Here is a 57513-nt window from a genome sequence, read left to right on the forward strand (position 1 = left end):
CACGCGCTTGCCCGTGCCCGATGCAGCCGGCCACTACGAGCTGGTGGTCACGGCCTACGACCCGGTGACGGGTAACGTCGGGGTGACGAGTGCGCCAGTAGACGTGCACTAGCAGATCCGCAAGCGCTCCCGGTCGACGCCGTCGCTGTCCACCGGGTTGGCGCCGACATGCGCCCACGTGTCGCTCTTAGGTGCATCACCCAGCGGATCCAGCGACTTCCAGCAAAAAGGGCCGCGCTCTGCACGAGCGCGGCCCTTTGCGTATTGGCCTCGGGTCCGCGGCCTCCGGGCCGATCGTCAGCGTGCTGGCGATCGGCTGGCGGAGGCGCCCGGTAGATCCCCTACTGGAGGACCTTGAGGGTCACTCGGCGGTTGGCCGCGCGGCCTTCAGCCGTCTCGTTGGAGGCGATCGGCTGGCTCTCGCCGTAGCCACGTGCGCTCAAACGATCGCCGTCGATGCCGCGGTTTTCGAGGTAATCACAGACCGCCACAGCGCGACGCTGGGACAGGTTCTGGTTGTACTCAGCTGCGCCGCGCGAATCCGTGTGACCGTCACACTCCACCACCAGGTCGCTGTAGCGACGCAGGGTGTCCACCGCGCCGTTCAGGGTGCGGACGGAGCTCGGCAGGAGCACGTCCGAGTTGTTCTCGAAGTTCACGCCCGGGAGGCTGATCTCGTCACGGATCTCGCAACCGCGGAAGTCGACGCGAGCACCGGCGCGGGTGTTCGGGCACTCATCGCTGTCGTTGAGCACGCCGTCGCCATCATCATCGAGGGTGCAGCCGTCTTCACCCACGGGGGTGCCGGCCGGCGTGTTCGGGCAGCGGTCGCGGTAGTCGGGCACGCCGTCGCCATCGCTATCGAGGGCGCAGCCGTTGCTGTCGACTTCCACGCCACGTTGGGTGCCCGGGCAGCGGTCGATGCGATCGGGCACGCCGTCGCCGTCACTGTCCAGTTCACATCCAGTGGAGTCGACGATGGCGCCGATCGGTGAGTTCGGGCAGCGGTCGAGGTCGTCAGTAACGCCGTCGCCATCGCTGTCCGCAGGCGCCGCGGCGGCGACCTTGCCGAACGGGAACATCATACCGGCGGACACGAGCACGTCCGTCAGGTTGGCGCCGTCGATCTGGTCGTTGCGCACGCGCACTTCCGTGCGCAGCTTGCCGGGGAAGCTGCCGAGGTTGTAAAGCGCACCGCCGCCCAGGGAGAGGCTGAGGTTGTCCGTGTCTTCGACCCCGGGCGAGTTGGGCGCCTCGTTGATGTTCGAGTTCAACAGGCCCGCGCCGAACACGGCGTAGGGGGCCACGGTACGGGAGGTATCGCCGATGGCGAGCAGGTCGACGTTGATACCGAACTGACCCGTTTCGTTGAAGCCGGTGATGCGCCCACCGTTGGCATTCACCTCCATGCCGACGTGGTCGCCGAACATGTAGCCGATGCCGAACTGGCCGCCCCAGCCACTGTCACCGAGGCGATCCTTGTCAGGCTCAATGAACGTCACCATCGGAGACACCCACCACTGGCCCTTCTCGATGATCGCGTCGTCCGAAGACTGCGCGAGCAGGGCGGGTGAGGCGCTTACCAGCAGTGCCGCCAGACCGGCCGCACGTGCGAATTTGTTGACGGAGGAAACGAACATAGTACGTGGCTCCTGTTTTCTATTGCCGTTCCATGCCTGGAAGCTTTTTTGCAGCGCGCAAGGATAAGCCCTGACCCGTCTGTTTTCCAGGATTTTACGAATCTTTGCGCCTACGGGCAGCCAGGGCCGTCAGGGCGGAGCCCAAGACCAGCACCAGGGCACCGAGCAGGCTCAGGGCGTCGAGTGGCTCGCTCGCGAGGCGTCCTGGGGTGATCCAGGCCAGTACCTGCATCAGGCCGATGGTGAGCAGGGGCGTCACGGCCAGCACGGCGCTGACGCGCGAGGCCTCCCAGTGGGCCAGGGCTTCGGCGAAGCAGCCGTAGGCGATCATCGTGTTGAGGCTCGCGAAGGCGAGCAGGGCGATCGTCTGGCCATCCAGCGCGAGGAGCTGGGACGGCTGCGCCAGCGGTAGGAAGAGGAAGATCGCGGCGGCGTACACGCACCACATAATCGCGTCGGAGCGCCAGTGATTGAGCAACTGTTTCTGGGCCAACGCGTAGGCCGCCCAACTGACGGCGGCACCGACCACGATGAGCACGCCGTGGCCGAACTCATCGAAGCGGAAGATCTCGCTGAGGCGGGCGTGGAAATACAACCCCAGCCCGCCGACGACCAGCGAGAAGCCGAGCCACTGAAGGGCGCTGAAGCGCTCGCGAAACAGCACCAGGCCGCCGATGGCCAGGAACAGGGGCGCCAGCTGGATGACCACCTGGGCCGCGCTCGGGGTGACGCGATCGAGGCCGAGGAGGTAGAGGATGTAGTTGCCGCACAGGCCGAGCACCACCAGGAGCAGGAGCAACCGTTCGGTGCCGGCCAGGCGCCAGGGGATCGGGAGCCGTCCGCGCCACGCGAGCCAGGCGCCGACCAGCGCGGCGGAGGCGGCGAAGCGTAGCCAGGTGAGGGTGTAGGCGTCGATGCGCTCCAGCAGCAGCTTCAAAGCGATCGGCAGGGAGCTCCAGAGCGCCACCGTGACCAGGGTCAGGGCGAGCCCGAGCTGCCAGCGTCCGGTGGTCACGTGCTTGGCCATCAGTGATCCGATAGAGGGGGTGGAGGCGGCGGAGCGCGATTGTACCGCCCACCACAAGGGCGCGCCTCATAGGCGTACTGCAACCGATGTCGGTTCGGTGGTGGTTTGTCGGACGGTCGCTTACCATGAAGTCCCCATCGGGTGATTCAGGGACGAGGTAGCGAGCGGAATGAGCGAAGAGATCAGCGGCCGTTACGTCAGCCGGCTAACACGCGAGACCCTCGCCCTGGTGCTCGCCGGCGGTCGCGGCAGCCGCCTCAAGCACCTGACGATCAATCGAGCCAAGCCGGCCACGCCCTTTGGCGGCAAGTTCCGCATCGTCGATTTCCCGCTCTCCAATTGCGTTAACTCTGGGATTAGGCGCATCGGCGTTCTGACCCAGTACAAGGCTCACCCCCTGATCCAGCACCTGCAACGCGGGTGGAGTTTCCTACGCGGTGAGTTCGGCGAGTTCCTCGAGCTGCTGCCGGCGCAGCAGCGCGTCGACGGATCCTGGTACCAGGGCACGGCCGACGCCGTGTACCAGAACCTCGACATCATCCGCGCCCACAAGCCCACGCACGTGCTCGTGCTCGCTGGCGATCACATCTACAAGATGGACTACGGCCCCATGATCGCCCAGCACGTGGAGCGCGAGGCCAAGATCACCGTCGGGTGCATCGAGGTCTCCCTGGAGGAGGCCCGCGAGTTCGGCGTCATGTCCGTGGACGACGAGCTGCGGGTCAAGGCCTTCACGGAGAAGCCGGCGCAGCCGGATCCGATCCCGGGGCGTACGGACACGGCGCTCGCCTCCATGGGCATCTACGTTTTCGATGCGGACTTCCTCGCCGAGGAGCTATCCGCAGACGCCAAGAACTTCGAGTCCAGCCACGACTTCGGCAAGGACATCGTGCCGCGCAACGTGCCGGACGGCACCGTGTGGGCGTACCCCTTCCGCGACGTGAAGACGCGCGCCCAGCACTACTGGCGCGACGTGGGTAACGTGGACGCCTTCTTCGAGGCCAACCTCGAACTCGTCGGCGTCAACCCCGAGCTGAACCTCTACGATGAGGCCTGGCCCATCTGGACCGAGCAACGCCAGTCCCCGCCGGCCAAGTTCGTGCTCAACGACCAGGAGCGTCAGGGTGTGGCCCTCAATTCGATGGTCTCGGGTGGGTGCATCATCTCGGGCGCTCGCATCGAGCAGTCGCTACTGTTCTGGGACGTGAGGGTGGACTCCTACAGCCGTATCCACCGGGCTGTCATCCTGCCCGGCGTACGCATCGGCCGGCACTGTCGCCTGACCAACTGCGTCATCGATGAGAACGTGCAGCTGCCCGAAGGCACGGTGATCGGCGAGGACCCGGAGGCCGATCGCGAGCGCTTTTTCGTCACCAACAAGGGCGTCGTGCTGGTGACGCCGGATATGCTCGGCGACGAGCCCAGCGTCTGAGGAGTGCTGCCGGGCGGGTTCATCCGCGGTCAGCTACCAACTGACCTTCGTCGCTGGACGCTCAAGTTCTACGGCCGCTTGCGCAGCCTCACCTGGCTGCTGCTGCTTGCCCTGGTGGTGCTGCACTTCTCCGCCTGCTACGTGCTGCTCACCGGCCTCGGTGAGCACACCCTCGCCGATCTCGATGTCTTCTGGTACTTCTACATCACCACCGCCACCACGGTAGGCTATGGGGATTATTCGCCGCAGACCGTAGGCGGGCGCTACGTCACCACCCTGTTGCTCATGCCGGGTGGCATCCTGCTGTTTACTTCCGCCCTGGCCAAGCTCGCCCAGGCCTTCATCGATCAGTGGAGGAGCCGAATGAAGGGCTACGCAGACCTGCAGCACCTGCAGGACCATATCGTTGTGGTGGGGTGGCACGGGCGCCGCTCCCAGCGCATGTTCGAGCTGCTCAAAGCCGATCCCAGCGAGGAGCGTGCGATCGTGATCCTCGCCAACCTGCCGGAGAATCCGCAGCCCGAGGCTGCCTACTTCGTGGCGAGCAGCTTGCTGAGCGATCCCGAGTCCATGCGGCGCACGGGGATTGCGCGGGCAGAACTGGTGATCGTGGTCGGTCGCGACGACAACGAGACCTTAGGCGCGTCGCTGGCGGCCGGCGCGCTCAACAGCCGGGCCCACCTGGTGTCCTATTTCATCGACCCAGCGCCGGCCAACATCCTGCGTCTGCACTGCCCACAGGCCGAGTGCATCGTCTCCATGTCGATCGAGAACACGGTGCGCGCCGCCCAAGACCCTGGGGCATCCAGCCTGGTGCGTCAGTTGCTTTCCTCTCTGGAGGGCAATGCCAACGTCTACCGTATGGCCGTGCCGGGGGGAGGGCATCAGACCACCTATTGGAAGCTCTTGGTGCACCTGAAGGAGCAGCACGACGCCACCCTGATCGCGATGGGCCACGGCAGCGATGACGGCGTGTTGCTCAATCCGGCCGGCGACACGCCGGTGCGTGGCGGCGACGAGGTGTTTCTCATCGCCGCCAAGCGCCTCGGGGCCGATGAGGTGCAATGGGCTTCCGTGCTCGAGCCTTCGGCCCCCCGCGACGCCTGAGGCCTTCGGGAGCACCTCGGGCGGCGCGACCAACCCGAGGCGCGAGGGGGCTTAGAGAGAGCGGGCGGCGGCTTCGATGTCCTCGGCGGTGGAGAGGACGATCACCGCGGGCTGCTCCTGGCGGGCGTTGATGTAGTCATCGATGGTCCACGCCGGGGCGTCCGTTACCGGGGCGGCGCTCAGCACGGCGTTGGCGGGTTCCAGCGGCAGGGCGCCGGCGACGTCGTCGGCCCACGCATCGCCGAGGGCGGCGAAGAAGGCGGCGGAAGCGAGGGCGGCAGGTCCGATGTAGTTCTTCATGGCTAGCGTCTCCTAAGGGGGTGTGGGCGGTCGCACCGCCTCGATGGGGCTTAGGATCATCTAGAGCCAGTCCAAATGAAAATCGATTGTTTTCATCTAGAAGATACTCTGAAGCTATCGTACGTTACCGTCGTCGTGCTTATGCGTCGTCAGTCGTAGATCGTGTCGTCCTCTGCCGGCTCCGGCTCCAGGTGTTCGCTGATCGAAGGGGCGTCCGGTGCGGCGAACTCGTAGACATCAACGCCGTCGAGCGCGCCGTCGAGCATCGAACTGCCGGCGCCCTCACGCTCAGCACTCAGCCGCTCCACACCGCTCGCCACGTAGGCATCGCCTGGGTCCGCGTGCAGGATCTCCGTCTCCACCTCCATGTCCGTGAGGACGGCGGCCTCGGCGACGGGCCGGGCGCTCTCCACCATCGCCAGGACGCCAGGCTCCGCCACGGTGACCTCCAAGGCCACCTCGTCGCCGCCGGCCAAGGCCTCGCTACGCTCCTCCACCCACTGCAGGTCCTGCTCGAAGCGCTCCGTAAAGGAGGGGCCGGCGCCCTCGAGGTCGCCGAGGTTCTGCCACACGCCCGCGTGGGACTCCATGTACTCCCGCGCCCATTGCTGGGCCTGCGCGGGCGATTGCCCCGCGTCGATGCGCTCGCGCATCCCCACGTCGAGGAAGTCCTTGGTGGACTGGTAGGCGCCCATGGCGCCCTCGGTGGCGCTGGCCTCTCGCAGCTGCCCGTCGGGGCCGAACTGTTGATACTCGGTTAGCTTCTCCGATAGCGCCTCACCGGTCTCGTGCACGGCGTAGTTCAGCATCACCCCGCCGGGGCCTAAGCTGTCGAGGTAGCCACTCGCCACCCCGTCCACCACCTCTGCCCCGAGCTTCGCGCCCGCGTACTCCAGGTCGCCGCGCTCCACGGCCTGGGCGATCTCCACCGCCTTGCCCAACTTGTCGATGGTGTCGAAGTGCTTGCCGAGCGCTTCGGTCTTCTGCGCGAGGTCGGCGTAGTCCTCGAGGCGATGCACCGCGTCGAGGGCCGTGTCCCAGTCCTTGGCCTTGGCCGCAGACACCAGCGTCTGCAATGACTCGCTTTGACCGTGCTTGGCCGCCCAGGCGGTCAGTTCGTTGAAGGTCTTGGCTTCGCTCGGCACTTCGGGGAGATCACCGGCCATCTCTGGTTCCTCGTCTCAATGGGCTGTACCCCCTTAGGCGCTGGAACGGGGCGAAGCGGCTCAACGGCCGCTCAGGGCGCGAGGGTGAGCCAAGCCGTCGCTCGATGACGCCTTACGGAGCAACGCTTCCAGGAGGTTGTTGCCGATGTCCGCTCCGTCCCCCTCGCGCCGCGGCGGTGCGCCCCGTGTCGTCTACCGCTACGGCGCCCTCGCGTGGGTGTGGCGCGCCATGATCGCCGTGGCCATCGCGCTCACCGCCGGTGCCCTGCTCTTGGACTTGAGCCTCGGGGAATGGGGCGTGACCTACGTGGCGCTACCGATGTTCGTGCCGGCGGTCATCGGCGGCTGGGTCACGGTGACCCGCATCGAGGTGCCGGCCGGTGAGGGCAAGGTGCTCGAGGTGCGCAACCTCTTCGGCATCCGCCGGCGGATCAAGCGTCGGCGCCTGCGCGGCACGTGGAAGCGCGACACGGTCTATGGCACCTACGGGCAACCGTTACCGGCACCGCGCCTGTGGGTGTGGGTGCGGGGCGGCATGCCCCTGTATCTGGACCTGTTGGCGCCGCTGGTCGATCGTGCGGCCCTGCAGCGCCTCATCGCCACCCGTTTCTGAGCCGATTTCGCGCTCCGCTACGCCTGAAGGGATAACCCCCACAGGAAAGATGGAGCTGAGCAATGGCCGAAGGCAACCCCTCTGACAAGAACCAGGACACCCCCGCGGAACTCGCTCCGAACATGTGGTTCACCGAGTACGGCATGCCCTTCACCACCATGATCCTCGAGGCGGAGGCTGCCGAGCGTAACAACCCGGAGGCGCCTCCCCAGGAGGAGCGCAGCGATCTCGCCCAATTCATCATCGATCAGGAGACGGCCGTCGCGCGCGACTACCACGCCGGCCTCATCACCAAAGAGGAGTTCGAGGGCTACAAGGCCGACGCCCAGGATCGCTTCGACAACATGGTCGACAAGCTGAGCACGGAGATCGAGGAGTTCGGCGATGACTTCGAGGACTGGGGTAAGGACTTCGAAGTGTCGGTAAAGGACTTTGCCGACGAGCACGGGGGAGAGATCGAGTCCATCGTGGATCTCGCCAAGACCCGCGAACTCGAGGCCAAGGACGTCTCCCTGCACCTGATGGCCGATGCCATGGGGCTCGGCGTCGATGGCGTGGACGATCTCCTCGAGCGCATGCCGCCGCACCTGCACGACATCGTGGACGCCTTGGGCGAGGAGACCGTGGGCGTCGCCCATCACCTGCTCGATGCCCGCGAGGAACTCAGCTCTGCCGACCAACACGACCTCAGCCGCGACGAGGCCCGCCTGGAGGAGATCGAACCGGTGTTCGAAGCACAGATCGATGAGGCCCACGAAGGCATCGACCAAGACTTCGAACGCATCGACAACGACTTAGGCATAGTCCAGGACTACGTCGAAGCGGCTCAGGATCACGGTGAGAACTATCCCGAGCTCACGGTGGAACACATGCCCTATCGCACCACCGAAGACTACGATCTGCCCGAGCAGATCGAAGATGAAACCGGCATCACGGACGCGTAGGCAACGATGAACGCGTCCTACCCCGAGGGTCGCTTAGGCGTCGGCGCGCGGGTGCTGCGCACGACCGGCTTGTACACGGTGGCAGCCTGGGGCGCCGCGCTCGGCGCGCCCGAGCTGCTGCCGAGCTTCGGTCTCGACGACGACGTCTACGTGCGCTGGGTCGCTATCGTGGCGGCCGCCAGCGTGCCTATCGTCGCCGTTAGTGCTTGGTGCTGGGAACGTGCTCAGGGTGCACCGTCTCCTGCGACGACCGCGCCGAGTCCCTCGCCAACGCTCGCCATGGACCCCACGGTCGCCGCCACCGGGCGAGCGGCCGTCTCCGTACAGTGGCGTGGTGAGCTGCATCACTTCTCGCAAGACCTGGTGATGGGGCGGGCGCCCAGCTGCGCCCTGCACCTGGACGATCCGCAGATCTCCCGTCGCCACGCGGCGATCGAGTTTCGCCGCGGGCGCTGGGTGCTGCGGGATCTCGGTTCGCGCAACGGCACGCGCCTCGACGGCAAGCTGATCGACGGCGAAGCCCCCCTCGGTGCCACGGCCCGCATCGACCTCTACGAAGGCGGCGTCCCCCTGGTCGTGCACACCGGCATCGGCGGTGACACGACCGTCAGCGACAGCGCTGGCTGAGTCGCTCCTGCACGGGGTCCAGGCCGCCGGCGATGTCGGCGGCGGAGAGCGTGCCGCCTTCGCGTTGCAGGCTCCGAAAGAGCGTCTCGGCGTGGCGGTAGTAGGGGCAACCGTCTTCCGCCTGATCTGTCGTGGCCGCGGCGATATCCCCAGCGTCGGTCAGGGCGATCGCCTGGTCGCGGACCAGGGCGTCGTTGTCCTCCTCATCCTCGGCGAGCTGGCGAAAGGTGTTCACCGCGAGGTCGATGCTGCTGCGCGCGTCGTCGTGGCGCTCGAGGCCCGACAGCGCCTTGGCGATCTGCTGGTGGGTGAGGGCCAGGTTGCGCCGGCTCTGGGCGTCGCGTGGCTCGGCGTCGACCAGTGTCTGGGCCGCCTCGCGACTGGCGATGCCGTAGCGCAGGGCGTCCTCGAACTGGTCGAGGGAGGCGTGGAGGTTGCCGAGGTTGTGGTTGAAACGGATCAGTTGCACCAGCAACTGCACGTTCTCCGGCTCCTCGGCGGCACGCCCCTCGTAGAACTGCAGTGCCTCGAGGTAATCCGGGATGGCCGCTTGGGCGTCGCCTGAGTCGGCGTAGGTTTCCCCGCGCAGGCCGTAGGCGTAGGCCCGCTTGCCCGCCCAGTTGCCCAGGTTCTCCCGCCACGCGGGCTGCTCCAGCTGCGGTAGGTACTCCCCGAGCAGGTTCAGGGCGTCCTCGAACTCGCGTGCCCAGACGAGCACCTTCACCAGATCGATGCGCAGATTCCAGCGTCGGCTCTGCAGCGTCCAATCGGGGGTGGCTTGCTGGTCGATGGCGCGATCGGCGAGGGTCAGGCCCTCGCGGGCATGGGCCTGCGCGGCGTCGGTGTTCATGTCGTAGTGGAGCGTGTGGTTGGTGGCGAGGCGCTTCACCCACACCATCTCCGTGACGGCCTGTGTGTTGTCCGGTTCGAGCTCGAGGAGCTTCTCGAGGGCGAGTTCCGCCTTATCGAGCTGCTCGAGCCCGCGCTCGTTCTGCCCGAGGCTGGAGACGCCCAGCCCAGCGAACACATCGTATAGGCGCGAGTAGTTCGAGCCGATGTCGAGGAGCAGATCTGGAGGGGCGGACGGATCTGCCGCGAGCTCGTCGAGGAAGCGTTCGCCGGTGGCGGCCAGTTGCTCCCGGGCGGGCAGCGTGCCTTGCACGTGGGACATGCGATCGTAGACGTCGTAGAGCACTTCCCGGGCCAGCCGGCGGGCCTGGTCGAAGCGCGCATCGGCCCGCTGGCGGGCCTCGGTCGCCGCCTGGTACTGCACCAAGGTGATGGCGTAGGCCACGGCCAGCGCCGCGATCGCGACGGTGGCGCCGGCCACGGCGAAGCGACGCCGCCGCACGAACTTACCCACTCGATAGGCCAGGGAGTCGCCCTTGGCCTGCACGGGGAAGCCCTCGAGGTAGCGGCGCAGGTCATCGGCGAAGGCGGCGACGGAGGGGTAGCGTCGCTCCGGCTCCTTGGCCATGGCCTTGAGGACGATCGCATCGAGCTCGCCACGCAGGTGTCCCCACTCGGCGAGGTCGCGCTGGCGGGCGCGCTGGCTCGGCGCATCGGGCCGTCGCTGGGTGATCACCTGCTCGTACTGCGAGGGCGAGAGGCTCTCGGTGTCGAAGGGACGTTCGCCGGTCAACATCTGATAGAGGGCGACGCCGAGCGAGTACACGTCCGTGGCGGTGGTCAGCGGTTCACCGGTGACCTGTTCGGGGCTGGCGTAGGCCGGGGTGAGGAGCATGGCGACGGTCTCCTCGCCGCTCTCCTTCGGCAGCAACGAACGGGCGATCCCGAAGTCCAGGAGCTTGGGTTCACCGTCCTCGGTGACCAGCACGTTGCTGGGCTTGATGTCGCGGTGGATCACCAACGCGCGGTGGGCGTGCTCGACGGCGCCACAGATCTTCAGGAACAGGCGAATGCGATCGGCGATGGGCAAGGGATGGGTGCGCAGGTACACATCGAGGGGATCGCCATCGATGTACTCCATGACCACGAAGGGCAGGCCGTCGTCGGTGGTGCCGCCGTCGAGCAGGTTCGCGATTCCCGAGTGGCGCATGTCCGAGAGGATCTGCCGTTCCCGCTCGAATTGCGCCACGGCCCGGCTACCGATCGCCGACGCACGGATCACCTTCACCGCCACCTTGGCGTCGAAGGCGCCATCGTCGCGCTCGGCCAGATAGACCTGACCCATGCCGCCCTCGCCGATCAGCTCCAGCACCCGGTAGGGCCCGATCCGCTGGCCCGTGAGCCGCTGCTCCGCCGAGCGCACCATGAGGGTGATCTCGTCTTCGCCCATGCCCGTCTCTTCCGCGGCGGCGCTGATCAGGCGTTCGGCGCGCGAGCGAAGGGCGGCGGGGCAATGCTCATCCAGCCAGGGGGTGCGTTCGGCGTGGGGAACATCGAGAGCGTCCTCCACCAGGCGCAGGAGTTGTTTTCCCGTATCTTGGGAGTCGGGTTCTGTCATCGGTGTGCTACTTCTGCAAAACTGCTCGTAGGGTTGGAGCTGGATCCGTCACGCCATCATCGAGAAGAGCTGAACAGGCCATGAGTGACATCACCCAAGTGCTGCAGAACTGGTCGCAGGAGTCGTCGGAAGAGCGCGGCCGGGTGGTTGCGGCCATGTACGATGAGTTGCGGCGCAACGCCGTCTCCCACCTGCGCAACGAACGCCATGGGGATCTGCAGCCCACTTCGTTGGTTAACGAAGCCTTCATGCGCCTAATCAACATAACGCGCATCGACCTCAAGGGACGCAATCACTTCCTCGGCCTCGCCGGGCGGATCATGCGCGAGATTCTGGTAGACGAGGCGCGCAAGCTGCGCGCCGCCAAGCGCGACCACGGCCTGCAGACGCGCTTCACCGGCGAGCACATGGGCAGCGACCTGCCCGTGAGCGACCTGCTGGAACTGGATGAGCTCCTCAACGGCCTCGAGGCGATCGATCCCGTCTACGTCAAGCTCTTCGAAGCGCGTGCGTTCGCAGGCATGACCATCGAAGAGGCGGCCGAGGTGCTCGAGATGTCCCCAGCCACGGTTAAGCGTAAGTGGAAGGTCGCCATGGCCTGGGTGCGCGAGCATATGGGCGAACCTACTGAATGACGATGGCCTGCTCCCAGATCTGAGCGACCTGCGAGAAGGGCACCGGCTGGGTGTAGTAGGCCATGGGATCGTTGATGATCAACATCGGCTCGACGGTGCCGTAGGGCGTCGGCATCCAGGCCATCCCCCGCAGCACCACCACGTGGCCGGCGAAGGGTGAGCTCTTCACCGCCATGATGATCGCCTTGCCCGCCGCCAGGGTCTGATACAAGGTCATCGGATCCGTTGGGCGCTGCACCGACGAGTGCCGACCGCCGAACTCGGCGATCAATGCCTGAATCTGTGGCAGTTGCCCGGTGACGGTGCAGTTGGCGGGGTTGCCGCAGCAGCTGTTGGGGTGCTGGCCGAAAGCGCGGGCGACGAGGGCGCACTGGGGCGGTGTGGCCTGCGGGCCGCGCGTCGCCATGATGATCTGCTGTGCCACCGCCGCCCAACACCACACCTGCGTCTGCTGCGGGATGTTCTGGATCGGCAGATCGACGGGCGGCGGCAACTGCGGCGCTTGGGGCTGACCCCAGCCCGGCGGCGGGCCAGGCTGAGGGTAAGGGTATTGCGCCTGGGCGACGCCCGCGGCGATCAGGAGCAGCAAGGCGAGGGTGGACCTGAGCACGGTCTTGGCGCTGGTGGTCGTCGACCGAGGCCGGCTCACCATTCCCCGTCCGCTTCGTTGCCGTCGATCACCACCTCGCCGGACTGATTCCAGCCGGTGTTGGGGCCTTGCGGTCCGTAGCCTGGAGCTTGGGGCCCGTAGCCGGGCGTTTGCGGTCCGTAGCCGGGGCCAGGACCCTGCGGGCCGTAGCCTGGGCCCTGCGGACCGTAGCCGGGCCCCTGCGGTCCATAGCCTGGCGTCTGCGGTCCGTACCCGGGCGCCTGTGGGCCTTGGGGGCCGTACCCCGGCGTCTGCGGTCCGTAGCCCGGACCCTGGGGGCCATAGCCAGGTCCCTGCGGCCCGTAGCCAGGGCCCTGGGGGCCGTAGGGGGCGGGCTGAGGTCCGTTGGGCCCGTAGCCCGGGCCGTTGCCGGGCACCGGCGCGCAGCCGCCGTTGCTGCCGGGCCCCGCCGTCGGGAGCATGCCCGGCGGGCATTGAGAGTAGGCCTGCTGGTTGTCCCAGGGATTGTTGCCGTACGGGTCGCCGAGCAGTCCCTGCTGTTCCGCCCACAAGTAGCCGCCCATGCCTACCGCGATGGCGGCGATGAGGGCGATGCGCTGTTGGCCGGTGAGCGTCTTGAGCTTGTTCAAGTCCATGGTCGTGGCTCCGATGTGATGCTTGCTTGTTGCCTGTTTCCCTAGGCGCACTCGGGGCGCCGATTGGCTCACGGCAGGGCGATTCAGAAGTTGTCCTGGTGGTGGTCCGCGTCGGGGTTCGGGTAGGTCTCACGTTGCGGATACATGGCGCTGTCCATGCCCGGCGTCAGCTGCGGGTAGGCGCCTGCCTGGCCGGGGACGCCCGGGTAACCGGGCTGTTGCGGGTAACCAGGCTGTTGCGGGTAGCCAGGTTGCTGCGGGTAGTAGGCGCCCGGGCCCTGCTGTATCAGGCCGTTCATCTGCTGCATCTCGAGCATCATCTGTTGCTGCTGTTGCTCGATTTGCTGCTGCGACCATGCGGCGTACTCCTGGGCCTGCTGCTGCATGGCGGCGTTCTGCGCCGCCACGCTGAGGGGCCCGGCCAGCTTGGCCAGGACGACCAGGCCGATGATGCCGAGGAGGAAGAGTTTCGGGAGGACGCTGCTGTTCATGGCCTGGAGGCTCCGGTTGCGTAGGGGCTGTACCGGTCTAGGCGAAAGCGCTGGGGATTTTGGCTCACGGCGGCGCCGCACTGTGGCCGTGAGCCGATTCGGGTGTGCTCCGCGCCTAAGGGGGCAATCCATCCTCAAGTACGACCGGAGCTGACCATGACTGCCACCGAAGCCACCATCGCCTGCCCGAAGTGCGGCAATCCGAACCCGATCGGCGCCAAGTTCTGCAGCAGCTGTCGCACGGCCCTCGGTGTCGCAACGCCGCCCCCGGGCCCGACGCCGCCGCCGCCCCAGCGGCCGGCCGGGGGACTCGCGGGCATGGTTGGCGCTGGCGCGGGCAAGAGTGAGACGCGGCAACTGCAGGCGGACGCGGGCGCCGTGTTCGAACACCTGGCGAACGGCCTGCGCAACCGCGGCGGTCAGGTGCAGCAGGAGATGCCGCAGCAGTTGAACATCAAGGTGCCCTACAAGAGCTTCTGGCTCACCCTGGGTGCGGTGATCCAAGTCGACACCGCCCTGCAGGTGGTGCCGACGGCGGCGGGTCAATGCCAGGCCACACTCACCACAAAGACCGATGGCAGCAGCCTGAACAACGTGTGGACCTGGTTTGGTCTGTCCTTCACGGTTCTGCTGTTCCTGAACCTCTACATCTTCCCGATCATCATCCTGTTCGGTGCCGCGAGCGCCTTCCTCACCCATCGTCAGCTGAACAGCCAGCCCGGCGCGAAGATCACCGAGGGACTCTTCGCGGATCTCAACAACAACCTATCTTCCTTGTCAGCTAGTGCGGATCAGCCCACGCAGCCCGCGCCAGGGCCCAGCCCGCAACCCGCACCCCAGCCCACGCCGCCACCGGGCCCGCAGGCGAGCGCTCCCGCTAGTGACGCGAGTGCCGACGATGCCGAAGCGGAAGAGGAGGTCTTCGAGCGCCTGGCCAAGCTCGCCAAGTTGCGCGAGATGGGGGCGGTGACAGAGGAGGAGTTCGACGCCAAGAAGGCCGAACTTCTGAAGCGGATCTGATGGTGAGTGAAGCGGCCGCGCAGTACTGCGTCGCCTGCGGCCATGCGCTGCAGGCGGGCGCCAGCTTCTGTACCGAGTGCGGCCACGAGGTGGGCAAAGCGCCAGCCGCTCAGCATGCGCCGCAGATGCTCGGCGGCGCCTGCACCACGTGCGGTGGCGACGGCAGCGGCCTCGCCGCGAGCCAGGTGTACTGCCCCAGCTGCCGCTGGCTGCGTCCCCTCGGCGAGGATTACTTCGTCGATCTCGATGCCTTCATCTGGCAGATGGACGCCCAGGCCATGCAGGCCCTCAACAGCACCGGCGCGGTGGCGAGCGCCGCGCACTCCATCGCGGAACGCTACGGCCGACCGGTCTTCGAGGCGGCCACCAACGGCATCCGGCTCTCGGAGCGGCAGATGCCCGAGATCTTCGATATCGCGATCCGCGCCGCGCGGCTCCTGTCCCTGACCCACATGCCCGAGGTGTACATCTCCGGCCAGCGCATGTGGGACGTGTACTCCCTCGGTGGCTTCAGCGGCAGCTTCGTCTCGATCGGTAGCGTGCTGATCAACTTCAAGCCGAAGGATCTCCTGTTCCTCATCGCGCGGGAGATGGGCCACGTGCGCGCCGGCCACGTGTACTGGTCGACCGCCATGCAGTTTCTGATGGGGCAGTCCAAGGGTCAGGGCACGATCCTCGGCGAGGGCGTGTTCCAGTTCCTGAACCCGACCAAGATCATCGAGTCGGCGATCGAGGCGCCGATGATGCGCTGGGCGCGCCATTCGCAGATCACGGCGGATCGCGCGGCAGCGCTGGTGACCGGGGATATCGACACGGCCCGACGGGTGCTCACCCAATGGGCCATGAAGTCCTTCCCCGTGGCCGGCAAGATGAACCTCGATGCCTGGCTCGAACAGGAAGCGGCCGCGGACGACCCTTACCTGAAGCTGTCCGAGTGGACCATGTCCACCGAGCCCTACCTGGCGCCGCGCTTGAAGTCCCTGAACGAGTTCGTGCACTCCGACGCCTTCGTCGAGTGGTTCGCCTACATCCAGCACTGGAGCGAGCAGGCAGGCCTGCCATCGCTGGCTGAGGTTGGGGCGAAGAAACCCGCTAAGCGAGGCAAGCCGGCCCCGCCGCCTCCCAACACGGAACGCATCGAATGTCGCGCCTGCGGCGAAGGGATGCGCGTGCCCAACCACGTGCTGGCGGGTGATAAGCCGGTCAACATCCGCTGCCCCAACAAGGCCTGCCGCAAGGTGCTCAGGGTGAAACCGCAGCCGCAGCCGCAAGCAACCGCTCGCGAGGAGTCGGCGCGGACGCGACGGGCGAGGGAGAAGGTCAAGCTCAATTGCGCCGCCTGCGGCGAAGCCATGATGGTGAACCGGGCGGATCTGGCGGGCGATGAGCCGGTCAACGTGCGCTGCCCAAATGCGGCCTGCGGCGAGGTGCTCACGATCAAACCAAAGAAGAAGCGTGATGACGGCCCCGCCGAGCGCCCGGACCTGATGGCTGACTGAGGGAGGACGATCAGATGAGCGAGCGAGATGTACCGCAGGAGTTCGAGGTGTCCCTGGCCGAAGATCGCCATCAGGAAGTGGCGGCAGAAGAGGCGACTGCCGACGAGAGTGCGCTCGAGCGGGCGATGGCCGGTCGCGAGAGTGCGGCCGCGGCGAGTGCCCAGGCCTCGGCAAGCCTCGCCCAGAGTCAGGCCCAGGCGCACGCCAACGCCCAGGCCCAACAGACCCTGGCCGAGGACGAAATCGTCGAGGCCGACCTGCTCGCTGAGGAGCAGGTACACAAGCGGGAGGAGGAGCATCGCCTCGAGGTGGAGATCGCCGAGGATCAGCGACAGGAGGCGCTCGAGGCGCAGGCCGAGGCGGAGGCTGAGCGGCAGGAGGCCGAGGAACGCGCACGGGAGGAAGAGGAAGCCCGAGAGCGCGAGGAAGCCGAGGCGCGCGAGCGGGAAGAGGAGGAGGCCGAGGATGACGAGGACTACGATGGACCCGACGTCTATGTCTGAGCCGATTTACGCGCGCGCCACGCCTAATCAGGCAAGCCCCTAGATCAACCGAGGACACGTCCCATGGCCGAATCACGTTACACCGACATCGATCGACCCGAGCCCGGCACCGCCGAGGCCGTCGAGGCCGAGTACGAAGTTGAACTCGCCGGACTCAACGAGCATGAGACCGCGCAGGTGAAGGAGGCGATCAGCGAGGCGCAGTTCAACGATGAGCTCGATCAGCTGGACGTGAGCGAAGAGGTGCAGCAAGCCCAGTTCGCCGAGGAGGCCCGCGCCGAAGCCGAGACCTTGCGTGAGCAACAGGTGGAGGCGGCCGATGCCGGCAACTACGATGCGGCCCGCGAGCGCGCCGAGCAGGTGCGCGACGAGCTGCGCGAGTCGAGCGAAGAGCACGGCGGCCAGCTGGATACCGCCCTGGCCGAGAACGCCCACGATGTGGAGGTGCTGAACGAGGCGGACTTCCAGCAGGAGAACGCCGAGTTCTTCGAGGACGCGGTGGTGGACATGCCGAGCGGCGAGGGGGCCGACGGTGCCCTGGACGATGCCTGGGACGCGCAGGACGCCGCGGACGATGCTGCCGACGACAGCACCGACTTCGAAGACACGGGCGGTGACAGTTCCATCTACACGGACGTCAGCTAAGGCGGATGAGCACTCGACGGCAGGGGCGCTGGGTCGAGGCGACGCCGGCGGACCCGCAGCGCGCCGAGCAGCGGCGCGCTCAGGTTACGACGCCCCCCGAACAGGCTATCCCGGGCGATGGCAATCCGCCCCTTGAAACGGAGGCGCTCGAGCCGCCGGCGGCACTCACGGTGGCGGGCGAGCGCCTGATCGAGGCCAGGCCTGCGCTCGAGCATGAGGTGGATGACATCGCGGGTGAGGATGTGGCGGTGGCCGATGTCGCCGGCGAGGATCCGAGTCCGGACACCCTGAGCGAAGAGGACTGATCCTCTCGCGATAGCCCCGACTCAGGCGCTCTGCGCGCGGGCGCCGAACTCCGGCCCCTGCGGACCGCCACCATCACTGAGCGCCAGATGCCGCGCTCGGATAAGGGGCTTGCGCTGCTGCTTGCGCTCGTAGAGAGATCTGTCGGCCCGGGTAAGTGCTCTGGAGACGTCCTCGTCCTCCTGCAACCACGTCGTACCGATGCTGCAGCTAACCTCATCGGGCCCGCGACCCAGCTCGCTGGGTAGGGGTAGCGTCAACGTCGTGCACTGGGTCTGCAGCGCGTGTTCGAGGCACTCGGCTTCGCCGTGTTCCGCGCTGATGACGAATGCGAACTCGTCGCCCCCGAAACGCCCGACGATCCCGTAGTCACCGATGAGCTCCCTCAGCGCTTCGCTCACGCGAATCAGGGCGCGGTCGCCGATGTCCAGACCGAAGCTGTCGTTGAGCTCCTTGAAGCGGTCCATGTCGACCATGCCGACCAGGCAACTGCGTGTGGCCGATCGCTCGCCGATCAGGCGAGAGAGCGCGGTGAAGAAGCCTCGGCGATTGTAGGTGCCGGTCAAGGGATCGGTGGTCGAGAGGTGGAGCACGAGGTCCAGCGTACTATCGAGGTGGCCCAGGAGACGAACGATCAGCACGCTGGCGGCGGGCGCCACCACGGCCGGTATCACGCCGGCCAGGACGAACGCGAAGCGCGTGTCCTGCGGTGTGAAAGCGCCCGAGCGGATCTGTGAGCTCAGGCCCACGGCTGTAATGGCCTCGGACATCACGATGGCGAAGATCGTCACGCACGCGATGATGCCGCCGCCGCCGATATCCCGGTACAGGCTCAGCAGGCGACTGTTGAACTTGTCGAGTCCCAGCTCGCGTTCTTCTTGCGTCACGACGCTCTCCCCCGATCAACTCTCTTCGAGGGAGATGCTCGCACCGTCCACAGGCTTTGGGGATGCGGTAGATCGCAGTCTTAGGGTACGTCTGGGGGCGCCGGCGCTTGCCAGTGATCGAAGTGTGATGCTCGTCGAGGGAGGATTCGCTCGCGAGGCGTCTTTTGTAAAGTGAAGTGGATGGTTAGGTGCGCTGCCGACAGGTGCCGTCGGCAGCGCGAGTAGTCGATCAGGACGCGCGGACCTGCACGGTCTCACCGATATCGTTCAGAATATGTCGCAGGTGATCGTAGTCGGGGTGGCGCACACGCATCCAGGCGCCCGCCATGTAGCCGCCCTCCACAGAGCCAGCTGGGGCGCCTGGGCTCGGGATGTTCGCTGCCACGATGTCGTTGTGGTAGCGCTTGCCGATCTCATCGAGACCCTCCACGTGGGTGACGCGGCCGTCGCGATCGGCGCGTAGGGCGATCATGCCGCAGGCGAAGCGGCGCGAGGGACGCTGCACGGTGCGTCCGTGGCATACGGCCATGGCCCAGTCGCGGTAGAGGTCGATGTCGTTGCCGGCGTTGTAGACATCCCACTGGCACACGCCCGGCGGCCGACAGCCGATCTCGGAGAACTTCAATCCCTTCGGCCCGATGAACCACTCCATGTGGGTGGCGGCGGTGGGGATGCCGAGCACCTCGATCACCCGCTGGGCCATCGCCTTGACCTCGTTGTAGCCCTCGGCGTCCACCCGGTTGGTGGCCACCATCTGGGGTGAGATCCAGCGCGTGCGCATGGCCTCGAGCACGTTCGGGTAGTAGTGGGTGATGAACTCGTAGGCGATCTGACCGTTCACAGTGATCGTGTCGAGAAAGCCCTCGTGGCCCTCGATGAATTCCTCCACCGCGGTGGGTGCGCCGCGGTCCACGCCGCTCTCGCTGATGGCCGTCTCGAGCTCTTCCTTGGTGCGCGCCTTCCAGGTGCCGGCGGCGCCGGCAGCGGCGCGCGGCTTCAAGATCACCGGCAGCCCGACCTCGTCGACGAAGTCACGCACTTCCTCGGCGGAGCTGGCACCGGTGGAGAGGGCGCAGGGCACGCCGGCGGCGCGCAGCACCTCCTTCATGGCGGGCTTGTCGCGGCAGAGGTAGGCGGTGCGCGCCGAGACGCCGGGGATGCCGCAGCGCTCGCGCACGTTGGCGGCCGCCTCCACGTGGGCTTCGACGGTGGCTTCCAGGCGATCGACCCACAGGCGCCCTTGAATTCCGCGCACGGCTTCTTCGAGCTGACGCTCGTTCACCACCGAACCGATCTGCACGTAGTCGAACAGCCAGCTCGAGAGCTGCGGGTCGAGCCAGTCCCGCGGCCGCTCGCCGATGCCGATCACCGTGGCGCCGGCTGCGTGCAGGCCGCGCACGAATTCGCGCTGGTTGGCGGGGAAACAGGGTTCGACGAAGATCACGTTCATGGCGTCACCGCAGCGAATGCTGATTTAGTTAGCAAGAGTTATAGGTTTCGCATGCGCGCATACACATGCAGATACTCGCGCGCACGACGGGGCCAGCTGAAGTCGGCGCGCATGCCGTTGTCCATCATCTTGCGCCAGTGATTGGGTTGGCGCCACAGGCTTAGAGCGCGCTCGATGGCCCAGATTACGCCGCCCGAGTCGAAGTGGTCGAAGACGATGCCGTTGCCTTCGCCGGAGCTGGTGTCGTACTGCTCGACCGTGTCGGCGAGGCCGCCCGTACGGCGCACGATGGGTATCGTGCCGTAGTTGAGGCTGTACATCTGGTTCAGGCCGCAGGGCTCGTAGCGCGAGGGCATGAGGAACATGTCCGCGCCAGCCTCGATGAGGTGGGCGAGGCGTTCGTTGTAGCCCCGGTAGAAGCACACGCGGCCGGGGTAGCGGCTCTGGAGGCTGGCGAAGAACTCCTCGTACTTGCCTTCGCCGCTGCCGAGCACGGTCACCTTCATCGGGTGGCGTTCGAGCAGATGGGGCAAGGAGTCGAAGAGGATCTCCAGGCCCTTCTGATAGGTGAGGCGGGTGACCATGCCGAGCACGGGGGTCTTCTCGTCCACGGTCGGGTTGCCGCTGCTGATGCCCAGCGCCTGCAGCAGGGCCACCTTGTTGTCAGCCTTGCCGGCGGGGGCGTCGGCGGAGTAGGGCTGCTCGAGGTGTTCGTCCGTTACGGGGCTCCACACCTGCGTGTCGATGCCGTTCAGAATGCCGACGAAGGTGGCGTGGCGGGCGCGGAGCATCTCGTCGAGGCCCTCGCCGTGCTCGGGCGTTTGCACCTCGCGCGCGTAGGTCGGGCTCACGGTGGTGAGCGCGTGGGCGTGCAGCACGCCGGTCTTCAGGAAGGACATTACGCCGCGGCCGAGATCCTCCTGATGGACCTGGCTGCGGTGCTCGGCGAGGCCCACGTCCGTCACGGCCTGATCGCCGAACCACCCCTGGTAGGCCATGTTGTGGATCGTGAGCAGGGATCGCGCGCGGTAGAACAGGCTGTCCCAGGCGAACAGAGTTCTAAGGTAGAGGGGGATCAAGCCCGTCTGCCAGTCGTGGCAATGGACCACGTCCGGATCGAAGCCCATGCGCTGGCAGCACTGGAGCGCCACGTGGGAGAGCACGGCGAAGCGCAGATGCTCGTCGACGTCGTCGGTGTACAGGCCGCCGCGGTGGTAGAGCACGGGGCAGTCGATCAGGTAGATCCACAGGCCCGACCCCGGCAGGGGCACCGTGTAGACGTTGCACACGTAGTCGTGGGGGCCGAGCTGCACCCGCAGGTTCTGCAGGAACTCGACCGGCACGAAGTAGGCCTGGCTACGATCGATCGTGTCGTAGAGGGGCATGAAGATGCGCTGCTCGACCCCGAGGTCGTGCAGATGCCGCGGCAGGGCCGCCGCCACATCGCCGAGACCGCCCGCCTTGGCGAAGGGGGCCATCTCGGAGGTGACGTGAACGACGCGCAGGGTGGCGTCGCGGTTCTCCTCGCTCATCGCCTCAGGCCGCGCCGCCTTCCTCGGCCAGGTAGCGCTGGATGCGGTTCCAGAACAGCTCCGTGAACTCCTCGTGCTCGTGCTCGGGGAACAGGGCCTTTACCTTCTGGTTCACCGCGTCCTGCGCCATCGGCGAGGAGAAGAACTCGGCCGCCACCTCATCCAGGTGCGAGAGATGCTTGGCGCAGAACTCCTCGAAGCGATCGGTCTCGAAGCGCTGGTGGGCGATCTTGGCGTAGGCGCGCAGGCGCTCGCGGTAGGGCAGGTCCTGCTCGGCGATCTTGTAGTAGGGGTCGAAGTTCAGGTTGGAGTGGAAACGACGATCCGTCGCCGCGCAGAAGATCGACCAGCGCAGGTTGGCCTTGATCAACCACGGGAAGTGGTAGTGCAGGGAGGTGACCTGCGAGTCCGGGCAGGCGTTGGCGTAGTCGATCGGGTGCCACACGGTGCCCTGGCGCAGGGCCTCGCAGCTGTTGAAGTCCCAGCCGAAGAAGCTGTTGATGGTGAGCGTCATGTCCTCGAGCAGGGAGGCGTCCTCGGCGCTCAGGAAGTCGTGGTCCATCGTGTAGCGGTCGTGCAGGGGCGCGCTCGGGGCGTAGTTGACCAGGCGGATCTGGGGGCCCAAGCCGACGGCGCGGATGTAGAAATCGTGAGGAAGCACGGCCTTCTGCACGTTCATCACGGTCTTGCCGCTGGCGTCGTAGGCTGCGCGCAGCTGCTCCGAGTTGTCGGCTTTGGTGACGCCGACCCAGCCGCCGCCGTGGTAGGGCTTCATGAAGACGGGGTAGCCGATCTTCTCGCCGATCTCGTCGAGATCGAAGAGCTTGGCGTAGCGCTCTAGGGTGACGTCGAGGTCCGCCGAGCTCTCGTACTCCTTGGCCGGGATCATCCAGGTGCGCGGCACGGGGAGCCCTAAGCGCATCATGGCGCAGTAGGTGGTCTGCTTCTCCATGGACTGCAACGACCAGGGATTGTTGTAGACGTACAGGTCGTCGAGGATCACCGACTTCTTGATCCACTCGCGGGTGGGCGAGTACCAGTGCGTCAGGCGGTCGATCACCACCTCGTACTTGCAGGGCTGCTGCAGGTCGAAGGGCTCGATGGTCACCCGCTCGCTCTCGAAGCGCAGGGTGTCGCCGCCCATGGGCACGCGCAGGTCGAGGCGCTGCAGAATCTCCTCGTAGCAGATCGGCCAGCACACGTCGGCCCCGAGCGAGAGCCCAATCAGTCTCGTTACCTCAGCCACAGTTCTCTCCCCTTAGCCATTGATGCCGGCGCCGCAACAAGCCCCGCGGGCGCCGCGAAGTGTCCGTTATTCGTAGGTCATCCAGAGGGGCCCGGGGAACAGCCAGCTGAGCGCGTCCTGCAGGCGATCGCGCCAGTTCTCCCAGTTATGGCCATCTCGCACCTCACGGTAGCGGATGTCCGGCCCCTTGTCCTGCAGGAACGCGATCATGGCGCGGTTCTCGCGGATCAGTGATTCGTAGACCCCACAACTGATGAACATGCGGTCGGCGGGCAGGCCCGGGGCCGCGCGCCACTCGTTCATGAAGCGGACCACGGGGTCGAAGACCTCGCCGCGGTCGTGGTGGCCGATGTCCGTGAAGGCGAAGGAACCCGACTGCAGCAGCAGGTTGCCGAAGACGCCCGGGTGGCGCCACGCGGTGTAGAGCGAGGCGACGCCGCCGAAGCTCGCGCCCATCAGGGCGCGGGCGGCGGGCGTGTCGCGCAGGGGCAGGCGCGAGGTGAGCGTCGGCACCAACTCCTCGGCGATGAAGCGCGCGTGGCGGTCGTCGGCGGCGTACTCGCGCAGGCGGTCCGGCGACTGGGTGAGGGCGACGATCATCGGCTCGATCTCGAGGCGATGGGTCAGGTTGTCGAGCACGGCGTGCAGGTCGGCGAAGCGCAGGAAATCGTCGCCGTCGTGCACCACCAGCAGCGGGTACTGGCGGCTGCGACGAAAGCGCGCCGGCAAGTAGAGGCGTACCCGTCGGGTGTCGCCGAAGGCGGCGGAGGGGATCCCGATCTCCTCCAGCGAGCCGTGGCGGGACTCGGCGTTGGGAATGGACCAGTCGGGCCGCTCGTAGCCGTGGGCCTGGCAGACGGAGTTGGCGCCGAAGGGATCCTCCGCAAGCGCCGGGTTGAGCGGGTCTAAGATCCAGCGCGTGCCGCCCTCTTCCTGCTCCAGTTCGATCTTGTACTCGACGCGCGAGCCCGGCGGCAGGTCCATGCGCACCCACCACAGCTCCGTGCCCTCGATGGCGTGCAGCGGCTCCGCGTGGGGCAGGCCGAAGCCGAAGTGGCGAAGGCGCACGGCCTTGGCCCGTCCCCGGTAGAGGAAGGTGACGCCGAGGGGGTCGCTCACGGGCCATTCGTGCTCGGCGATGAACGCGTCGAGGCGTTCAGGGCTCGGGTTGCCGTCGGCCAGCAGGGGCTGCAAGAAGTCCGGTAGGGCCACCGTGTTCGATGGGCTCATGGGGAGCTCTCCATGGTGGCCGTGATCACCGTCCCGCGGGCATGCAGGCGTTGGCAGGCGTCGATCGACTGCCAGCCGCGCTCGTCGCCGAGGATGCGCGAGCCGGCATCCAGGGTGATGGCCGGGTCGGGCCCGAAGCGGCGGGCCATGAGGGCGACGCGCTCGGGGTCGTTCAGGCGCAGGCGCTCCCGAGCATGAGGCAGGGGCAGCAGCGCCGGCAGCAGGTCGAGGCCGGCATCGAGGACTTCGGCGTAGCCCGGGCCCTGGGGCGGCGAGTCATGGAACAGGACGATGCGTCGGGAGAGGGCCATCGCCCCCGCGGACCATGCGACGATCGGCTTGCGGGCGATGATCTCGCCGAGGCCGAACAAGCGCAGGCGCCCGATCAGGGTGCTGACATGACCGCCCGCCACCAGCACCGCCTTCGCCTTCTCGACCTCCTCGGCGATGCGCTCGCGGACCGGCGCCAGCGTGGGGTGGCGGCTCGGGTCCCAGGTTTGGTCGAAATTCGCATGCACGTCTTTGATGTGGCGCAGGTGCTGGCGGTCCAGATTGCGCAGGGTGTTGATCGCGGCCCGCCGCTCCCGTTGCACGATTTGCGCATCGCCCGTTGCGCCCAGCATCTCCACCGCGGCTGCGGCGGCATGGTTGAGGCGCTTGCGGTAGAGGGACTGCAGCAGGCGCAGCTTGTCCTGGCGCGCCCGGTGCGCGTGGAACAGGCTGGGATCTGCGCGGAACGCCTCATTGACCGCCTCGTACAGGCGCAGATCGGTGCAGGGCCGATCGATATGGCCGACCAGCTCATCGAGTTCGCCCTCGCGCTCCTGCCAGCCCGCGGTCACGGCGCACACGGGCCCGTCGATGGCGAGCGCATCGAGGGTTTGGGCCAGGTTGGGCAGATGACGTTGCGGGCCGAGAACGGCGATAGCTGGCATGGCGGCGCGGCGGATCTAGCGGTGACGGGGACGCGAGCTAAGGCTCGCCGGGCGCGATGGTAGGGGCGAGCTCGGGCGGCGGTCAAACCGCCGTCGGGCCCGTGGCATACTCGCCCTCCCGCGACTGCGCCACCGCTGTGGTGAAGGCGCGCCGAACTGCCGTGTGTCCCGGAGTCGATCTTGAACCTAGCAAGTCCATTGTCTCGCGGCGGCGCAACGCTGCTCAGCGCCCTGCTGCTCGCCGCCCCCGCCCTCGCCTGCGACGCCGACAACGGCGGTATCGCCCTGCCGGCAGGCTTCTGCGCGACGGTCTTCGCCGATGAGGTGGGCCGCGCCCGGCGCCTGGTGGCCGCGCCGAACGGCGTCGTGTATGTGGCCAACCAGAATAGCGGTGGCGACGGCATCGTCGCCTTGCAGGACGTCGACGGCGACGGCAGGGCCGACCGTCGCGCCAGCTTCGCCGCGCCGGGCGGCGGCGGTCTGGGGTTGCGCGGGGGTTGGCTCTACTACGGGCTCGACGATCGCATCGTCCGCTATGCCCTGCCGCCGAAGGGCCGGCTGGTGCCCGCCGCGAAGGCCGAGGTGGTGGTGAGCGGCTTCCCGAGCCAGCGCCAGCACGCCACCAAGACTTTCGCCTTCGACGGCGAAGGGCATCTCTACGTCAACGTCGGAGCGCCGTCGAACGCCTGCCAGCGCGAGATGCGCCAGGCAGGCTCACCGGGCCTCGACCCCTGTCCGCAGCTGGAGCGGCAGGCGGGTATCTGGCGCTTCAGCGCGGATCGCCTCGGCCAGACACAGCAGCGCGACGGCGAACGCTACGCGAGTGGTATCCGCAATGCCGTCGCCATCACCTGGGACGACGCCGGCGATCGCCTCTACGTGGTTCAGCACGGACGCGACCAGCTCGCCGAGCTTTGGCCCAAGTCCTTCACGGATGCGCAACGCGCCGAGCTCCCCGCCGAGGAGCTGTTCGCCGTGGCCCAGGGCGATGACTTCGGCTGGCCCTACTGTTACTACGACCCCATGGCGCGGTCGAAGCGCTTGTCGCCCGAGTATGGAGGCGATGGCAAGGCCGTCGGCCGCTGCGAAGATGCGGTGTCGCCGGTGGTGGCCTTCCCGGCCCATTGGGCGCCCAACGACATCGTCTTCTACCACGGCGAGCAGTTTCCGCCCGCCTACCGCGGCGGGGCCTTCGTCGCCTTCCACGGCTCCTGGAATCGCCAGCCCTTCGAGCAAAAGGGATTTCGCGTGACCTTCGTGGCCGGCCAAGAGGCGGGTCTGGCGTCGACCTACGATGACTTCGCCACCGGCTTCGTCGGCCGCCAGGGCATCACCTCGCCCGGCCAGGCCCGCCATCGCCCGGCCGGCTTGGCCGTCGACGCCGAAGGCGCGCTCTACATCGCGGATTCCAACGGTGGCCGTATCTGGCGTGTGACCTACGCGGCGGCCGGTGCCAGCGCTGCGGTGGCGCGCGACAGCGAGGGCAGCCGGTGAGCGCGGTGGGCAGCTTCTTCAGCGACAACGAGGGCACGGTCGCGGCGCCGATCATGCAGGCACTGCAGGCGGTCAACGTCGATGCCGTGCACTCCTACGGCGAGGACCCCACGACGGCCGCCCTGGAGGCGCGCCTTCGCGACTGGTTCGAACGCGACGACCTGCAGGTGTTTCCGGTGGTCACCGGGACGGCGGCCAACGCCCTCGCCGCGGCCCAGCTGGTGCCTCCCTACGGCGCCCTCTACTGCCAGCAGCACGCGCACGTGAACACGGACGAGTGCGGTGCGCCGGAGTTCTACACCGCCGGGGCCAAGCTCACCGGCGTGGACGGGGCCCACGGCAAGATCGATGCGCAGGCCTTCGCCCGCGTGCTCTCGACGGCCGGTGACCTGGGTGTCCACGAGGTGCGCCCGTCCGCCCTCACCCTGACCCAGGGCACGGAGCTCGGCACCGTCTACACCCAAGGCGAGGTGCAGGCCCTCGCCGATCTCGCCCGCGGCCGCGGCCTCGGCGTGCACATGGACGGCGCCCGCTTCGCCAACGCCCTGGTGCACCTGGGCTGCAGCCCCGCCGACATCACCTGGCGCTTGGGCGTCGATATGCTCTCGCTCGGCGCCACCAAGAACGGCGCCATGGCCGCCGAAGCATTGATCACCTTCGGTGGCGAACAACATCGTGAGGCACTCGCCTATCGGCGCAAGCGTGCGGGCCACCTCCTGTCCAAGCAGCGCTACGTGTCCGCCCAGCTGCTCGCGTGGCTGGAGGACGACCTGTGGCGGGAGCTGGCGGCGCGCGCCAACCGTGGCGCCCAACGCCTCAGCGCCGGCTTGGACAGCCTGCCCGGCGTGACGGTGGCACACCCTACCCAGATCAACGAGGTCTTCGCCGTGATGCCCCCGCCCCTCGTGGCCGGGCTGCACGAACAGGGTTTCGGCTTCTACGACTGGCCGGGCGGCGAGGCCAACCTGCACCGCCTGGTGGTGAGGTGGGATACGCCCGACGAGCATATCGATGCGCTGCTCGACAGCGCGCGACGGCTCGTCGAGTGACGGATGACATCGACTCGAACCAACGAGAAGGAGCTTTGATGAACGAGCAAACGACGCGCGCCCTCGGCGCCGTGGCGGTGGCCCTCGCAGCCGCCTCCGTCCTCATGACGGCACCCGCCAGCGCCGAGCACTTCGAAGGCCTCGCGGTCGCCACCTGGGGCGATCATCGCGCCGAGGGCAACCGTGAACGCAATCGCTACCGCCATCCCATCGAGACCCTCACCTTCCTAGGTGTGGCGCCGACCATGACCGTGGCCGAAGTCAGCCCCGGCGGCGGCTGGTACACGGAGATCCTGGCGCCCTACCTGCGCGAGCAGGGCAAGCTCTACGCCGCCGCCTACGACCCGCAGAGCGAAGGGGAGTACTACCGCAACAGCGCCAGTCGTTTCCGCGAGAAGCTGGCAGCGCACCCGGAGGTCTACGACAAGGTGGCGCTCACGGTGTTCGAGCCTCCGAGCAAGCTCGAGGTGGCGCCCGACGGCAGCGCGGATGTGGTGCTGACTTTCCGTAACATGCACGGCTGGCTCAGAAACGACACGGCGCGGGCCGCTTTGGATGCGATGCACCGCGCACTCAAGCCGGGGGGCGTCCTCGGTGTGGTGCAGCATCGCGGCCAGCCGGGAAATCCCGCCCATCGCTCCGGCGACGAAGGCTACCTCGACCAGAATTACGTAATCGGCTTTATCGAGGCGGCCGGTTTCGAGCTGGTCGATAGCAGCGAGATCAACGCAAATCCCGCCGATCCGAAGGATCATTCCGTGGGCGTGTGGGCCCTGCCGCCCTCGCTCGAGCTCGGGGACCAGGATCGCGAGCGCTACCTGCGCATCGGCGAGAGCGATCGCATGACCTTGAAGTTCGTCAAGCGCTGAGATCGGCGGTACGCCGGCGCTGACGAACGGTCAGCGCCGGATCGCCTTGTCGGCGTGTCCCAGCAGTTGCTTAGTTTTCGGAAATACGCGAATCTGCCGCAATGAGCACGGATCCACACCTTGAACACTTCGGCCTCAGCGAGCCGCCCTTCTTGCTCGCTCCGGATCCGGAGTTCCTGCACCTGAGCACCCAGCATTCGCTGGCCCAGGCGTACCTGAGCTACGCCCTGCTCAACCGCGACAGCTTCGTGATGCTCACGGGCGAGACCGGCACCGGCAAGACCACGCTGATCAACAAGCTGATCGCCTCGGCCGGGCAGAAGGTGGTGATTGCGCGTATCGCCCATTCCCAGCTCACGCCGCTCGAGCTGCTGCAGTCGGTGTTGCTCGGCTTCGGTATCCGCGCCTTCGACAAGCAGAAGGTTGAACTGCTGACCATGCTCGAGGACTACATCAACGAGCAGTACCAGCAGAAGCGCCAGGTGCTGATCGTGGTGGACGACGCCCACAACCTCGGCGTCGACGTGCTGGAGGAGATCCGCCTGGTCACCCAGCTGGTGACGCGTAAGGACGCGGCGGTGAACTTGATCCTGAGCGGGCGTCCGTCGCTTCGCGACGTGCTCGAGTTGCCCGTGCTGGAGCAGCTTCGCCAACGCATCCGCTTCAACTTCCAATTGAAGCCCCTGTCGGCCCAGGAGACGGCGGAGTACATCGCCCGTCGCCTGCAGGTGGCCGGGGCGGAGCGCGAGCTGTTCCCGGCGCAGTGCGTGGAGACCATCTACGAGTACACCGGGGGCATCCCGCGCCTGATCAACATCCTCTGCGACACGGCCCTGATGTCCGCCTACACCGAGGGCGAGCCCGACGTGCAAGCGGCCACCCTGCGCGCGGCCATCGAAGAGCTCGACTGGCATCCCGTGCAAGATCTCGGTGACCAGGATGACGTGGACGCCACGGGCTTCGATCACGAGGCGGCCGAGCCCCTCGATCTGCCCTTGCCCGATGATGACGTGGAACTCGCCGAGGACATCGATCGCTCCATCGCGAGCCTCGCGAGCCTTCGCGGCGGCGGTTCCCAGGAAGCGCGCGCCGCTGCGGCCAACAGTCCGCCGCGCACGGAGACGCGAGCGTCGTTCCAGCTGTTTCTCGACGACGACGCGGTCGCCGAGCACCGCCTCACGGGCGAGCGACTCACGATCGGGCGCGATCAGGACAACGACATCCAGATCAATGCCGAGTACGTGAGTCGACACCACGCCCAGGTCAGCTGGTTGCGCGGCGGTTGCTGGATCGCCGATCTGAACAGCACCAACGGCACCTTCGTCAACGGCTTGCGCGTACGTCGCCGGCTGCTGCGCGACGGCGATGAGATTCAGTTCGGCCGTCACCGCCTGCGCGTGCACTGCGCATCCCCCTCCGCCGAAGCGGTGGAGGTCGACAATGACGATCGCTGGCGGGAGACGTTGGTGATCTCGGAAGAGCAGGCGCAGAAGGCCTGACGCTGACTGGCTCGGCGTCCTGGCCGGGCCGTAATTCCGCCTCGCCTTTAGCTCATCGCCCGCGTGAGCCGGTGGAACGTCACCTCAGCAGGGCAGTTCAAGCGCAGGCGCAATGGCGTCGCGCCGCAGCCAGCAGAGGTATAGCCGCTCAATCCGCGATGACGCCAGCTTCCCCTGGATACCTTGGCGGGTGCGCTCACAGTGTTCACCAGCGGTTGGCCGTTGGGCAGGCAGAGCTGGCCGCCGTGCGTGTGGCCGCACAGCATCGCCTGGAAGCCTGCGCGCGCCGCCCGACGGTAGATCTCCGGCGAGTGGGCGAGCAGCACGCTCGTCGCGCCGGCGGGAATGCACTGCAGGGCGGCATCCACGTCATCGGCCTTGAAGTAGGCCGGATCATCCACCCCCGCGAGGTAGAGGCGATCGCTGCCGTAGGTGAGCGCGACGCTCTCGTTGACCAGCACGCGCAGTCCCAGCTGTTCCAGGCGGGGGACGACCCACAGGGAGTCTTCATCGCCGAGCACGGCGAAGGCCGGGCCGCCGTGCTGGTCCAGCACCCGTGCCAGGGCGGCCAGGGCAGCGTCCGCCCGCGCCGGGGACAGTGCGCTGGTGAACAGATCCCCGGTGAGCACCAGGGCGTTGCTCGGCGCCGCAGCCACGGCCGAACCGAGGGCACCGACGCAGAGGCCCGAGCAGAGATCGAGGTGCAGGTCGGAGACGTGGGCGAGGGTGAGGCCTTCCAGCGCGTCGGGCAGCTTCTCCAGCGCCAGCGCGTGGTGCACCACGCGCGGCGGCTGCCGGTCGGTGGTCCTCCCGAGTCCTGTGAAGCGTGCGAGGCGCGCGAGCATGGAGACCGGGGTCAGGACGCTCCTGCCGGCGCCGTTACGCACCTTGCCGGGCTCAGCAGCGGGGCGTTTCGCCTCCAGGCTGAGGCGGTAGCGGGCGTGCAGAAAGCCCACGCGGGACTCCAGGCTCGAGCCCCGAGCCGCTTTGTTCCCAAGCGGCAGGCCGGCGACCTCGTCGCTCCACAGCATTGTCGCCACGTCACCGGGCGCCGGCGCAAACCGACCTACCCGGTGCTCTTCCCCTCGCACCGAATCAGGCATGTAGTCCACTGATTTATTTATGATTTCCTGAGTTCTATTACACTCAGGCTACCCCCCAAAGGCAGGCTGTCATCGTGCCGTAAGACGGGCAGCAGTGGAACCCCTAATCGGACACTAGGCATCGAGCAACGCCGCCACGTGGGCGCAGGCGCTGCTGGCCAGGGCCTGCAGGTCGTAGCCCCCCTCGAGCGCTGAGACGACGCCCCGGGCACCGACCTCGCGTGACAGCCCGGCGAGGGCGCTGGTCAGCCAGGCGTAGTCGCTCTCCTCGAAGGAGAGTCCGCCCAGGGGGTCGCGCCGATGGGCGTCGAAGCCCGCCGAGATCAGGAGGAGTTCGGGTGCGTGGGCGCGCAGGGCGGGTGCCCACTCCCTGTCCCAGGCCTCGCGCAGCGCCGCGCCGCCCGCGCCTGGGCGCAACGGGACGTTCACCATGCGGCCCGGGATGTTGGCTGCGACCTGGTAGGGATAGAGGGGAGATTGGTACAGGGAGCACATGAGCAGTTGCGGATCCTGGCAGTCTGCCAAGATGTGCTCTGTGCCATTGCCGTGGTGGACGTCGAAATCGAATACTGCGACTCGGTTCAGACCATGGGCGTGAACGGCGTGCAGCGCCGCCACGGCAATATTGTTGAACAGACAGAACCCCATCGCCTTGGCGCGCTCGGCGTGGTGCCCGGGTGGACGCACGTTGCAGAAGGCTGCTTCGGCCCGGCCCCCGAGCACCTCGTCGACGGCAGCTACCGCGGCACCGGCCGCATGCAGCGCCGCGTCGAGGGTGGCGGGCATCATGGAGGTATCGCCATCGAGGTGGACCCGGCCGTCCGCTGGCGCCGCTGCGAAAATCGCCTCCACGTGTTCGCTCGTGTGGGCTCGTCGCAGCTGTTCCCGCGTGGCGCTGGGGGCGGGGAGGCGTTGCTCCACCCGCGCCAGCAAGCCTCGCTCGGTCGCAGCCGCTTCGATGATCTCCAGGCGCGCAGGGACTTCGGGGTTACCGACTTCGTTTTCGTGAGCGATGCAAGAGGGGTGCGTCAGCCATAGGGTCTGCAATGTGCTTACCTCGCTTAGGTGTGGCGCCGATTCGGGCGCTGCTCAGGGCCTGGTGAACGGGTCGCGGTGGCGCCGATTTCGGTGTCCCCGCGGCCGTGGGACCCGGTTGCGAACCGGTCGTCGGGCTGGTTGCTCTGGCGTCGTTCCACTACACTGACGCACTGCACTGCGTGGGTTGCGTCGGACCCGCGTCCCGAGCGCGATCCCCGCCTCGGGTTTTGTCAGAGGACTTTTGATGACTGAAATGGTAACGGTGAAGCTGGCCGACGGCAGGGAAGTCCAACTCCCCGTACGCCACGGTACGTCGGGCGCGCCGGTCATTGATATCTCCCGCTTGCCCGCCGAATCCGGCCACTTCACGTTGGATCCGGGGTTCGTGGCGACCGCAAGCTGCGAAAGCGCCATCACCTACCTCGACGGTTCCGCAGGTGAGCTGCTCTACCGCGGCTACCCCATCGAGCAGCTGGCCGAGCAATGCTCGTACCTGGAGGTCTGCTACCTCCTGCTCTACGGGGAACTGCCCAACCGCACGGAGCACGATGACTTCGTGGACCTCATCACCCACCACACGATGATCAACGAAGGCGTTCGCCGCTTCCTCGACGGTTTCCGCTACGACGCGCACCCAATGGCAATGATGACCGCCAGTGTCGCCTCGCTTTCCGCGTTTTATCACGACACGCTCGACATCAACAATCCGCAGCATCGCAAGATCACGGCGCACCGTTTGATCGCCAAGATGCCCACCATCGCCGCCGCGGCCTACAAGCACAGCATCAGTGAGCCTGTGATGTACCCGCGCAACGATCTCAGCTACTGCGGCAACATGCTGTACATGATGTACGCCCGTCCGCCGATGGACTACGAGGTGGATCCGGTGGCCGAGAAGGCCATGGACGTGCTGTTCATCCTGCATGCGGATCACGAGCAGAACGCCTCGACCTCCACCGTGCGCCTGGCGGGCTCGTCGGAGGCTAATCCCTACGGGGCGATCGCCGCGGGCCTCGCCAGCCTGTGGGGTCCGGCCCACGGCGGCGCGAACGAAGCCGTGCTTCGTATGCTCAACGAGATCGGTGACGTCAGCAATATCGATAAGTACGTGGCGAAGGCTAAGGACCGAAACGATCCCTTCCGGCTCATGGGCTTCGGTCACCGCGTCTACAAGAACTACGATCCGCGGGCCAAGATCATTCGCCGCATCGCCCATGAGGTGTTGGCCAAGTACGGCAATGACCCACGCATGGAGCTGGCGATGCGCTTGGAGGAAATCGCCCTCAAGGACGAGTTCTTCATCGAACGCAAGCTCTACCCGAACGTCGACTTCTACAGCGGCATCATCTACCAGGCCCTGGGCGTGCCCGTGAGCATGTTCACGGTCATGTTCGCCATCGGGCGTACCGTGGGGTGGATGGCGCACTGGATGGAAATGACCTCGGATCCGAAACGGAAGATCGGTCGCCCGCGGCAGCTGTACACCGGCGCTGCGGAGCGTCCCGTGACAGCCATGGACGAGCGCGGCTAAGGCCAGGTGGGTCGGCGCGCGAAGCCGCAAGGCGCGCCCATGACGACCTACCGATGGCCTCGGCCCCGGTGGGTAGGGCTCGCGCTCGCGCTGCTCGTTATCGGGGGGAGCCTTCTTGCGGCAGGCACCTCCACGGCGCGCGTGCTCGACATCGAGATCGACACCACCTGGGAGGTGCCTCGGATCCCGGGCGCGACCCATCCTGACTACGTGGTGGACGTCGGCCGGGTCCAGTTCGGCGTCGATCCTAACCTGCCTGCTAACCGCGCTGTGGTCGATCTCGATCGTGCACCGCGCGATGCGGACGGCCTCGTCCGCTCCACCGCTGACCTGGTGATCCTGCGTCCCCGCGATCCCGATGATGGCGCACGGACCTGCCTGATGGGCGTGAGCAATCGGGGCGGCAAGGCGCTGCTTCGCTACTTCAACGCTGGCAGCCGAGGGCCCCTCTCGCCGGACTCGCCCGAGGTCTTCGGCGATGGCCTGCTCATGGAGCTCGGCTTCACCATCATCTGGGTCGGCTGGCAGGCCGACGTGCCGCGGGAACCGGGGCGGCTGCGCCTGGAGGTGCCCGTCGCCACGGATAACGGGCGGGCCATCGGTGGCTTGGTGCGCACGGACTGGGTGGTCGATCAGCGAGTCGACCGCCTGACCCTGGGGCATCGCGGCCACGTCGCTTATCCGGTCGTAGAACCAGACGACGTGCGTAACGTGCTGACCCGCCGTGCGGGGCGCGACGCACCGCGCAACGTGGTGCCGCGGTCTCGCTGGTACTTCGGCACCCAGCAGGACATTCGCGCCCGTGGCGTCTTCGACCCCGGGTTCATCTACGAGCTCGTGTACCGCTCGCGAGATCCCCGGGTGATGGGCCTCGGCTTCACCGCAGTGCGTGACATGGTGAGCTACGCCAAGTACGCGGATGACCGTCGCTTCCAGGCGGAGCACTGCCTGGGCTTCGGCGTCTCCCAGACCGGGCGGTTCCTGCGCCACTTCCTGTACCAGGGGTTCAACGGCGACGAGCTCGGTCGTCGCGCCTTCGATGGGATGCTGATCCACACCGCGGGCGCCGGGCGAGGGAGCTTCAACCATCGCTTCGCGCAGCCCTCGCGCGACGGCCATCGCTACTCATCGTTCTACTACCCCACGGACGTGTTTCCCTTCACGTCGGCTGAGGAGAAGGACCCGATCAGCGGCCGCGAGGACGGCCTGTTGGCCGCCTACGCGGAGACGGAACTCGCCCCGCGCATCCTCTACACGAACACGGGCTACGAGTACTACGCCCGCGCCGCTTCGCTCATCCACACCTCGGCCGACGGTCGCCGCGACGTGGAGGCGTTGGATAACGAGCGCATCTATCTGCTCGCCAGCGGCCAGCACTTCGTCGATAGCTGGCCACCCGCCGTGAGTGCGGATCGGGTCGCCTCGCGTGGCAACCCGGTGGACTTCCTGGTGAACCTGCGGGCCCTGATCGTGGCTCTATCGACGTGGGTGAAGGACGATGTGGCGCCTCCCCCGAGCTTATATCCCCGTTTGGTGGGCGGGTCGCTGGTGCCGGTCAATAAGCTCGACTTCCCCTACATCCCTGGCGTGCTTCGCCCGGAGGTGGTGCACACGCCGGCGCGCTTGGACTTCGGGCGCCGTTGGACTGAGGGCGTCGCCCTACGCCAGCCGCCGACGGTGAGCGACCCCTACCCGGTCTTCGTGCCGCAGGTGGATCGCTTCGGCAACGAATTCGCTGGCGTGCGCAACGTCGAGCTGCGCGCGCCGCTCGCCACCTACACCCCGTGGAGTTTCCGCGACGGGTTGGCTAACCCGTCGGAGTTGGCCGACTTTCGTGGCCTCTTCGTGCCCTTGCAATTGGATACCGCCGCTGCGAACGACGCGGGTGACGAACGGCCCGCGGTGGGTGAGATCTACGCGAGTCGGGCGGCCTACGTGGCGCGGGTGGATACGGCGATCGAGGCGCTGGTGTCCGAACGCTTCCTGCTGCCGCGAGATCGCAGTCGCGTGCGTCAGCGAGCCCTGGCGACGTGGGATCTGGTGGTCGGCGCCCAGGGGCTGGTGGAAGAGGAAAGTCAGGCGGCCAACACCCAGCCGACCGAACCCGCTTCGCGCTGAGCACCTCGCAAGATAAAAAGGCCCGGGCGCCTGTTGGCGTCCGGGCCTTCCTTTTTCTGGTGGTGGTGCGGTGGCGCTTAGCTGTCGTCGCCGCTGTCACCGCCTTCCGGTGCATCGTCGGGGGGCGGCGTCCGCGTGGTGCTGACGTCGCGCTTCACATCGCCCGTCTCCGGATCACGGACCACGGTAACGTTGCGCGTGCCGCTGCCACCCTGGCGACCGTCGATGGTCGTGTCGCGGGTGAAGCCGTCGTCCGTCCGCGTGGTGGTGGTGTTGCGCGTGCGGCTGTTGCCCTGCGCATCGGTGGTCACCACATCCTTGGAGAACGTGCCCGCCTCGCGATCGACCGTACCGGTGGTCTCGCGGGTGCGCACCTGACCGTCGGCGCCGGTCACCGTGCTTTGGCGTTCGAAGCCCGTGTCCGTGCGGGTGGCGGTCTGGTCGATGGTCCGGGTGGTGCCATCGGGGTTGGTCACGGTGCGCTCGCGCGAGACCGAGCCTTCGCCGCGAGTGGTCGTGCTGTCGACCGTGCGTGTGTTGCCGTCGGCGCCGGTGATGGTGCTCTGGCGGCTGACCGACCCGTCGTCGTTGCGCGTGGCGGTCTGGTCGACCGAGCGGGTTCTACCCTCCGGCCCCGTCACGGTGCTGGAGCGGCTGGCGGTACCGGCTTCGCGGTCCACCTCGCGGCTGCGCGTACGGGTGGCGCTGCGGCCGTCTTCGCCGGTCACGGTGGTGGTGCCACGGGCGCCGTTCTCCGTGCGTTCGCGTTGGCGATCAACGGAGCGATTCTCGTTGCGGTTGCCGCGGTCCGTGCTACGTCGCTCGCGCTGGGGGCGATCGGCGCCACCGCGACGGTTGCCTCCGCGATTCGCACCGCGTCGACGATCGTTGCTCTGGGCGAGGGCGAAGTCGCCGCTCAGCACCGACAGCAGCGAGCCTTGCGAGGCCGCCGGCGCGCTCGTCGCCGTGGCGGCGGAGGCGCTGCCAGCGCTCAGCAGTGCGGCCACGGCCAACATCAGCATAGGTCGGTGAAAGTTGTTCATGTCAATGGCTCCCAATAGATAGAAATTCCAGCTGTTTCATGGCCTTGAGTGAGCCAAGGGTCAGCCTTCCCTGGCCTGTAACAACGCGGATCCAGGTCGCACGTTGACACGCGAGGCCGGTGCTATAGTGACCGCCCGCCGCGCGTTGGGCAGTCCCAGGGTAGTTCGCGCGCTTCTCGTATCGCCGCATTGATGAGGGCTCCAAGCGATGCTCGAAACTCGCGACGGACGCATCATCGAAGTCCGTCAGGCCAGCGACGACGCCGTCACCGTACGCATTCGTTTCCCCCTGTCCGCCCGCTTTACCACGGTCCTTCAGTCGCGTCCCGAATCCGTGGTGTTCTCTGCGCGCAGTCGCGTCGCGCGTCTCGGCATCGATGTGCGCCCGAGCTCGCCACCGCAGCTGGAGCAGGCCCAGGGCGCCGCGATGCTGGAGGCGGTGATTCGCCCCTGGGTGTTCCTCGAGGAGGTCTGGCCGCTAGCCCGCGAACTCATCTTGCCGGGCCTCGCCGTGGGCCGACTGCTCTACTGTCCGGAGGAGCGTCGCCTGAGCGCCAGCGAGATCTTCGATGGCTATCAGCGCAATCAGTTCAAGCTCCCCGCGGGCTTCTCCATCACCAATGACGGGCGGGTGGTCATCCCGCCGCACCTGCAGATCTACGAGTTCGCCCGTAAGCTCAGCGCGCAAGATATCTGGACCGTGCTTACCGCGGCGGAGGGACGCACCTTACTCAACCGCTTGCAGATGCCGCGGCCGGTGCAGAATCTGGTGCTCGCGCCCGGGGAGGGGCTGATCACCTCCTGCACCGCGTTCTTGTTCAAGCACTTCGCGATGCTCGACAGCCGCCCCTCACCGATGGGCGGCCATCTGGAGGCGGTCGCCCTGGACCCGGTGCAGACGGCAAGTACACGCACCTTTCTGGAGCTCTTCAACAGCACGGATAACGTCGTCGTCAACCCTAGCGTCTACGCTAGCCTCTACCATGCGGATGCCGGCGACGACATTCCGCCAGCACGTCGGCCGCCGCCGCCGCGAGCCGATAACTCGGCAAGCCTGTACCAGCCCGGCGACTACCAGGCGCTGTGTGAGGTGTTCACCTACCCAGCCAACGGCGAGCGCACCTACGAGGCACGCCACGCGGCCGTGGTCAGCGATCCGCTGCCGAAGGAGATGCCCGAGTGGGTGACGCCCCGCGCCGTCGGGTCGTTGCAGCCGGGGCGCCTCGCCGTGCGCGCGCCGAGTACGATCCAGGAGCACGCGACGGCGCTGCTCGGTGAGCGCCAGGGTGTGCACCTGCTGCGCTATTTCCCGAACCTGACGGAGCACGCGGATCTCCTCGACCGTATGCGACGGGGCCTGGTGCGCGCCCTGGTGTTCGACAACGCCTCCTACGAACACAGCTTCTACCTGTCGGCGCGCGATCATGCGCGCTTGGCGGACTACGTCGATCTCGGCGTCGACGTCTATTGGTTGAACCGCGATCTTGGTCACCTGGTGAAGTACGTGGTCCGCGGCACGCGGGGATACTTTTGCGAGATCGACGAGATCGATCGCTTCATGACCTCGATCGTTGTGGCTGTCTACGGCTCTTCGCGCGCCCTCGGGGAGCGGGAGGAGTCTCGCTTGCGCCAGCTTCTGATCGAGCTGCAGGACTTCTTCGGCGGACGCCTGGCGGTGATTACGGGCGGCGGGCCGGGCGCCATGCGCGCGGCGGCCACGGTCGGCCGCGAACTCGACATGCTGGTGGGGGCGAGCTACCTGGAGATCGAGGATCAGCGCCACAACCGCCTGGCTCAGTTCTACCAGGTGTTTCAGGAGTCCTCACGCCATATTCGCCAGCGCTGGTTCGACATCGCCAGCTTCAACATCTTTCTGGTGGGCGGCGTGGGCACACTCGAGGAAGTGGGGCTGACGCTAACCGACATGAAGCTCGGCCTCGCCGATGCGACGCCGCTGATTTTCTTAGGCGAGAATGAGGACGGCGATGCCTACTGGCAGCACCTCCGGGGACAGTTGGCGCAGATGGTGGAGGCGGACCGCGCGCCCGCCAGTCTGCTGGACAACAGCCTGGTGACCGCGGACGCTGAACAGGTGATCCCCTTCTACCGCCGTGTCCTTCGCATCGGCTGAGAGGGGCGAGCCCCGCGTGCCCCTGATCGCCTGTGGGGAACGGTGACGTTCGCAGAACGGTCGAAGCTATCGATGATCCCGATTCGTGACGAGAACCCCGCCACCCTGACTCCGGTGATCACCGTGCTGGTGCTGATCGCCTGCGTGGGGGTGTTCGTCTGGCAGCTCTCGCTAGGGCGGGCGAATCAGCTGGCAGTGCTCAGCCTGGGGCTTACGCCTAAGGTGCTCTTCGGCCTCGCCTCGCTGCCTTCGGAACTCACCCTGGTGCCGCCCGTGGCCACCGTGTTCAGCTCCATGTTCCTGCACGGCTCGATTCTGCATATCGGGTCGAACATGCTCTACCTGTGGGTCTTCGGCGATAACGTCGAGTCGGAGTTGGGACACGTCGGTTTCGCCCTCTTCTATCTCGCCTGCGGCGTGGCGGCAGCGCTTGCGCAGGCGATACCCGATCCCACCTCGACGGTACCGATGATCGGCGCGAGCGGCGCCATCTCGGGCATCCTCGGCGCGTACATGATCCTGTTTCCCACGGCGAAGGTGTCGGTGTTGTTCCCGCCGTTCTTCTTTCTGCGGCCGATCCCGCTGCCGGCCGTGCTCGTGCTGGGCGCCTGGTTCGCGCTGCAGCTGTTGGCCTCCCAGGCCGCGCCCGTGGGTGAGGGCGGTGGCGGCGTGGCCTTCCGCGCCCACATCGGCGGTTTCATCGCCGGGATTCTTCTGCTCAGCGTGTTTCCGCGCCGAAAGCACCGCCCCCAGGCGTCCTGATCACGAGTGTATCGCCGGCGTCCACCTCCACCTGGGTGCTCGCCGCCAGGTGCTCCTCGCTGCCGTCCGCACGCAGTAGCAGATTCTCGCCCGCCTGCCCTGAGCCGCCCCCCTGCAAGCCGAAGGGGCCCTGACGGCGATTGTTCGTGAGCAGGGAGAGTCGCATGGGCTCGAGGAAGTGCAGGCGGCGCTCGACGCCGTCGCCGCCGCACCAGCGACCCCGTCCCCCGGAGCCTCGGCGGATCATGAAGGCCTCCACGCGCACGGGTAGGCGCCATTCCAGGATCTCCGCGTCCGTGAGGCGGGAGTTGGTCATGTGGGAGTGAATGGCGCTCGCCCCGGCGTAGCCCGGCCCGGCGCCGGTGCCCCCGCACAGGGTCTCGTAGTACTGGTGCGTGTCGTTGCCGAAGGTGATGTTGTTCATCGTGCCCTGGGCGCCAGCCTGCACGCCGAGGGCCCCGTACAGGGCGTCGGTGACGCACTGGGAGGTCTCGACGTTGCCGGCCACCACGGCGGCCGGCGCGCGAGGGTCGAGCATGGAGCCTTCGGGTATGGTCAGTTCGATCGGCGCCAGACAGCCTTCGTTCATGGGGATGTCGCGATCGACCAGGGTGCGAAACACGTACAGCACGGCGGCGCGGCATACGGCCGCCGGCGCGTTGAAGTTGTTCGAGGCCTGCGCCGAGGTGCCGGTGAAGTCGACCACCGCCGTGCGCGCCTTCGGATCGAGGGCCACCCGGACGCGGATCTGCAGGTCGTTGTCCAGGGGGTAGTCGAACTGGCCAGCCGCTGGCAAGCGCGCGATCGCGCGGCGTACGCACTCCTCGGCGTTGTGCTGCACGTGGGTGGTGTAGGCGCTCAGCACGTTGATGCCGAAGTGTGCCGCCGCGCGCTCCAGTTCCAGTCGGCCGCGTGCATTGGCGGCTAGCTGTGCCTGTAGGTCGGCGACGTTTCGCTCCGGCGCCCGTGCCGGCCAGCGGCCCGCCGCCAGGTGATCGCGTAGCGCTGCCTCGTTCAGCAGGCCCGCCTGCACCAGCGGGAAGTGATCGAAGAGTACCCCCTCCTCATCGATGTGCTCACTGAAGGCAGGCATCGAGCCCGGGGTGGTGCCGCCGATGTCCGCGTGATGGCCGCGCGAGGCGACGTAGAAATCGGGCGCCTGCGCCGACTCCCGCAGGTACACCGGGCTCACCACGGTGAGGTCCGGGAGGTGAGTGCCACCGGCGTAGGGCGCGTTCAGCAGGAAGGCGTCGTCCGGTCGCGGCGTGCGCCCAAGCTGTGCTTCGCCGCGGATCACGGCCCGCACGCTCTCGCCCATCGAGCCTAGGTGAATGGGCATGTGAGGTGCGTTGGCGACCAGGCCTCCCTGGGCGTCGAAGACGGCGCAGGAGAAGTCCAGGCGCTCCTTGATGTTGACCGAGGACGCGGTGTGCTGCAGCACCGTGCCCATCTGCTCCGCGATGTGGCGAAAACGGTTGTTGAAGAGCTCGAGCAGGACGGGGTCGGCGTCGGTGTCGGCGTGGCGAGAGACGTGCGCGCCGGGTGCTTGCTTGCCGAGCGCGTGCCGCTCCAGCAGCAGGTGGCCTTGGGGATCCAGGGTGGCTGACCAGCCCGGGGAAATCACGGTGGTGCCGTTGGCATCCACGATGATGGCGGGGCCTTCGATGCGGCCCGGCGCCTCGCATCGCTCGCGTAGGAAGTAAGGGGTGCGTCGCCAGTCACCGTCGAAGTAGACCTCGTGCACGAGGGCAGCGGCCTCGGCATCGATGCGAGGCGCCGGCGTGGTGTCAGCCGGTGCATCGCCCGTCTGGATGTCCGCGCCGGGCGCGATGGCTTCCACCTCGATGGACTCGACGACGATGACGCCATCGCGATGCGCGTAGCCGTAGTGCTGCTGGTGCAGGGTGGCGAGGGCCTGCGCCATACTCGTCGCGTCGTTGAGGGGCGTGGCGTGGGGGGTGTCCGTGCCCTCGTAGCGAAGGTGGGCGCGGTGTTCGAAGCGCAAGGAGGATGCGCTGCCGGCGCGGGCTCGCAGGGGCTGCCCCGCCTGTGCCTCCAGTGCCGACAGGGTGGGTGCGAGCTCGCCGAGGAGCGTCTCGCTGAGCTTCGCCTCGACCGGGTGCTGGCGGATCTCGCGGATGTCGGCAAGGCCCATACCGTAGGCGGAGAGCACGCCCGCGTAGGGATGGATGAAGACCCGACGCAGGCCGAGGGCGTCCGCCACCGCGCACGCGTGCTGACCGCCCGCGCCGCCGAAGCAGCACAGGGTGAAGCGCGCGAGATCGAATCCGCGCTGCACGGTGAGGCGCTTGATGGCACTCGCCATGTTGTCGACGGCGATGCGCAGGAAGCCTTCGGCGACATCCTCTTGCGAATAAATTTGTTCGCTCGCTCGATTGATCTCGTCCGTCAGTGCATCGAAGCGTTCCTTTACCGCGGTGAGATCGAGCGCCTGGTCCGCGTTAGGTCCGAAGACCTTCGGGAAGTAGCGAGGCTCCAAGCGGCCGAGCAGCAGGTTGGCGTCGGTCACCGTGAGAGGGCCGCCGCGACGGTAGCAGCAGGGGCCGGGGTCCGCGCCCGCCGAGGCGGGACCGACCTGGAAGCGACCGTCCTCGAAGCTCAGAATCGACCCGCCACCGGCGGCCACCGTGTCGATGCGCAGCATCGGCGCTCGCAGGCGTACGCCGGCCACCACGCTGTCCTGGGTGCGCTCCAGTTCCCCCGCGTAGAGGGCGACGTCGGTGGAGGTGCCCCCCATGTCGAAGCCGATCAGTGTGTGGAGGCCAACCGCATCACCCGTGCGCACCATGCCGACCACCCCGCCGGCGGGGCCCGACAACACCGCGTCCTTGCCGCGGAAGTGCTCCGCTTCGGTCAACCCACCATGGCTGCGCATGAAGAGGAGTCGCTGCGGCGTCACCGTGGGGCCGCTGGCGTCTTCGGGCTCGGCCAGCGCCGCTTGGAACTGGGTGACGTAGCGCATCAGCAAGGGCGAGAGGTAGGCATCGGCGACCGTGGTATCGCCGCGGCCGGTGAGGCGCGGCAGGGGTAAGACCTCACTGGAGACGCTCACATAGGTGAAGCCCAGGGTGCGGGCGAGGACGGCCGCCGTGCGCTCGTGCTGCGGGTAGCGATAGCCGTGCAGGAAGGTGATGGCGAGGCTGGTGATGCCCGCCTGGAGGGCGGCCTGTAGTGGGGCTCGCAGGGCCTGCGGATCGAGCGCTTGCAGTACCTCGCCCCGAGCCCCTATGCGCTCCGCGGCTTCGATCACCTGGGCGTAGAGCGGCGGTGGTCGGTGAATCTCGCGCGCGAAGAGCTCCGGGCGCGACTGGTCACCGATCGTGAGGGCATCGGCGAATCCAGCGGTGGTGAGCAGGACGCAGGGGTCGCCCTCGCGTTCAAGCAAGGCGTTGGTGGCGACCGTTGTGCCCATTCGGATGGCGTGAACTGGCGCACGCCCAGCGTCCTTCGCTTCGCGCAGGATCGAACGCACGCCGTGGGCGGCGGCGTCCGTGTAGCGCTCCGGTGCCTCGCTCAAAAACTTCCGGCACTGAACGCTGCCGTCAGGGGCGCGCGCCACGATGTCCGTGAAGGTGCCGCCGCGATCTATCCAGAACTCCCAGCCCGGCGCCTGCACGCAGTCAGCCCTCGTTCAGCTTCTCTCAGGTAAGAAGGAAGACCGTGACAGGCCGCCGGGGTAGGCGCAAGGGCGAGCGACAGTCTATGCTCGGCATCGACATGCGATGGATCACGCCCCTTGCTCACCTCCTGGCTGATGACAGGAGATGCTCATGACTCACCAACGAGACGACGCGCAGGCCTGCGCGCGCCGGCGTGCCGTGCTAGGTGCTTTGGCTGGTATCAGCGTGGGGGGCTTGGTGCCCGTGCGCAGCGATGCCGCGCTTCACCGTCTGGACTGGACGCCGGCGCGGGAGATCGTGGTGGAGAAGGCGCGCCGCCAGGTGATCATGTACCGCAGCGACGGCACCGTGCGCGTGTTCCCTTGCGTGCTCGGCGCCAACCCCCGCGGTCACAAGGAGCGCGAAGGCGATAACCGAACCCCGGAAGGTCGCTACGTCATCGACTTCAAGAACATCAACAGCCGCTTCTTTCTCTCGGTGCGCGTGTCCTATCCCAACGCCCATGACCGCGCGCGAGCCCGTGCCGCTGGCGTAAGACCGGGCGGCAACATCATGATTCACGGCATGCCCAACGAGGCGCGCCGTCCCTACCGCGGCTTGCTCACCAAGGACTGGACCAATGGCTGCGTCGCCGTCTCCAACGAGGCGATGATGGAGATCTGGTTGGCCACCCGTGAGAACACGCCGGTGGTGTTGCGCGCGTGAGCGATGAGCGCGTGATCGTGCTGATCACGCTGGTGACCTACCAGGTGTTGCTGATCGCCATCGGCTGGTGGGCGAGCCGGCGCACGCACGACTCCGTAGATTTCTTCCTCGGTGGGCGCAACCTCGGCGGCTTCGTCGCCGCCATCAGCGCCAGTGCCTCCTCCTCCTCAGCGTGGACGTTGCTCGGCGTCAGCGGGGCGGCCTACGCGTGGGGCCTGCCGGCCCTGTGGCTGTTTCCCGCCACCCTGAGCGGGTTCTTCATCAACTGGGTGCTCATCGCGCCGCGCCTTCGTTCGCTGGCGAAGACGACTGGTGCGGTGACGCTGACGGACGTGGTGGCGGCTACCGATGGTGGGTCACGGTCCCTCACGGTGGCGCGCCTTGGCAGTCTCATCATCCTGGTGTCCTTCGGCTTCTACGTCGCGGCGCAGTTCCAGGCGGCGGGGGCGGCCTTCGATAGCCAGTTCGGGCTGGATGCCGAGCTAAGCGTTCTGATCGGTGCGGCGATCGTCGTGCTGTACACCCTGCTCGGCGGGTTCTGGGCGGTGAGCGTGACGGACAGCGTGCAGGGCGTATTGATGGCGCTGACGGCGCTCGTGCTGCCCCTCGCTGGCGTGCTGGCCGTGGGTGGCGTGGGTCCGCTCTGGGAGCATCTTGGATCGAGCGCCGGCGGCGGCCTGTTCGGCGCGAGAGGCGCGCCAGCGGCGATCGGCTTCGTGGCGGGCACCTTGGGAATCGGTCTCGGCTACCCGGGGCAGCCGCACGTGCTCAACCGCTTCATGGCCCTGGGCGATGATCAGGCCCTGCGCCGGGCCAAGGTCATCGCGATCGGCTGGGCCGTGGTGGTGTACGCCGGCATGCTGTTCACCGGGTGGTGCGCGCGGATCCTGCTGGACCCGGCGGGGGCCGGCGGGGAGCAAGCCTTTTACGGGCTGACCGCGACTCTGTTTCCGCCGGTGGTGGCGGGCATCATGTTGGCGGCGGTGCTGTCGGCGATCATGTCCACGGCGGACAGCCAGCTGCTCGTGGCTGCCTCCTCCGTATCGCACGATCTGCGCCGCGGTGCTGATGAGCGTATTTCCCTCTTCACCTCCCGAGCGGTGGTGCTCGGCCTGAGTGCCTTCGCCTTAGGCCTGGCCCTCTACGCGCCCCAGTCCATCTTCTCGCGCGTACTGTTCGCCTGGCATGCGGTGGGGTCCGCCTTCGGCCCGCTGGTGGTGACCATGCTGTTGGGACGGACGATTCCGGTGCCGGTGCGCCTGGCGGCCATGGGCGCCGGTGCCGGCCTCACGGTCCTGGCCCATTGGCTGGCCGACTCGCCGGGGGATTGGCTCGAGCGGCTGGTGCCCCTGGCGGTTTCCGCGCTGATCGTCTGGGCGGGCTCGAGCGCCACCGACCGCCGTGCGGCGGCCGCCTAGCGGTTGCCGAACACGGCTTCCATCTGCGCGTCGAGCGCCTGCATGGGTTGCTCGAAGTAGCGATGAAATACGCTAGGTAGCTGGCGGTAGTCGATGCCGTCGATGGCGAGGGGACGCGAGTTGTAGGTATTCCAGAAGAGGCTGGGCTGGCCCGCGACTCTTGGGTCTTGTAGATCCTTTTGAAGGGCTAGCATGGCCTTGCCCGTGTAGGTGCCTTCCAGTACCACGCCGTCGCTCTCGTAGGTGCGGCGCACGGCCTCGATGGCCGGTGGGGTGTAGCGCGCGTACTCGCCGCCGAAGCAGTCGTGGCGCACCGTGACTCGACAGTCTTGTGGGCCGAGGGTAGGGAAGCTGCCACCGCTGCGTTCGTGCAGGAGGGAGGAGGTTTGTCGGATCAACGTACGCATACGCTTTTCGTTACCGAAGCGTTCGGCGGTGACGCGCACGGCCACGACTTCGCAATCGAGGCCTGCGGCGCGCAGGCCGACCGCAAGTCCGGCCGCCGTACCGGTGGTGCCAAAGGCCATATAGATGCGGGCGGGCGCGTGCAGTTCGCCGGCCGCGACCTGATTGGCCAGCTCGAACCCGGCGGCCACGAAACCGACGGCACCGAGTGCGGAGGTGCCGCCCCCGGGCACGACGGTGGGCGCGATGCCGTCCATGCGCTCGTGGCGATCGAGCTGGTAGCGCACGGCGTCGCCGAGTGCTTGCTCATCGGGGTAGTGGTGCATCTCGGCGCCGGCCAGATGGTGGGCGAGCAGATTGCGACACACCTTGCTCGAGAGCACCTGAGGCACGAGCATGGAGATGGCACCGAGGCCGAGGCGCTTGGCGTGGATCGCCGTGGCCAGGGCGTGGTTGGAGCCCACAGCGCCGAAGGTCATGACCTTGCGCGCACCGTTGGCCTTGGCCTCGGCCAGCAGGTACTCCAACTTGCGCAGCTTGTTGCCGCCGTAGGTGGGATCGGCAGCGTCATCACGTTTGAGGTAAAGTGCGGACGCGTCGCAAGCGCGCTCCAGCCCGCCCAGTCGCTGGATGGCGGATGGATAGGTGCCGAGAGCGAGATGCGGCAAGTGCGCTTCGAGGCTGGGATGGTGCTGGAACAGAGGATTCAAGAGCTTCTCCCGCGGCGTGCCGGGCCCCTGGGGCGCGGTGAGGGCGCCGCTCCTTTCGACGTGATGCACGAGACCCGCGGAGACGATACACGTAGCGGGTCGCCACCTGCCATCTTCTGCCACCGGGAGGTATGCGCATGACGCGGGTTGCCGTGGTCGGCGGCGGTTACGCAGGTCTTGCTTGCCTCACTTCGCTGCGCGCTCAGTTGCCGGCGGTCGATCTGACCTTGATCGATCCCGCCGCCCATCACCTAAAGCTCACTCACCTGCACGAGTCCGCCTCCAGGCCCTTGGAGGAGTTGCAGATTCCCTTCGCCGAGTTCGCCGATCGGATGCGTTTCGATCACGTACAGGGCTGGTTGGGAGCGCGCGAGAGTGGCTTTAGCGTCGACGATCTGGCGGCGTGGAGCGAAGCGCGCAGCGTGCCGGTGCGTCTGGCCGGCGATGCCGAGGCGCTGCAGCACGTGGCCGCGGATTATCTGGTGCTGGCCTGTGGCGGCGAACCGAACCTGGAGGTGCCTGGGGCGCCGAACGTGCTCACCCTGCGCGAGTTGCGTCACCTCGATTTGCACCAGCGCCTGCGCGAGCTGCGCGATGAGTTTGGCGCTGCCGTGCGCGTGAGCGTGGTCGGTGCCGGCGCGAGCGGCGTGCAGTTCGCCTGTGAGCTGGCGGAGGCGATGCGGCGCCTGGGGGCCAGCGGCGCCGTACGCTTGCTCGACCAGGGGCATGCACCGCTCGGCGAAATGCCCGATCGCGTCAGGCGCTACGCGCTGGAGCGCCTGACGGCCGTGGGCGTGCAATGGTGTCCCCACTCACAGTTCGAGGCTCAGGATGGCGAGGTGCTGCGTTTTCGTCGAGGCGGCAAGGACGGCGCCGTGCAGGAGATGGCGTCCAACCTGACGTTGCTGATGACCGGCGTGAAACCCTCGCCTTGCCCGATGACCACCAACCGTTACGGCCAGGTGCAGCGTGAGGGGCGCACGCTCGAGCGGGTCTTCGCTGCCGGCGATTGCGCCGAGGTGGATGGGGGTGGATCGAACGCCGCCACCGCTCAGGTGGCGCTGCGTCAGGGTCGCCACATGGGCGTCAACCTCGCGCGCCACCATCGCCGCCGACCGCTGCTCGAGTGGGTGTTCCAGGAGCTCGGGTACGTGGTCAGCCTCGGGGTGTTGGACGCGGCCGGTTGGGTGCTCTTCCAAGGCCACGTGGTCACCGGTATGCCTGCGGTAGGGATCAAGGGTGCGGTCGACACCCAGTACGATCTGTTCCTCGAAGGCATCGACACGTACCTGCTCTAGCGGGCCACCACCATGGGATCGGAAATCGCCTTTCGCCTGGTTCAAGCTGCTGGCGCCATCCTGACCCTGGTGCTCGCCTCGCGCTCCTTCACCGCGCGTGTGCTCACCCTCGGCGACGAGCCGACCCTGCCGCGCTACCAGGCCCCGAAGGGGCTGTACGGCATCGGCACCGCGAGCTACGCCCTGATCATGGCCCTGCTGTACCTCATGCTGGTGACCGTGTGGACCCCCTTGCGGCCTCTCATCGACGCCCTGTTCAACCCCGCCACGGCGGATGCCGCCGCCTACCTCGCGAGCATCACCGCTGGCTTGGTGGTGCCGGTGATGGTGATCCTGGTGTTCTTCTTCCTGCTCACCTGGGAGAGCCCGCTCAATCCCGTGCTGGTCCTGCGCGGGGTGGTGTACAACCTGTTCGCAATACCGCGCCGGGCACAAGACGTCTACACCTCCTTGCGTGGCGCCGGCCTGCAGGGGGTGGACGAGGCTCATCGCGAGGCCTGCATCGCCAACCTGCTGGCGGATAGCCTGGCCAAGGAAGACTTCGATCGCTCGGCCGATACGGTGGAGTATCGCTGGGCGCGTGCCTGCCTGCTGTTCGGGCAGATCCAGAGCTACGCGGACCAGCATTCCTATCACCGCTTCTTCCAGGAGCCGTCCCTGAAATGGGGGCAGATCTGTATCTCCTTCAACGAGACCTCGGAGAAGGTGGCGAACTGGAAGGGGGCCGAGCCGCACTACACCAAGACGCTGGAACTGATCGAAAAGCTCGATCAATTGATCCGGTGGCTATGTCGATTGTTAGCGTGCATCGTGGTGTACGGCAGCCCGAACGAGGAGGAGATGTGGAAGACCGTCGCGCGCCTCGGGGGCGACCCGCGCCAGGTGCGCCTGCGCCACACCTACCGCCATCTGCTGCTGTTCTCTGCGGCGATCGTGGCCGCTGTGGCCATCGGTCGTGAGGTCTCGGTGGTGGTCTACAACATGCTGTTCCAGCCGCCGAATGCCCTGGAACACTTCGCCTTCGACACGGTGCGCTGGAGCCTCTACGCGATCAGCATGTACGTGGTGCCGATGGCAGTGGTCTTCGTCGCCCACGCGGAGGCCTATCGGTCGCCCCGCAACCCCGCGCGCTATTACGGCTTCTACGCCCTGATGACGCTCATCTGTTTCGTCATCAGCACCTCCATGTCCGCCCTCGTGTTCGGGCTGTCGGCCAATGACACGCAGTTCAGCTTCGCGGCGAGCTTCGTCGGCTCCATGCGCTTCGGTATCTTGCCGGCGCTGATGTGTGGCTACGTGGCTTACCAGATGGATGCGCCGGCCCTGGAGGATCCGAAGAGCCTGCGCGATGAGTTGCGTTTGGCGGGGATTCGCGCCGGCATCTGGGCAGTGCTCGCCCTGATCATCATGCTCTACGCGACGGATGAGATGCCCCTGGAGTCGGAGGGGCTGCGGGTAACCATGACGATCACCTCGGCCTTCGTCTCGGCCTTGATCGCGGCCGCGGCCCGCTTCCGCATCCAGGCGGCTCAGCGGGTGGCGCCCGGCGACGCCTGAGGGGTGCCGCCGAGCCTCACCGAGGGTCAGCCCCCCTGGCGCAGGGCTGCGATGCGGTCTTCCAGGGGCGGGTGGGTCATGAAGAGCTTCTTCAGGCCACCGGTGCGTCCGCCGGAGATGCCCATCGCGGCCATCTCGTCCGGAAGCTCGCCGCCGCCCGTGCGCAGGCGGTCCAGGGCGCCAATCATCTTCTCCCGGCCGGCCAGGCGTGCGCCGCCCGCATCGGCGCGGAACTCGCGGTAGCGCGAGAACCACATGACGATCATGCTCGCGAGCACGCTGAACACCATCTGCATGACGATAGAGACGATGAAGTAGCCCGGGCCGTGGCCGCTTTCCGTGCGGAAGACGGCACGATCCACGATGTAGCCGACCAGGCGCGAGGCGAACACGACGAAGGTGTTGACGACGCCCTGGATCAAGGTGAGCGTCACCATGTCCCCGTTGGCCACGTGGGCGATCTCGTGCGCGAGCACGGCCTCGACCTCGTCCGCCTTCATGCCGCGCAGGAGCCCCACGCTTACGGCGACCAACGCGTTGTTGCGGTTCCAGCCCGTGGCGAAGGCGTTCATCTCGGGGGCATTCCAGATGCCTACTTCCGGCATGCCGATGCCCGCCTCTTTGGCCTGGCGACGGATCGTGTCCACCAGCCAGCGCTCGTTCTGATCGCGGGGATTGTCCACATCCAGCAGCTGCACGCCCATGCTGCGCTTGGCCATCCACTTGGAGCTGAACAGGGAGATCAACGAGCCGGTGAAGCCGATTAACGCAGACATCACGAGCAAGCCGGTCAGGTCCAATCCGCCCGTTTGGCGGTTGATCGTGCCCTCGAGGCCTAGCAGCGAAAACACCACGCTCACCACCACCAGCACGGCAGCGTTCGTGGCTAGGAACAGGAAGATGCGAGTCATCTCGGACCCTCGTATTGCGGTAAATGTTGGGGATATCTGGGCGCGGCTCCCCGGAGTCAAGGCCGCAGAAGGTGGCGCGTTGTCAATCTACACGAGCGTGGGTTATGTTTTCGACGACTTATCCGCCGCGGTTGTTCTTGGCCGCGCCTCGACTACCGCCGGCGCCTTCGGCGCCACCTGACGTACCGGCACGTAGGTCTGCGGGCCTAGGTGACGGGCGCCTGTCACATCACGGGGAGCAGCATGGCCTATTTCGTCACCGGGGCAACGGGGTTCATCGGCAAGCGAGTCGTGCGTCGGCTCCTCGCCCGCACGGGTCATGTGCACGTGCTCGTGCGCGACGCCTCCGATGCGCGCACCGCCGATCTGCTGCGCTATTGGAAGACCGATGGCACGCGGGTGACCTTCCTCGAGGGCGATATCACCAAGGCGAACTGCGCCCTCGCCGAGGAGCAGGTCGACGCCCTGAAGGGCAAGGTGGATCACGTGTTCCACCTGGCGGCGATCTACGACCTCACGCGCAACGAGGAGCAGCAGTACAAGGCCAACGTCGACGGCACGCGCCACGTCGTGGAGCTCGCTGAGCGCCTCGCGGCGGGCTGCTTCCACCATACGAGTTCGATCGCTGCCGCGGGCCTCTACGACGGCGTCTTCCGCGAGGATATGTTCGAGGAGGCCACGGGCCTCGACGACCCCTACTATCGCAGCAAGCACGACGCGGAAGGTGTCGTGCGCAACGATTGCAGCATTCCCTTCCGTATCTACCGTCCCGGCGTGGTGGTGGGTGACTCGCAGACCGGCGAGATGGACAAGGTGGATGGGCCCTACTACTTCTTCAAGCTCATTCAGCGCATGCGTCACATGCTGCCTGCGTGGATGCCGACGATCGGCCTCGAGGGCGGTCGTATCAACATCGTGCCCGTCGATTTCGTGGCCGACGCCATGGATCACATCGCCCACAAGCCAGGGCTCGATGGCGAGTGCTTCCACCTGACCGAAGACAAGGCACGCCGGGTGGGCGACATGCTGAACCTCTTCGCCCGTGCCGGTCACGCGCCGGAGATGGCCCTGCGCTTCGATGCGCGCATGCTCTCCTTCGTGCCGACGGCGCTCCTGCGTGGCATCGGTGCCCTGGCGCCGGTGCAGCGGGCTAAGGACGCGCTGCTCGAAGATCTGCAGATTCCCGAGCAGGTGCTGCGCTTCATCGGCTACCCCACGCGCTTCGATCGTCGCGCCACGGACGCTGCCCTCGCCGATAGCGCCATCGCGGTGCCCGAGCTCGAGGACTACGCGTGGCGCCTATGGGATTACTGGGAGCGCCACCTCGACCCCGATCTGCACGTCGATCGAACGCTGAGCGGTGCCGTGAAGGGCAAGGTGGTGGTGGTGACCGGTGCCTCCTCGGGTATCGGCAAGTCGGCGGCCGTGAAGATCGGTGCAGCGGGCGGTCGCGTCGTGCTCGTCGCGCGCAAGCTCTCCAAGCTCGAGAAGACCAAGAAGCTGATCGACGAGGCGGGCGGCGAGTCCCATATCGTCACCTGCGATATCTCCGACGTGGAGGCGGTGGACACCGCCGTGAAGCAGATCGAGGAGACGATCGGTACGGTCGATGTGCTGATCAACAATGCCGGTCGCTCGATCCGTCGCTCGCTGAAGCACAGCTTCGAGCGCTTCCACGACTTCGAGCGCACGATGCAGCTGAACTACTTCGGCGCCCTGCGCATGATCCTGCGCATCCTGCCGGGCATGGTGGAGCGCCGCGCCGGCCACATCATCAACATCTCCTCGATCGGTGTGCTGAGCAACGCGCCGCGCTTCTCCGCCTACGTCGCCTCGAAGGCCGCCCTCGACGCCTTTACGCGCTGTGCCGCGGCCGAGTTCAACGACGCGGACGTGCGCTTCACCACGATCAACATGCCGCTCGTGCGCACGCCCATGATCGCGCCGACCAAGATCTACCAGAACGTGCCGACGATCAGCCCCGAGGAGGCGGCGGACATGATCGTCGATGCGATCATCCGCCGGCCGCATCGCGTGGCGACACGATTGGGCATCTTCGCCGAAATCGCCCATTTGCTGGCGCCGAATCTGGTCCAGGTGGGCATGAACACGGCCTTCAAGCTGTTCCCGGACAGCCCCAAGGGGACGGACGGCAAGCGCCTGCCGCGCAGTGCCGAGCAGATCGCCTTCGCCCAGCTCACGCGGGGGATTCACTGGTGACTTTAGGGCTTGCCCACAAGTTATTACGTTCAAGCCGCGGACCTGTGATCTAAGTTCACACCTACTCTCCTGGGGCTGAGTACCATAGCGATGTGTCGGGAATCACCGCACCGCTAAGGGGAGTTAGGCGCTTGCAGAGAAGGGCATTGATGCTGGCGATCCGCACCGCGGACCATCTGCTGGAGCGCCAGGAGTCGTCGGCCGCGGCAGACGTTCTCGAGCGCTACCTCGCTGCCCATCCCCCCCACGGCCGGGTGCTGCAGCGCTTGGGTCGCGTGCGTCTCATGCAAGGGCGCGCGGCGGAAGCCGCCCACCTGCTCGAGCAGGCGCTCGAGTGTTGTGCTCCAGAGCCCGCGATGGACGACGAGGTCGTGGCGATCTGCACCGACGACCAGCAGCTGGCCCCCGCGACCCCGCCTAGCGCCGCTGCTCGATAGCCTTCGCGGCGATCCGATCCAGTAGCGCCGGTAGGAAGGGCTTCAGCAGCAGCCCTAAGCGCGTGCGGCTGGAGGTCAGGCACAGGCGCTTGCGCGCCCAGGTGTCCGCCAGAATCATCTCGGCGCAGCGCGACGCGGTCAGCAGCTTGCCTTCCTGCATCGGTGAGGTGCCGAGCGCCTTACCGTCAGCACCGATCGCGCGACGATGGGTCTCGGTGAGGACGAAATCCGGGGCCGCCACGGTCACGCTCACCCCCCTGTCGCGCAGCTCGATACGCAAGCTGTCCATGAAGCCGACCAAGGCGTGCTTGCTGGCCGCGTAGGCGGTACGTTCCGGCACGCCCGTCATCCCCGCCGCGCTGGCGACCGCCACCAGGCGGCCGCCCGAGGCGCGCAGGGCAGGCAGGGCGTGGCGAATGCAGTTCACGGCGCCCATCAGGTTGACCTGCAGCAGGTGGGGGAAGACGTCGAGGCTCTCCAGTTGATCGAAGCGGGCCCACATGGTGCTGCCAGCGTTGCACACCAGCGTGTCCAAACCGCCGAACTCGGCGATGCCCGCTTCCACCAGGCGCTGGCAGTCGGCCTCTCGGCTAACGTCGGTCGGCTGGGTGAGCACCTGCGCCCCGAGTTCACGGCACTCGCTGGCGATCTGTTCGAGGCGCTCGGTGTTGCGCGCGCCCAGGACGAGCTTAGCTCGCACGTCGGCCAGTTGCAGTGCACACGCACGACCGATGCCCTCCGTGGCGCCCGTGACCAACACGGTGCTGCCTGCGTATGGCGCCTTCGACATAGAGCGGGACTCCCCGAAGCTGTTGGACTGCGACGCTCCAGCGTCGGTGATGGGTTGTATATACTTTCGCCGCGTTTACCCAGGGTAGGGTGTCACGCGCGAGCGCAAACGGAGAAGCGGAACGCTTATGGTCGACTTCAACGGTCTTCACATCGTCATCACCGGTGCCGCCAGCGGCTTGGGTCGGTTGATGACCGAGCGCCTGTTGGGCGCCGGGGCCACTGTACACGCGGTGGATGTGGATGCCGATGGGCTGAAGGATCTGCAGACCCAAGCCGACGCCGGTGGTAGCGGCCGGCTGCTGCCTTACCCGTGCGATCTCAGCAACCGGCGCGCGATCGCTGCCACGGCTGATCAGATCCAGCATGCCTGTCCGGCCGTGGATATCCTGATCAACAATGCGGGAATCGTCTCTGGCCGCCCCTTGCTCGAGATCAGCGACGAGCAGATCGAACGCACCTTCGCGGTCAACACCTTGGCCCTGTTCTGGCTGACCCGCGCCTTTCTGCCCGCCATGGTTCGGCGCGATGCCGGCCACATCGTGACCATCGCCTCCGCAGGTGGCCTCGTCGGCACGGCCCGCTTGACCGACTACTGCGCCAGCAAGTTTGCCGCGATCGGTTTCGATGACTCCCTGCGGCTCGAGCTCAAGCGCCTGAACAGCCGCATTCGCACGACGGTGGTGTGCCCCTTCTACATCAACACCGGGATGTTCGAGGGCGTGCGCACGCGCTTCCCGTGGCTACTCCCGATCCTCGAGCCCGAGTACGTGGTCGAGCGCACACTGGAGGCCGTCAGGCGCGGGCGTAGGCGCCTGATCATGCCCAGGTTCGTGCTATCCGTCTTCCTGGCCCGGCTGCTCCCCACCGCGTGGTTCGATGCGGTGATGAGTTTCTTCGGCATCAGCAAGAGCATGGACGACTTCGTCGGCCGTCGCGGCAAGGCTGAGTAGACTTACTCCGCCGTGGTGGCGCCGGCCGCACCTAGCACAGGCTTTAGGCGCAGCTTCTGCCCGATGAAGATGTGCTGGCCGCTCTTCAGGGCGTTCAGGGACACGATACGATTGCGCGGGATGCCGAAGCGCTTGGCGACCTCCCACACGGAGTCACCGCGGCGCACCGTGTACACCTCGGGCACGTAGGTCTCGAAGGTCTGTCCCTTGCCGGGGACCACCAGCATCTGTCCCACGCTCAGGCGGTCGGCGTTGCTGAGGCGATTGGCGGCGATCAGGTCGCGCTGGCGCACGCCCAGACGTCGGGCGATCACGGAGATGCTGTCCCCCCGACGCACCCGGTAGGTGCCGCCAGGTGCTGTGACGACTGCCGCCGTGGTCGCGGCCGGTCGGCTGCTCGCTGTCGCCGGGGTGGAGATGGCCTTTGCCGTGACCGGCGCGGGCGTCGGTGCGCGCTGAGTTGCGCGCACGGGAAGCTTCAGGGTTTGCCCGACGCGGATCAGATGGGCGGACTTCAGGCCGTTCAGTTCCGCGATGGCGCGGGCGCTGACCCCGTAGCGCGCGCCGATCACCGATAGGGACTCCCCGCGCTCCACGCGGTGTTGCACATCGGGTGTCTGCCGGGCGAAGCGTTGGGTCGCCGGCACGGCGCCGAGCGCCTCACGAGCGCTCAGTAGATCGAGGGTGGCCGGCACGCGTAGTGCGTAGCCCTTGGGCACATGCTTCTCGCCGCGCCAGATGGGCCAGCGCAGGGCGGGGTTGAGCTTGCGCAGGGTGTCGAGGTCCGTGCCGAGGCTCTCGGCCAGCGCCGCCGCCGGCACGAAGTCCGGAATCTCCACCGCGTGATGCGGCACCGGACTGGCCGGGGTGACGTCGCCGAAGTACTGGGAGGCGTGCTGATGCACGTGGACGGCGGCGATGAACGAGGCGTAGAAGTTTCGCGAGGCAAAGCCGAAGGTGCGACCGTCGTAGCGCTCGACGATGTCACCGATGTTCTGTGTGCCGAGCTTGACGGTGGCGCGACGCATGCCCGCGACGCCGTGGTTGTACGCGGTGAGGGCGAGTGGCCAGGCGCCCAGGTCCTCATGGTTCTGCTGCAGCAGGCGGGCGGCGGCCGCGGCGGCCAGGTAGGGGTCCAGGCGTTCGTCCACCACGTGGTCGACCTGCATGAAGCGCCGCCCCGTGGAACGGGTGAACTGCCACATGCCGACGGCGGCGGCGTGGGAGCGCGCGCCGGCATTGTAGGAACTCTCCACGTGGGGCAGCAGGGCCAGTTCCTCGGGCAGGCCGAGGGCGGCGAACTCCGCGCGGATGTGATCGAGGTAACGGCCGGAACGCGCGAGGCCCTCACGGAAGCGATTGGCCTGTCCCAACTGAAAGCGCAGGCGCTTGGCGGCCTGCGCCAGGGTGGCGTTGGTGACGTCCTCGGGCCACAGGCTCAGCACCTCGCGTTGCTCGTCGGTGAGGCCTGAGCGCGCACCGCTCGCCAGGCGCTCGAGGATGCGTCGGTAATGGGTGATGCGCTTGGACACGAGGCGGCTGCGCTGGCGGCGCGAGAGTTCACCGCCGAGTTCGACTACCTCGTAGACCACACCGAGCTCTCGGTTGTCGTGGATGAACCCTTGGCTGGTCTCCACTTCCGTGTAGACGCGGCGCCAGAAGTCCGTTGCCGCGTGCAGGCTCGGCGGCACGGGGAAATGGGCCGGATCAGCGCCGGTGACGGGGGCGGTGGCCTCGTCGGCCGCTGCCACCGTGGCGAAGAGCCAGACGAGCACGGCCAACCAGGGTGCCCAGGTGATGGCTTGCGTCCCTTGGGCCCAGGCCCGTATGGTCCGCCCTTTGGCGGCGCCCCAGCGCAGTTGGCTCATCGCGTCTTCCCGAATGAGGTGAGGGGCCAGAGCGGCGCGTCTGCCGCGGACTCGGCCGAAAACGGGGGATCTGGCGATCCGTGCAACGAATGTTTGCAAGTGTCGCCATTACCCTACCCCAAGCGTCGGCCGCCCTCCAACCACTCGTTCCCGATGTGACATATGCAGTCTTCCGAGCCCGCTGAGGGCGTGCGCAAATCCCAATCCGTGACGCAGAAAAAGCTTCGCAAGCGCTTGCGCCGCCAGGTCGGTCAGGCCATCGGCGACTACGCGATGATCGAGGCGGGTGATCGGGTCATGGTGTGTCTGTCGGGCGGCAAGGACTCCTACTCGATGTTGGACGTGCTGCTCGACCTGCAGGCGGCCGCCCCCGTGCCCTTCACCCTCGACGCGGTGAACCTGGATCAGAAACAGCCGCACTTCCCGGCTCAGGTGCTCCCGGACTACTGCCGTGAGCGAGGGGTGACCCTGCACGTGCTGGAGCAGGACACCTACAGCGTGGTGAAGCGGGTGGTGCCCGAGGGGCGCACGATGTGCGGCCTTTGCTCGCGCCTGCGTCGCGGCGCGCTGTACCGCTTTGCGCGGGAGGAGGGCTTTACCAAGATCGCCCTCGGCCACCATCGCGACGACATCCTGGAAACCCTGCTCATGAACATGTTCAACGGCGGCCGGCTGGCGGCGATGCCGCCGAAGCTGCTGAGCGAGGACGGCGAGTGCACCGTGATCAGGCCCCTGGCCTACTGCGAGGAGCGGGACTTGGCGCGTTTTGCGGTGCTGCAGGGCTACCCCATCATCCCCTGCCGTCTGTGTGGCTCGCAGGAGAATTCCCAGCGCCGCAGCGTCAAGGCCCTGCTACGTGAGTGGGAGCGCGATCACCCCGGACGCATCGCCTCCATGTTCAGATCCCTGCAGCACGTGGTGCCGAGCCATCTGATGGACGCGGAACATCACGATTTCGCCGGCCTGCGAAGCGCCAACGCGCCTGCGCCAGCAGCCAGCGCCGACGCTAAGGCCTGGCTG

Annotated in this window: 49 protein-coding genes (1 of these 49 only partly in view); 27 read left to right on the forward strand and 22 right to left on the reverse strand. The window is 67.2% G+C overall.

The genetic code is table 11. The features are described from left to right. Positions 1–341: 341 nt before the first annotated feature. Complete coding sequence (locus AAF184_01825; GenBank protein MEO0421043.1) at positions 342–1640, reverse strand: OmpA family protein; 1299 nt, start codon at positions 1638–1640, stop codon at positions 342–344. Between the two features lie 94 nt (positions 1641–1734). Continuing rightward, entirely contained in the window at positions 1735–2667 is a 933-nt protein-coding gene (locus tag AAF184_01830) for a DMT family transporter (protein ID MEO0421044.1), read from the reverse strand. 169 nt (positions 2668–2836) lie between these two features. Here AAF184_01830 and glgC point away from each other — a divergent pair, with 169 nt between their 5' ends. Continuing rightward, positions 2837–4099 carry a glucose-1-phosphate adenylyltransferase gene (gene glgC, locus AAF184_01835; GenBank protein MEO0421045.1) on the forward strand — a complete coding sequence of 421 codons (1263 nt, stop codon included), beginning with the start codon at positions 2837–2839 and terminating at the stop codon, positions 4097–4099. A gap of 3 nt (positions 4100–4102) precedes the next feature. After that, entirely contained in the window at positions 4103–5206 is a 1104-nt protein-coding gene (locus AAF184_01840; protein ID MEO0421046.1) for an ion channel, read from the forward strand. A gap of 51 nt (positions 5207–5257) precedes the next feature. Here the strand turns inward: AAF184_01840 and AAF184_01845 are convergent, their stop codons facing one another. After that, a complete protein-coding gene (locus AAF184_01845) occupies positions 5258–5506 on the reverse strand; it encodes a hypothetical protein (protein ID MEO0421047.1) in 249 nt (82 codons plus the stop codon). Between the two features lie 149 nt (positions 5507–5655). Next, positions 5656–6672, reverse strand: coding sequence for a hypothetical protein (locus AAF184_01850; GenBank protein MEO0421048.1), 1017 nt, complete (start codon positions 6670–6672; stop codon positions 5656–5658). 145 nt (positions 6673–6817) lie between these two features. Here AAF184_01850 and AAF184_01855 point away from each other — a divergent pair, with 145 nt between their 5' ends. The 3 genes from AAF184_01855 to AAF184_01865 all read left to right on the forward strand — a co-directional run bounded on the left by AAF184_01855 (position 6818) and on the right by AAF184_01865 (position 8856). Then, entirely contained in the window at positions 6818–7285 is a 468-nt protein-coding gene (locus AAF184_01855; protein ID MEO0421049.1) for a hypothetical protein, read from the forward strand. A 62-nt stretch (positions 7286–7347) separates the two neighbouring features. Beyond that, positions 7348–8229 (forward strand): hypothetical protein, encoded by an 882-nt coding sequence (locus tag AAF184_01860; protein MEO0421050.1) that lies wholly within the window; start codon positions 7348–7350, stop codon positions 8227–8229. Positions 8230–8235: 6 nt separating this feature from the next. Then, positions 8236–8856, forward strand: coding sequence for an FHA domain-containing protein (locus AAF184_01865; protein MEO0421051.1), 621 nt, complete (start codon positions 8236–8238; stop codon positions 8854–8856). On the opposite strand, the gene AAF184_01870 is transcribed toward AAF184_01865, so the two are convergent. Next, entirely contained in the window at positions 8837–11323 is a 2487-nt protein-coding gene (locus AAF184_01870; GenBank protein MEO0421052.1) for a serine/threonine-protein kinase, read from the reverse strand. The two genes, AAF184_01865 and AAF184_01870, sit on opposite strands and share 20 nt — an antisense overlap. Positions 11324–11403: 80 nt before the next feature. Between AAF184_01870 and AAF184_01875 the strand changes: the two genes are divergently transcribed. Beyond that, positions 11404–11958, forward strand: a complete 555-nt coding sequence (locus tag AAF184_01875) for an ECF-type sigma factor (GenBank protein ID MEO0421053.1) — start codon at positions 11404–11406, stop codon at positions 11956–11958. Here AAF184_01875 and AAF184_01880 read toward each other — a convergent pair. From AAF184_01880 to AAF184_01890, 3 genes are all read right to left on the reverse strand, one after another. Beyond that, positions 11948–12607 carry a papain-like cysteine protease family protein gene (locus AAF184_01880; GenBank protein ID MEO0421054.1) on the reverse strand — a complete coding sequence of 220 codons (660 nt, stop codon included), beginning with the start codon at positions 12605–12607 and terminating at the stop codon, positions 11948–11950. The genes AAF184_01875 and AAF184_01880 overlap by 11 nt on opposite strands. Further along, the gene (locus AAF184_01885) at positions 12604–13203 is read right to left on the reverse strand and encodes a hypothetical protein (protein MEO0421055.1); all 600 of its coding nucleotides are present in this window, start codon (positions 13201–13203) and stop codon (positions 12604–12606) included. Before AAF184_01885 ends, AAF184_01880 begins: the two co-directional genes overlap by 4 nt. Positions 13204–13286: 83 nt before the next feature. Further along, complete coding sequence (locus AAF184_01890; GenBank protein MEO0421056.1) at positions 13287–13694, reverse strand: hypothetical protein; 408 nt, start codon at positions 13692–13694, stop codon at positions 13287–13289. A 156-nt stretch (positions 13695–13850) separates the two neighbouring features. On the opposite strand from AAF184_01890, the gene AAF184_01895 reads away from it, so the two are divergent. From AAF184_01895 to AAF184_01915, 5 genes are all read left to right on the forward strand, one after another. Beyond that, positions 13851–14714 (forward strand): SHOCT domain-containing protein, encoded by an 864-nt coding sequence (locus AAF184_01895; GenBank protein ID MEO0421057.1) that lies wholly within the window; start codon positions 13851–13853, stop codon positions 14712–14714. Positions 14715–14716: 2 nt separating this feature from the next. Continuing rightward, a complete protein-coding gene (locus AAF184_01900; protein ID MEO0421058.1) occupies positions 14717–16213 on the forward strand; it encodes a M48 family metalloprotease in 1497 nt (498 codons plus the stop codon). A gap of 14 nt (positions 16214–16227) precedes the next feature. Continuing rightward, positions 16228–16716, forward strand: a complete 489-nt coding sequence (locus AAF184_01905; protein ID MEO0421059.1) for a hypothetical protein — start codon at positions 16228–16230, stop codon at positions 16714–16716. 63 nt (positions 16717–16779) lie between these two features. After that, positions 16780–17361, forward strand: a complete 582-nt coding sequence (locus tag AAF184_01910; protein ID MEO0421060.1) for a hypothetical protein — start codon at positions 16780–16782, stop codon at positions 17359–17361. A 5-nt stretch (positions 17362–17366) separates the two neighbouring features. Then, the gene (locus tag AAF184_01915) at positions 17367–17666 is read left to right on the forward strand and encodes a hypothetical protein (GenBank protein MEO0421061.1); all 300 of its coding nucleotides are present in this window, start codon (positions 17367–17369) and stop codon (positions 17664–17666) included. 21 nt (positions 17667–17687) lie between these two features. Here the strand turns inward: AAF184_01915 and AAF184_01920 are convergent, their stop codons facing one another. From AAF184_01920 to AAF184_01945, 6 genes are all read right to left on the reverse strand, one after another. Then, a complete protein-coding gene (locus AAF184_01920; protein MEO0421062.1) occupies positions 17688–18551 on the reverse strand; it encodes a GGDEF domain-containing protein in 864 nt (287 codons plus the stop codon). A gap of 229 nt (positions 18552–18780) precedes the next feature. Beyond that, the gene (locus tag AAF184_01925; GenBank protein ID MEO0421063.1) at positions 18781–20001 is read right to left on the reverse strand and encodes an ATP-grasp domain-containing protein; all 1221 of its coding nucleotides are present in this window, start codon (positions 19999–20001) and stop codon (positions 18781–18783) included. A gap of 38 nt (positions 20002–20039) precedes the next feature. Then, a complete protein-coding gene (gene glgA, locus AAF184_01930) occupies positions 20040–21533 on the reverse strand; it encodes a glycogen synthase GlgA (GenBank protein MEO0421064.1) in 1494 nt (497 codons plus the stop codon). A gap of 4 nt (positions 21534–21537) precedes the next feature. Further along, entirely contained in the window at positions 21538–22779 is a 1242-nt protein-coding gene (locus AAF184_01935) for a hypothetical protein (protein MEO0421065.1), read from the reverse strand. Between the two features lie 66 nt (positions 22780–22845). Next, the gene (locus AAF184_01940) at positions 22846–24009 is read right to left on the reverse strand and encodes an alpha/beta hydrolase-fold protein (GenBank protein ID MEO0421066.1); all 1164 of its coding nucleotides are present in this window, start codon (positions 24007–24009) and stop codon (positions 22846–22848) included. After that, on the reverse strand, positions 24006–24944 hold the full coding sequence (locus AAF184_01945) for a Type 1 glutamine amidotransferase-like domain-containing protein (GenBank protein ID MEO0421067.1): 939 nt from the start codon (positions 24942–24944) through the stop codon (positions 24006–24008). Before AAF184_01945 ends, AAF184_01940 begins: the two co-directional genes overlap by 4 nt. A 180-nt stretch (positions 24945–25124) precedes the next feature. Between AAF184_01945 and AAF184_01950 the strand changes: the two genes are divergently transcribed. From AAF184_01950 to AAF184_01965, 4 genes are all read left to right on the forward strand, one after another. Next, a complete protein-coding gene (locus AAF184_01950; GenBank protein MEO0421068.1) occupies positions 25125–26438 on the forward strand; it encodes a PQQ-dependent sugar dehydrogenase in 1314 nt (437 codons plus the stop codon). After that, positions 26435–27487: a beta-eliminating lyase-related protein gene (locus tag AAF184_01955; protein ID MEO0421069.1), complete on the forward strand. Its 1053-nt coding sequence runs from the start codon at positions 26435–26437 to the stop codon at positions 27485–27487. Before AAF184_01950 ends, AAF184_01955 begins: the two co-directional genes overlap by 4 nt. A gap of 38 nt (positions 27488–27525) precedes the next feature. Beyond that, positions 27526–28356 carry a methyltransferase domain-containing protein gene (locus AAF184_01960; protein MEO0421070.1) on the forward strand — a complete coding sequence of 277 codons (831 nt, stop codon included), beginning with the start codon at positions 27526–27528 and terminating at the stop codon, positions 28354–28356. A gap of 101 nt (positions 28357–28457) precedes the next feature. Next, on the forward strand, positions 28458–29855 hold the full coding sequence (locus tag AAF184_01965; protein ID MEO0421071.1) for an AAA family ATPase: 1398 nt from the start codon (positions 28458–28460) through the stop codon (positions 29853–29855). A gap of 47 nt (positions 29856–29902) precedes the next feature. Here the strand turns inward: AAF184_01965 and AAF184_01970 are convergent, their stop codons facing one another. Further along, on the reverse strand, positions 29903–30886 hold the full coding sequence (locus tag AAF184_01970) for a metallophosphoesterase (protein ID MEO0421072.1): 984 nt from the start codon (positions 30884–30886) through the stop codon (positions 29903–29905). Between the two features lie 186 nt (positions 30887–31072). Then, positions 31073–32005, reverse strand: a complete 933-nt coding sequence (locus AAF184_01975) for a histone deacetylase family protein (GenBank protein MEO0421073.1) — start codon at positions 32003–32005, stop codon at positions 31073–31075. 235 nt (positions 32006–32240) lie between these two features. Here AAF184_01975 and AAF184_01980 point away from each other — a divergent pair, with 235 nt between their 5' ends. Then, complete coding sequence (locus AAF184_01980; protein ID MEO0421074.1) at positions 32241–33527, forward strand: citrate synthase; 1287 nt, start codon at positions 32241–32243, stop codon at positions 33525–33527. A gap of 39 nt (positions 33528–33566) precedes the next feature. Further along, complete coding sequence (locus tag AAF184_01985; protein MEO0421075.1) at positions 33567–35645, forward strand: alpha/beta hydrolase domain-containing protein; 2079 nt, start codon at positions 33567–33569, stop codon at positions 35643–35645. 77 nt (positions 35646–35722) lie between these two features. Here the strand turns inward: AAF184_01985 and AAF184_01990 are convergent, their stop codons facing one another. Further along, positions 35723–36688 carry a hypothetical protein gene (locus AAF184_01990; protein MEO0421076.1) on the reverse strand — a complete coding sequence of 322 codons (966 nt, stop codon included), beginning with the start codon at positions 36686–36688 and terminating at the stop codon, positions 35723–35725. Between the two features lie 208 nt (positions 36689–36896). On the opposite strand from AAF184_01990, the gene AAF184_01995 reads away from it, so the two are divergent. Together AAF184_01995 and AAF184_02000 are read left to right on the forward strand one after the other, a co-directional pair. Beyond that, on the forward strand, positions 36897–38819 hold the full coding sequence (locus tag AAF184_01995; protein ID MEO0421077.1) for an LOG family protein: 1923 nt from the start codon (positions 36897–36899) through the stop codon (positions 38817–38819). A gap of 72 nt (positions 38820–38891) precedes the next feature. Then, positions 38892–39581, forward strand: coding sequence for a rhomboid family intramembrane serine protease (locus AAF184_02000; protein ID MEO0421078.1), 690 nt, complete (start codon positions 38892–38894; stop codon positions 39579–39581). Here the strand turns inward: AAF184_02000 and AAF184_02005 are convergent. Beyond that, entirely contained in the window at positions 39538–43218 is a 3681-nt protein-coding gene (locus AAF184_02005; GenBank protein ID MEO0421079.1) for a hydantoinase B/oxoprolinase family protein, read from the reverse strand. The two genes, AAF184_02000 and AAF184_02005, sit on opposite strands and share 44 nt — an antisense overlap. Positions 43219–43372: 154 nt before the next feature. Between AAF184_02005 and AAF184_02010 the strand changes: the two genes are divergently transcribed. Further along, complete coding sequence (locus AAF184_02010; GenBank protein ID MEO0421080.1) at positions 43373–43927, forward strand: L,D-transpeptidase family protein; 555 nt, start codon at positions 43373–43375, stop codon at positions 43925–43927. Further along, positions 43924–45345 carry a sodium/proline symporter gene (locus AAF184_02015; GenBank protein MEO0421081.1) on the forward strand — a complete coding sequence of 474 codons (1422 nt, stop codon included), beginning with the start codon at positions 43924–43926 and terminating at the stop codon, positions 45343–45345. Before AAF184_02010 ends, AAF184_02015 begins: the two co-directional genes overlap by 4 nt. Here AAF184_02015 and AAF184_02020 read toward each other — a convergent pair. Next, a complete protein-coding gene (locus AAF184_02020; GenBank protein ID MEO0421082.1) occupies positions 45342–46529 on the reverse strand; it encodes a pyridoxal-phosphate dependent enzyme in 1188 nt (395 codons plus the stop codon). The two genes, AAF184_02015 and AAF184_02020, sit on opposite strands and share 4 nt — an antisense overlap. A gap of 68 nt (positions 46530–46597) precedes the next feature. On the opposite strand from AAF184_02020, the gene AAF184_02025 reads away from it, so the two are divergent. Together AAF184_02025 and AAF184_02030 are read left to right on the forward strand one after the other, a co-directional pair. Further along, a complete protein-coding gene (locus tag AAF184_02025) occupies positions 46598–47758 on the forward strand; it encodes an FAD-dependent oxidoreductase (protein MEO0421083.1) in 1161 nt (386 codons plus the stop codon). Positions 47759–47770: 12 nt separating this feature from the next. Next, positions 47771–49315, forward strand: a complete 1545-nt coding sequence (locus AAF184_02030; protein MEO0421084.1) for a hypothetical protein — start codon at positions 47771–47773, stop codon at positions 49313–49315. A 26-nt stretch (positions 49316–49341) separates the two neighbouring features. Here the strand turns inward: AAF184_02030 and htpX are convergent, their stop codons facing one another. Next, a complete protein-coding gene (gene htpX / locus AAF184_02035; protein MEO0421085.1) occupies positions 49342–50226 on the reverse strand; it encodes a protease HtpX in 885 nt (294 codons plus the stop codon). Between the two features lie 243 nt (positions 50227–50469). On the opposite strand from htpX, the gene AAF184_02040 reads away from it, so the two are divergent. Both AAF184_02040 and AAF184_02045 read left to right on the forward strand, forming a co-directional pair. Continuing rightward, a complete protein-coding gene (locus tag AAF184_02040) occupies positions 50470–52446 on the forward strand; it encodes an SDR family oxidoreductase (protein ID MEO0421086.1) in 1977 nt (658 codons plus the stop codon). Between the two features lie 149 nt (positions 52447–52595). Then, positions 52596–52883, forward strand: coding sequence for a tetratricopeptide repeat protein (locus tag AAF184_02045; protein MEO0421087.1), 288 nt, complete (start codon positions 52596–52598; stop codon positions 52881–52883). Here the strand turns inward: AAF184_02045 and AAF184_02050 are convergent. Continuing rightward, positions 52864–53673 carry an SDR family oxidoreductase gene (locus tag AAF184_02050; GenBank protein MEO0421088.1) on the reverse strand — a complete coding sequence of 270 codons (810 nt, stop codon included), beginning with the start codon at positions 53671–53673 and terminating at the stop codon, positions 52864–52866. The two genes, AAF184_02045 and AAF184_02050, sit on opposite strands and share 20 nt — an antisense overlap. A gap of 127 nt (positions 53674–53800) precedes the next feature. Between AAF184_02050 and AAF184_02055 the strand changes: the two genes are divergently transcribed. After that, complete coding sequence (locus AAF184_02055; protein MEO0421089.1) at positions 53801–54625, forward strand: SDR family oxidoreductase; 825 nt, start codon at positions 53801–53803, stop codon at positions 54623–54625. A gap of 2 nt (positions 54626–54627) precedes the next feature. Here AAF184_02055 and AAF184_02060 read toward each other — a convergent pair whose 3' ends face one another. Further along, on the reverse strand, positions 54628–56493 hold the full coding sequence (locus AAF184_02060) for a LysM peptidoglycan-binding domain-containing protein (GenBank protein ID MEO0421090.1): 1866 nt from the start codon (positions 56491–56493) through the stop codon (positions 54628–54630). Positions 56494–56655: 162 nt separating this feature from the next. On the opposite strand from AAF184_02060, the gene ttcA reads away from it, so the two are divergent. Further along, positions 56656–57513, forward strand: the 5' portion of a protein-coding gene (ttcA, locus tag AAF184_02065; protein MEO0421091.1) for a tRNA 2-thiocytidine(32) synthetase TtcA. 126 nt of this gene lie beyond the right edge of the window; only the first 858 of its 984 coding nucleotides appear in the window; the start codon lies at positions 56656–56658; its stop codon lies off the right edge, out of view.

Source organism: Pseudomonadota bacterium, assembly GCA_039815145.1.
Taxonomy (GTDB): domain Bacteria; phylum Pseudomonadota; class Gammaproteobacteria; order Steroidobacterales; family JBCBZW01; genus JBCBZW01.

Coding starts and splice junctions, on each gene's coding strand:
- AAF184_01825 (MEO0421043.1), bottom strand. CDS start 1,640: ATGTTCGTTTCCTCCGTCAACAAATTCGCACGTGCGGCCGGTCTGGCG.
- AAF184_01830 (MEO0421044.1), bottom strand. CDS start 2,667: ATGGCCAAGCACGTGACCACCGGACGCTGGCAGCTCGGGCTCGCCCTG.
- glgC (MEO0421045.1), top strand. CDS start 2,837: ATGAGCGAAGAGATCAGCGGCCGTTACGTCAGCCGGCTAACACGCGAG.
- AAF184_01845 (MEO0421047.1), bottom strand. CDS start 5,506: ATGAAGAACTACATCGGACCTGCCGCCCTCGCTTCCGCCGCCTTCTTC.
- AAF184_01850 (MEO0421048.1), bottom strand. CDS start 6,672: ATGGCCGGTGATCTCCCCGAAGTGCCGAGCGAAGCCAAGACCTTCAAC.
- AAF184_01855 (MEO0421049.1), top strand. CDS start 6,818: ATGTCCGCTCCGTCCCCCTCGCGCCGCGGCGGTGCGCCCCGTGTCGTC.
- AAF184_01860 (MEO0421050.1), top strand. CDS start 7,348: ATGGCCGAAGGCAACCCCTCTGACAAGAACCAGGACACCCCCGCGGAA.
- AAF184_01865 (MEO0421051.1), top strand. CDS start 8,236: ATGAACGCGTCCTACCCCGAGGGTCGCTTAGGCGTCGGCGCGCGGGTG.
- AAF184_01870 (MEO0421052.1), bottom strand. CDS start 11,323: ATGACAGAACCCGACTCCCAAGATACGGGAAAACAACTCCTGCGCCTG.
- AAF184_01875 (MEO0421053.1), top strand. CDS start 11,404: ATGAGTGACATCACCCAAGTGCTGCAGAACTGGTCGCAGGAGTCGTCG.
- AAF184_01885 (MEO0421055.1), bottom strand. CDS start 13,203: ATGGACTTGAACAAGCTCAAGACGCTCACCGGCCAACAGCGCATCGCC.
- AAF184_01890 (MEO0421056.1), bottom strand. CDS start 13,694: ATGAACAGCAGCGTCCTCCCGAAACTCTTCCTCCTCGGCATCATCGGC.
- AAF184_01895 (MEO0421057.1), top strand. CDS start 13,851: ATGACTGCCACCGAAGCCACCATCGCCTGCCCGAAGTGCGGCAATCCG.
- AAF184_01905 (MEO0421059.1), top strand. CDS start 16,228: ATGAGCGAGCGAGATGTACCGCAGGAGTTCGAGGTGTCCCTGGCCGAA.
- AAF184_01910 (MEO0421060.1), top strand. CDS start 16,780: ATGGCCGAATCACGTTACACCGACATCGATCGACCCGAGCCCGGCACC.
- AAF184_01915 (MEO0421061.1), top strand. CDS start 17,367: ATGAGCACTCGACGGCAGGGGCGCTGGGTCGAGGCGACGCCGGCGGAC.
- AAF184_01925 (MEO0421063.1), bottom strand. CDS start 20,001: ATGAACGTGATCTTCGTCGAACCCTGTTTCCCCGCCAACCAGCGCGAA.
- glgA (MEO0421064.1), bottom strand. CDS start 21,533: ATGAGCGAGGAGAACCGCGACGCCACCCTGCGCGTCGTTCACGTCACC.
- AAF184_01940 (MEO0421066.1), bottom strand. CDS start 24,009: ATGAGCCCATCGAACACGGTGGCCCTACCGGACTTCTTGCAGCCCCTG.
- AAF184_01945 (MEO0421067.1), bottom strand. CDS start 24,944: ATGCCAGCTATCGCCGTTCTCGGCCCGCAACGTCATCTGCCCAACCTG.
- AAF184_01960 (MEO0421070.1), top strand. CDS start 27,526: ATGAACGAGCAAACGACGCGCGCCCTCGGCGCCGTGGCGGTGGCCCTC.
- AAF184_01965 (MEO0421071.1), top strand. CDS start 28,458: ATGAGCACGGATCCACACCTTGAACACTTCGGCCTCAGCGAGCCGCCC.
- AAF184_01970 (MEO0421072.1), bottom strand. CDS start 30,886: ATGCTGTGGAGCGACGAGGTCGCCGGCCTGCCGCTTGGGAACAAAGCG.
- AAF184_01980 (MEO0421074.1), top strand. CDS start 32,241: ATGACTGAAATGGTAACGGTGAAGCTGGCCGACGGCAGGGAAGTCCAA.
- AAF184_01985 (MEO0421075.1), top strand. CDS start 33,567: ATGACGACCTACCGATGGCCTCGGCCCCGGTGGGTAGGGCTCGCGCTC.
- AAF184_01990 (MEO0421076.1), bottom strand. CDS start 36,688: ATGAACAACTTTCACCGACCTATGCTGATGTTGGCCGTGGCCGCACTG.
- AAF184_01995 (MEO0421077.1), top strand. CDS start 36,897: ATGCTCGAAACTCGCGACGGACGCATCATCGAAGTCCGTCAGGCCAGC.
- AAF184_02000 (MEO0421078.1), top strand. CDS start 38,892: ATGATCCCGATTCGTGACGAGAACCCCGCCACCCTGACTCCGGTGATC.
- AAF184_02010 (MEO0421080.1), top strand. CDS start 43,373: ATGACTCACCAACGAGACGACGCGCAGGCCTGCGCGCGCCGGCGTGCC.
- AAF184_02025 (MEO0421083.1), top strand. CDS start 46,598: ATGACGCGGGTTGCCGTGGTCGGCGGCGGTTACGCAGGTCTTGCTTGC.
- AAF184_02030 (MEO0421084.1), top strand. CDS start 47,771: ATGGGATCGGAAATCGCCTTTCGCCTGGTTCAAGCTGCTGGCGCCATC.
- htpX (MEO0421085.1), bottom strand. CDS start 50,226: ATGACTCGCATCTTCCTGTTCCTAGCCACGAACGCTGCCGTGCTGGTG.
- AAF184_02040 (MEO0421086.1), top strand. CDS start 50,470: ATGGCCTATTTCGTCACCGGGGCAACGGGGTTCATCGGCAAGCGAGTC.
- AAF184_02045 (MEO0421087.1), top strand. CDS start 52,596: ATGCTGGCGATCCGCACCGCGGACCATCTGCTGGAGCGCCAGGAGTCG.
- AAF184_02050 (MEO0421088.1), bottom strand. CDS start 53,673: ATGTCGAAGGCGCCATACGCAGGCAGCACCGTGTTGGTCACGGGCGCC.
- AAF184_02055 (MEO0421089.1), top strand. CDS start 53,801: ATGGTCGACTTCAACGGTCTTCACATCGTCATCACCGGTGCCGCCAGC.
- AAF184_02060 (MEO0421090.1), bottom strand. CDS start 56,493: ATGAGCCAACTGCGCTGGGGCGCCGCCAAAGGGCGGACCATACGGGCC.